Source organism: Verrucomicrobiia bacterium, assembly GCA_035577545.1.
In the GTDB taxonomy this organism is placed as follows: Bacteria; Verrucomicrobiota; Verrucomicrobiia; order Palsa-1439; family Palsa-1439; genus Palsa-1439.
The window spans coordinates 1-57,671 of the sequence record DATLVI010000027.1 but is presented as its reverse complement, the minus strand read 5'-3'; the positions used below and the strand labels follow the sequence as shown (position 1 = coordinate 57,671).

Genomic DNA, 57,671 nt, shown 5'->3' with positions numbered 1-57,671 from the left:
AAGCAATGAATCTGTGGGGGGCGCGGCCGGTGGATTCTCAACAGGAGTTGGTTGCCGCAGGTGAAGTGGATCAACAGCCAACCACAGGAAGAATTGACTGAGCGGTTCAGCGAATGACAATGACGGAGCCGCTTATAATCCCATTCCGTGAACGCCGTGATCCTGCGTTGGACAAGATTCGGATTTTTCGCATTGGCAGCGGCACTGGAAAACTTCCTAGTCGACTTGTGGATGGTTTCCTTACCCGATATCAGCCCGCCACCCATTGCGCGAAATCTCCGCGCTGCCGTAAAGTGAGCGCAAATCGTTCAGGCGACTGAACAACTGAGGGAGAGAAAAGGAGACGACATGATAGGCGCCACCCTACAAATTGAGATTACTGTTCGCACGATCAACCAACCGGCGTTATTGGGCAAACTAATGGCCATTACCGTTTCCTGCGGGGCGGAAGTACTGGCTGCAAGCTCCTATTGGGACGGGAGGGAGACGGTGGTGAAACTCGTCACCGAAGACGCCATCCGCACAACGGACGCCCTCCAGGCGGCGGGGTTCGACTGCAAATCAAATCCGATTGTGCTGGTCGAAGCGCCGGATAAACCGGGGCTGCCGGCGGTGCTCAGTAGCAAGCTGGCCAGTGCGGGCGTCAACGTTCTTTACACGTATTTGTTCCGCTCCGACCACGAATTGACCTATGTGGTTTTCAAAACCACGGACGACATCCGCGCCATCTATATCCTGGAAGTGGAAGCCCTGATCCACGGCCTCTCGGCCACCAAGAACTGGCGCGAACCCGCTACTAGGAGGGCCTTGGCGGAAGTCGGCCCGGTTCTCAATGCAGCGTAACCGTGATTGGAAGCACCGTTACGGGGATTTCACTCCCAGGACCGAGATTTGGTGTGCGACGAATGTCCCGTCGTCTTCAGTGTACCGCACTTGAATGCTGTCGCCGACCATCAGGTCGGAAAGATCGGCTTTCGGTTTGTTGTCCTTGACGATGATTTCAGTATCCGTGGGAACGACAAACTTCTGGCTGACGGCTGAAGCTTCCACCGTGATCGTGCGCGCCTGTCGGTCCATGGAGCGCAGGATACCGCTGTAGATGAAGAGTTTCCCTGACGGTGCCGGATCCTGTCCGAACCCGCTGACTGCCACACTGGCGGCGATCACACCCGCGACCGCTATCGCAAATCCCAAGAGCTTCTTCATAATAAACTCCCTTCCACTATAAAAATGTATGGCACATACGTGGATCCTCAATGGGTGAAAATTCCTAATCCACTCTGGGGAAAGAACCTATTCCACCCGGCGCAGGGCGCGCCAGGCATCAGCGTGCGCGCAGGTTCGCTGCCCAATGGACGGCGCGCTGTACCAGTCCGGCGGAATCTTTCAGTTGCAGCTTGGCCTGGATGTTTTGCCGGTAACACGAAACCGTTTTCATGCTCAATCCGAGTTGTTGCGCAATCTCGCGCGTACCGTGTCCCTCGCCGAGAAGCTGGAACACTTCCAATTCCCGATCGCTGAGCTGTTCCAGCGGATCGCCGCTGGTTGCCGATTCCGGGTCCCCGAGCGCCTGGCGGACGACCAGGGACCCCATCCTTTCGCTCAGGTAGATTTCGCCATCGAGGACCTTACGGATTGCCGCCAGGAGCTCGGGGGTCGAAGACCGTTTCATAATGTAGCCCCTGGCGCCGGCGCGCAGCACCCGCTCGGCATAGAGCGCCTCATCGTGCAGCGACAATACCAGTGTGAGTAGGTTGGGGTGCGACGCCTTGAGGTCCTTGACGAGCTCGAGTCCGCTACCGCCTGTCAATGAAAGATCGACGAGCGCGATATCCGGCTGCGTTGCGGTCACGGCTTGCAGCCCGCCGGCCACAGTGGCGGCCTCGCCGCACACGAGCAGGTCGGGCTGGACATTGATCACCAGTGCCAGACCCTCGCGCAACACCGCGTGGTCATCGACGATGAGTACCCGCCGCTTTCCGGCTTTCTCTGTTGGCTTGGTTTGACTTTTCATCCCCTCCTCCCCCCCCCCCATCGGCATCTTCGACAACGCACGTCACGATAGTGCCGCCGTGCGGGCCACGGCGGATATCCAGTTTGCCACCGATTACGCTGGCACGATACCGCATGATGTGCAGCCCCATGTCGGCATCATCCACCTTCCGGCGGTTGATGCCGACGCCGTCGTCCTTGATCGTCAAGGTAACGCGATCGCCTTCCCCGGTTAAGTGGATATGGATGTGTTTCCCCTGGCTGTGTTTCACCGCATTAAATACGGCTTCCTGGGCAATGCGGTAGAGATGGCGCGATACACTCTCGTTGCGAATCTGCAGAGACATCTCGCCTTTGCAGTCGCAGGTGATCTGAAATAATCTCTCGGTGTTCAACGCCAACTTCTGTAGCGCGGGGACGATGCCCTGGGTCTTCAATTCGACGGGGAACAACCCCTTGGCCAAATCGCGCGTTTGTGTGACGGCTTCTTTGATGCGGCTGGTGACTTTGGCCGCCAGCGCCGCTGCCTCGGGCAGCGCGTTGGCTGCCAGGCGATCTTCCAACGATTCACTCATGAAACCGATGCCCGTGAGATGTTGTCCCAGGCCGTCGTGCAAATCGCGCCCGATGCGTTGCTGTTCGGTTTCACTGATATCCAGCACCGCCTTCTCCAGCCTTTTGCGTTCCGTGACGTCTTCGATCGCCAGCAGAATCATGTGTGTGTCTTCCCTGTCCCGCTGCAGGCGGCGCGCGTTCAATAGCATAATCCGCCGCCCGATCTTCGGGAACACGTGGTCCACCTCGAAGTCCGTGAAGTGCAAGTTCCTGGGCAGAATGTCTTCCAGGAGTTCCCGCAACGACGCGATGTTCCATTGTTTGCCACCGAGATCATAGATAAACTTCCCCTCGGTTTCTTCCTTGGTAACGTGAAAAAGCCGATGGAAGGCCCGGTTCGACGCCTGGACGCGCAGGCGCTGATTGAGCACCACCAACGGTTCACGAACGGTTTCCACGATGGCATTCGCAAAATCGCGGGCCGCCTCGGCCTCCTGGAGACTGCGCTTGAGCGGGTCGATGTCCAGCAACTTGATCACCGCGCCATCGATCTTGTTCTCGGTCGTCCGGTACGGCCGAATGCGCAACAGATACCAGTGACCGTCGCGATCCTGCACCTCGCGGGTCTTCACGCTGAGCGAGTCAATCGACTCGGCAATCATCCGCCCCAGGTACGGCACATCGATGGGCAGCCGCAAATCCGTCACCAATCGACCGATATCCGTGGGCACCACATGCAACACTTTCTCCGCGGCCGGCGTAATCCGCCGCACCCGTAAATCGGGACCAAGCATGAGAATCGGCAGGTTGACGCTTGTGAGTAAATTGATCAGATCGTTGTTACTCTGGCCCAATTCAGTATTGCGATTCTGCAGCTCCTCATTGACGGTGGTCAGCTCTTCGTTGGTGCTTTGCAACTCTTCCTTGGCCGTCTCCAGTTCCTCATTCGTCGATTGCAATTCTTCGTTGCTCGACTGGATTTCCTCGTTAGCGGCCTTGAGTTCCTCGTTGGCGTCCTCCAATTCTTCGACCGCCGATTGCATATGTTCCTTGGTGGCCGTTAGTTCCTGCTCCAACCGCACGGTCGTCTTCTCCAACTTCTCCGCTCTCCCAGTACGCACCCCGGTAACAACCTCTTCAGGCGGACGATGACCGTCACCGTCTTCAAAGAGAACGAGGAAATACCGTTCCCGTGTACCGTTGGATTTGATCGGCACCACTTCAATATTGACGTCGCGTGAGCCTCCATTTGATTTGACGCGCAACCCTTCGCGCCGAATCGATACGCCCCGCCTCCGCGCCTTGTGAACAGCGGTGCGCAATTCCATGAACAGCCCTTCGCGCGCCATCTTCAACAGGTTGAGGCTGGCCGAACCTGGCGCCGGCTCCAGATACAAACCCGTGTGACCGCGAAATTGCAGGATCTCCATGTCTCCGTTGATCAGCACGGTGGCCGGCGCAAAGCGACCCAGCAAAATCCGATCTGCCTCCCGCTGTATGTCAACCGTCCCCACTTCAATGGCCGGCTTGCGAGGCGTTGCCGCCTCGCTGACAGGATAATCGCCTGGCGAAAAGTCGACCACCGGCCGCGTCGCCGTGGCGCGCTTCACGTAGATCCGGTGCTTTCGATCCACGGGCCCAAAGAGTTGCTCGAAGCCGGTGGTCGTCTCGGACCCACCCAGGAAGAGGAATCCATTCGGTCTGAGCGCATAATGAAAAGTCGGGATCACCCGCTTCTGTAGCAGCGGGTTGAGGTAAATCAACACGTTGCGGCAACTGATGAGGTCGAGGTTCGAAAAAGGCGGGTCCTTGGCGACGTTTTGTTTCGCCAGGATGCACAGCTCCCGAACAACCTTGCTGATTTGGTAGCCGCCCGGCACCCTGGCGAAGTAGCGACGTAGCCTCGGGTATGACACCTCGGTGACGATATTCTCCGGGAAGAGGCCGGATCGCGCCTTAGCCAGCGCCCGCTCGCTGATGTCCGTGGCAAAAATCTGGATCGGTATATTGCCGGCCCGGTCACCGAGGTATTCCAGCAGCAAAATTGCCAGGGAATAGACCTCCTCACCCGTCGAACAGCCCGGCACCCAGATACGGATCGCATCACTGTTGCGCCGTCCGTTGATGATGTTTGGGAAGACTTTTTTCTTCAGCATGTTAAAGGCGCCGGCGTCGCGGAAAAACCCCGTTACACTGATGAGCAAATCCTCATACAGGGTTTCCACTTCTTCCGGATGATGATCGAGGTACGTGGCGTATTGCTCCAGCTTGTGTAGTCGATGCACCGCCATGCGCCGCAGGATGCGCCGCCGGATCGTGTTCGGTTTGTAATGGGTGAAATCCACTCCCGCGACGGACCGCAACAAACGGAAGATGTGGTTCAGTTCATTGCTCATATCCTCTCCCGCCACAACCGCCTTCACGGGGTGGGGGTGATTGATGTAAGGATGGCGGCTGATTCGCACCAACTCATTCGCAATGGCCAGCGGTGATGCCACGAAATCCACGCAACCCGTCGCCACTGCGGCGCGCGGCATCCCATCGTATTTCGCCGACTTCTCATCCTGCGCAAACGTGATGCCACCCTCGGCCCGGATCGCTTTCATTCCCTCCGCTCCATCCGTGGCCGTGCCGGACAGAATCACGCCGATGCAGCTCCGTCCACATTCCTTGGCCAGCGACCGCAGGAAAGCATCGACGGGCATATTGTGGGTCTGCCCCTTGGCGCGCGGAGTCAACTTCAACACGCGGCCGGCCATGGCGATGCTCTTGTTGGGCGGGATGACATAGACATGGTTGGGCTTCACCGCCATCCGATTGCGCGCCTCGAAAACCGGCAACCGGGTCGCGCGCGACAACAGTTCCGCCAGTTGGCTCGCATGCGTGGGATCGAGGTGCTGCACGAACACGAAGCCCATACCCGTGTTGAGCGGCAGCTTCTCCAGCATCTGACGAAAGGCTTCCAGCCCGCCCGCCGATGCGCCGACGCCGACGATGGGAAACGTCCTGCTCTTGGTTCGTCTTCGATTTCTTGCCATACCCGCGCCTGCCCTACATCGGACCAGACCCTCGGATTGGGAGCCTAAAAGAAGCATAGGTTGTGGGCGTGCTTTACACAAATCAAAAGAGGCGCGGGTGGTCGTTGAGGGGGAGGTGGGCGGGCAGGGTCGTTCGGCGGGGCGGCGAACCTTGCCCCGACCACGAGCCACTCGATATATATTCGTCACCAAAAGCACATCCTGCCGCGCACGAAGAGATCGCGACCATGGACTCTTCCCGCGCCGCCCTGGGGTCGGCGGAGGAATGTTACGCCGCTGTCTCTTGCAAGCTCGATTCGCTTTCGGAAACCACGTTCCGATCCTGCCGGGATTTCCATTGCGCCGCATCACGGATGCCGGCGCTGGCCTCCAGCGCCTGCACCGCCCGGTCGTCCTCCGTTGTTCTTAAGACCAGATACTGATAGCCAGCTTTGGCACGCGAAACATAGGAGTACAAAACATCGATTCCCAGGTTGGCCAGTTCCGTCCCAACCGAGGCCGCCAGTCCGGACCTGCAGAGCGGACCCACCAATATCACCGGATTGCTCTTGCATCGGAATCCGGCCGCCTGCAGGACATCAGACGCCTTGCAGGGGTCCGTGGTTATTAAAAGCAGCACGAGCCCAGAGGGGCCGCAATAAGAACGCATCGCCAGCACTTCAATGTCGGGAAGCCAGGAGACGATTCCCATGGTCCTCATCTCTGTCGGCTCCTCGCCCAGTTGGACTGTCAGTTCAATCTCTCGACGTAGAATAGACATACCACCCTCCTCTTTTCACCGCGTTATTCCCCACTCGATATCCCTTGTGTCATAGGTTTCCCCTGCGAGAGATGACGATGCGTTCCGCCAACTGTCCCCCTCGCTTGTGTTTTTCTGGACATTCGCCAGTCCTTCCAATTCTCCGATTTGTGTAACACACATGCCCCAAGTCTCGCAATCGGACGAGGATACGGTTTCACTCTAGGAAGGAATCCTTATAAGCCTGGGTTCCGTGTAATAGATTGCGGAACTCTTGCGCTGGTAGTAAGCCGGTGAGGGTAGGCTGTGGATCATAGGAATAGTTCCTAGAGCAGGCTCGGCGTTTTTTTCTTTATTCAATGGTTGAACTGAGCTACTATCCCTGACCTGCAACGGATTGTGCGGGTCGAGTTGGGAATGTGTTTAAGTGGAGGGCTTGTTATGAAGAAGGCACAGGTGTCCGAGCCGCAGAAAAAACCCGTGGCCAAACGGAGGGGGGTTCTGTTGGTGGACGATCATCCGGCCATCCGTGAGGGCCTGAGCAACGCGATCAACCAGACGGATGATCTGGTGGTTTGCGGGGAGGCCGAGAGTGCCCCCAGGGCCATGGCCGAAATTGCTCGCCTGGCGCCCGATGCCGTGCTCGTCGACATCAGCCTGCACAACAGCAACGGCATGGAGTTAATCAAGGACATCCGCGCCCGCTATTCTGGAAAAATCCCCGTCCTGGCGCTTTCGATGCATGACGAGACACTTTATGCCGAGCGGGTACTTCACGCCGGCGCGCGCGGTTATGTCATGAAACAGGAGTCGATGAAAATGGTCATCGAAGCCCTGCGCAAAGTCCTGACTGGCGGGATCCACCTTAGCGAGCAAATGACCTCGCGGGTCATGGGCTCATTCGCCAAGCACGGCGAACCCGCCAAACGGCCGCTGATTGAGTCGCTCAGTGATCGTGAGCTGGAGGTCTTCGAGTTGGTAAGCGAAGGCCACGGCACCAGTGAAATTGCCGAGCTGCTGCACCTCAGCAAGAAAACGGTTTCCTGCTACCAGCAGAACATCCGCGCGAAGCTGGGTCTTAAGAATGCCGCTGAGTTGGTCCGTCATGCCGTGCATTGGGCGGCCACAGCGTCCGTAAAATGACGGACAGATCGTCCGTCACAACCACCTTGCGCCCAAAAGCGATGGTTCGGTTACCGTAATTTTTCGAAGACCACGTACCGGAGACGATAGCGGGTGAAAGCGGTTGTCTTGTCCGTCTCTTGCGGCGGACCCTGTTGCTCGATGCGGTGGGCCACGAGGATGCCGTTGGCCGCTTCATAAGAGACGTGCACAACGCTTCCTACTTTCAGGTCTTCCACGGAGGCTTTTGGTTTGTCCTTGGTCATGACCTCGCAGTCTGAAGCGATCCCGAAGGTCTTGCTCAAGGGCGTGGCTTCCACCGTCATCACCCTTTTTTCAGCGTCCAGCGCTCGTATGGTGCCAGCGAAGGTCTCGGCTTTTGGTTTTTCCGGTGGTTGTTCGCCGGTATCCCCGCGTCCGGTACCTGCGGTCAAATTAAGCGCGACGCCGATTGCAACTATTGTCCACACTCGATTCATGTTCATGCGATAGCTCCTTTCGCCATTCGCCTGGTCAGGGGACACTGACACCCAGTATCCCCCACTTTGCACTGCAAGCTATTCGGGCTTCGGATCAAGATGATCCAATCGTCGACCTTCCCTAGTACGAGCCAGACGGGGCCCCGCTGGACTCTTTGGATCCCGAGCTTGTGCGAGTGATGCGCAATGCGGTTAGCGTGTCGCCTTCCGCTCGATAACTCAACTCAACGCGGTCGCCGACTTTCAGGTCGCTCAATGCGGCTGACGTATTGCCCTCGACGGCAATCTGCGCGTCGGAACCCACCTTGATGACCTTGCTCATCAGCGTGCCCTTCACGGTCACGGTTTGGGCCGCGGTATCAATGGCCGTGATGCGGCCGGTGAGTCGCTGCTCGCGTTGATCTTTGCCTGTGTCCGACTGGCCGGGTTGGGCCGGGGTGCTGGCCCCGGAATTTGGATCGTTATCAGCCCATGCCGTCGCGACCAGCAGCAAGGCAGCCGCGCCAAGGCCGGCTCCCAACCAATAACTACATCTTGTCCTCCTCATGATGGTTCCATCCTTTCTTTCTTCACAAAATTTACGATGGATCGTTTACGGTTCAATCGGCGGAGGCACTGGTCTTTTCCTAGGAAATTCCCCGAGTAATGGCGAAAGACATACGGAATCGGCTGGGTTGCATCTTATCCATTTTCCGAGGCCGGATTCAGAACGCGACTGATTCCCGGCGGAAAAGAGATGGGTTATTCTTGAGGCATGCCATGCGGGCGCAATGACGCGGAGGTGCCGAAAATGGCCGTTGCACAACGGAAACCGTCGAAACCATGAGAGGTAGTTAATGAATGTCAGTGAAATCATGACTGTGGGGCCTTCCTATTGCGCTCCGGATGCCAGCTTGCAGGAGATTGCGGCAATGATGGTCGCCGAGGATTGTGGACAGATCCCCGTTTGCGAATATGGAACAAGGAAGCCAATCGGGGTCGTTACCGACCGCGACATCGTGTGCCGAACAATCGCCAAGGGGCTGAATCCCCTCGCAATCAAGGTGTCTGCCTGCCTGTCTGCACCTTGTATAACTGTCGTGCAGGATATGAGCGTGGACGAGTGCCGCCGGCTCATGGAAGAACACCAGGTGCGACGGCTTCCCGTCATCGATGAGAACGGTGATCTTTGCGGGATTGTTTCCCAGGCGGATCTCGCGTGCCACGACGACGAGACTCTTACGGGCCAGGTTGTAAAAAGCATTTCGCAGCCAGGTTCGCCTGATTATCACGGAAACGCTCAAAGCTGGCGGGCTGCGTGAAGATCCGTTACCGCCTGAACGGGTGGGCTGGTACTCGAGGGACAACTATCCTCAATTGCAGGCTAGGAGCTTTTCCTAGGGTACAATTAGCAGGTGAACGATTGCGACAACGTCGACGTCCATGCTTTTATGGGGTAATTATATCGACAACCCCGACTCGGACATGATTGTCTGCGCGGGTGGTTCGAGATTATGGACGAAGACGCCAAACGCGTCGGTGCCGCACCCCCTTTCTGGGGCGTGAGCCGTGGGGTCGTTTCTGACCTCGCGAAAATCACGGCGCTGGCCCTCGTCTATTTTGTCGCGGGAAAACTTGGCCTCAAGCTCGCGTTCCTCAACCAAAGCGCGACAGCGGTTTGGCCTCCGACCGGGATCGCTCTCGCGGCTGTTTTGCTGCTCGGGTACCGCGTTTGGCCCGGCATCTGGCTCGGGGCTTTCCTGGTCAATATAACGACCGCGGGCTCCATCGCGACCACGATCTGCATTGCGGGCGGGAACACGCTGGAAGTTTTGTTGGGGGTCTGGTTCGTTCAGCGTTTTGCGGGTGGATGGCATGCGTTTGACCGGGCTCGTGGCATTTTCCAATTCGTCTTGTTCGCCGCCGGCCTGAGCACGATGGTGAGCGCCACGATTGGCGTGACGAGCCTGGCGCTGGGTGGGTTTGCTCGATGGGAGAATTATGCGGCCATCTGGACCACATGGTGGCTCGGCGATGCTGTTAGCGCCCTGACTCTTACCCCGTTGATTATCGTTTGGAGCAAAACCCCGGTTCGCCAGTGGGACTACCAACGAATCTCCGAAGCGGCGCTGGTATTCGGCGTCGCAGTCGCCATCAGTGTAATCGGATTCGGCGAGCCGTTGGCCGCATCCGTGAACCGATATCCACGGTTTTTGTTGTACCCCGCCGTGCTGTGGGCGGCGTACCGTTTCGGTCAACGGGGGGCGATCACCACCGCCGTCGCCATCTCGGGCATTGCAATTTGGGGGACATTACGCGGTTTCGGCCCCTTCGCTTCCGGAGATGCCAACGACTCGCTGGTCATGCTGCAGATATACATCAGCACGCTCACCGTGACCAACCTTGTGCTGGGCGCCGCCATTTCCGAGCGTCGGGTGGCCGAGGACGCCCTGCGTGAGAGCCAGGAGCGAACCCAGATCGCACAACAGGCAACCCGGTGGGGGATTTTCGACTACAACAACGTTACGGAGAAGAATTACTGGTCGCCTGAAATCGAAGCCCTCTACGGGTTGCAGCCCGGCGATTTTGAGGGGACATACGAAGGCTGGCACAAGCGCATCCACCCGGAGGATTGGACCCGTGTTGATGAAGAAATGAATCGGGCGCTCAACGAGGGAGAGTTCTCGCAGGATTTTCGGGTCGTATGGCCGGATGGCAGTGTGCACTGGCTTTTCTCGCGGGCGCGGGTCTTCCAGGACTCCCACGGGCAGCCACTCCGCATCCTGGGGGTGAACGTGGACATTACCGAGCGGAAACAAGCGGAGGAGGCGCAGGCGCGTCTGGCAGCCATCGTTGAATCCTCCGACGACGCCATCCTCGGAAAGAACTTGAGCGGAATCATCACAAGTTGGAACGCCGCTGCGGAAAAACTTTACGGATACATCGCGGAAGAGGCTATCGGCAAATCGGTCTCCATCTTGATCCCCCCGGGTCATCGCGATGAAGAACCCCGGATTTTGGCCAAACTGGGACGTGGTGAGAGAATCCACCGTCATGAAGCGGTCCACATAACCAAGGATGGAAGACGGATTGATGTGTCGGTGACGATCTCCCCGGTCAGGGACACAGCTGGCAAGATAATCGGCGGCTCCAGAATCACGAGGGACATCACCGAGCGCAAGCGGGTGGAAACCGAATTGAAAGCCTGGCGACAGGAACTGGAGTCACGGGTCGAGGAGCGCACCCTCGAGTTGGTCGCGGCGCACAAACAACTCCAGGCCCAAATTGAGGAGCGCAAACGGCTCGAAGCTGAAATGGCGCGCGCGATCGAGCGTGAACAACTGCGGCTCGGCCAGGAATTGCACGACGGGCTCGGACAGCAGTTGGCGGGGATCAGTTATATGATGAACGCGCTGCAGACGAAATTGGAGAGCGCATTGGCCCCGGTCACGCGGGACGCAGAGAAGGTGGAAAAGCTTATTCTGGCAAGCGTCGAACAAGTGCGGCATCTCGCCAAGGGGTTTTATCCCGTCGAACTGGAACGGCATGGGCTTCTTTTCGCCCTGGAGGAAATAGCGCGCACGACCGAACAGATCTTCGGCGTGCGTTGCGTCCTGCAACCGGATGAATCCTCCGGTGTTGACTGCAAGGACACGTCGGCCATTCAACTTTTCCGAATAGCCCAGGAAGCTGTGCACAACGCCGTCAAACACGCTGGGGCGAAGCAAATCACGATCCGTTTGGCTGCGGTCAACGGGGATAAGGTCCTTTCGGTCATGGACGACGGGATTGGTCTTCCCTCCGGGGGGGACAATGAACCAAAAGGAATGGGATTGCGCATTATGCAGTACCGCGCGCGAATGATTGGCGGAACGCTGGACGTCCGCAATAATGTTGACGGCGGCGCCATTGTTACCTGCTCATTCCCGGCTGCCAAACAGCCTGCAACTTCTGACCCCCAACCGCCTGTAGAGACAGTCGAGCGCGAGGTTCCATCCTAAGGATGCCCGTGGGCATCAGTGGTGTTCGTTGTACCCCAACCGGTTCCATTCGCAGTTAGGGCTTACTCCTAGGTCATAACCAGTTCTTCAGCCCATAGCTTTTCAAACTCCCCTGGATACAGTTGCAATGTCAGGAAGTAGACGGGTTATGCGGTGAGTAATAACAACCAAGCCAGGAGGCATTGAGATGAACGCGAGAAAATGGATAGCAGCGGGTGTTGTACTGGGTGCTTTCGCAGCGCAAACGTGCGCCGTGGCGGATGATGGCACGGTCCAGTCAACGCAGACGACTGAGACCACCCGGGTGACCAAGACGGAATGGGTAACTACGGATTATGAACCCTTTCCGTCCCGTCAACTGACACTGGACGCCTTTGGCACCTATGCCACCCGGAACCGGGAGGGCAGCAGTGTCAACGCAGGGGGGGGAGGACTTGGGCTTGATTATTTCCTCACGCGTTATGTGGGTATCGGGGCGGACACCTACATTGAGGAATGGAAATGGCCCTATCGCGTCAATGGTAGCGGCATTTTGCGCCTCCCATTGCCGGATCAGTTCTCCAAGCTTGCGCTGTACGGCTTTGGCGGCGGAGGACGGCAGTTCAAGGACATCCCGCAATTCACATGGCACGGCGGCGGCGGTCTGGAATACAAATTAAGCCGGAACCTCGGGATCTTTGCCGATGCGCGCGAGGTTTTCCCGGATAAGACCCCGGATTACACCCTGGTGCGTGGCGGGGTAAGCTTCGGGTTTTAGATGTTGGCTTCGACGGCAGGGAAGGTCGTCCTTTCAGGCCGGTGCCAATGTGAAAGGCTATGCGCCCTTTGATTTTTCTGATCAACGGGCGCATAGTATTTCAGGTTCCCTCTGACTGCGGGAGGTGTGATGGAATCGGAGCGTAAGGAAACACTGGGTCGCGTAGCTGTTATCGGCGATTACCTGCCGCGCCGCTGCGGAATTGCTACATTTACCAGCGACCTCTGCGAAGCACTGGCGGCCCAATACCCCGACACGTCGTGCTTCGCGGTGCCAGTAAACGACCGTGAAGAGGGATATGACTACCCACCCCGCGTGCGCTTCGAGATGGCCGAGCGGGACCTGGAATCCTATCGTCGGGCAGCTGACTTCTTGAACATCACCAACGTCGATCTGGTTTGCCTCCAGCACGAATTCGGAATCTTTGGCGGCCCGGCGGGCAGCCATATCCTGGCATTGTTGCGCGAACTGCGCATGCCCGTCGTCACGACACTCCACACGGTGCTGCGCGAGCCTGATTCACAACAGCGTAAGGTGATGAAGGAACTGAGCGAACTTTCAGACCGTCTCGTGGTGATGAGCGAACGCGGCAGGTCATTCTTGCGGGAAACGTACGCAATCCCGGCGGAAAAGATCGATCTCATCCCGCACGGCATCCCCGACGTCGCATTCGTCGATCCCAATTTCTACAAGGACCGTTTCAACGCCGAAGGCAAGCTGGTGCTACTGACATTCGGCCTGCTATCGCCGAACAAAGGCATCGAGAATGTCATCGAGGCCCTGCCGGAGATTCTGTCGAGTCACCCGCAGGTGCTGTTCATGGTATTGGGCGCAACCCATCCGCACGTGCTGCGCGGTGAAGGAGAAGCTTACCGGCTCATGTTGCAGCGGCTGGTCCGCGAACGGGGCGTGCAGGCGAATGTCGTGTTCCACAACCGGTTCGTCACCCTGGAGGAATTGGTGGAATTCATCGGCGCCGCGGACATTTACCTCACCCCCTACCTCAACCGGGAGCAAATTGTTTCCGGCACGCTTGCCTACACGCTGGGCGCCGGCAAAGCGGTGGTTTCCACCCCGTACTGGTATGCCGAGGAATTGTTGGCCGATGGTCGCGGCTTGCTGGTGCCGTTTGGCGATCCCCGGGCCATTGCGACGGGCGTATTGCAGTTGCTGGACGATGAAGCCGAGCGTCACGCCATGCGCAAACGCGCCTATCTTTTTAGCCGTGAGATGACCTGGCCGAATGTGGCACGGGTGTATATGGAGAGTTTTCTCCGCGCCCGATCGGAACGAACCCGCGCGCCACGTCCGGCCGTCAGCGCGCGGGCGCTCGGCAAGCAGTCCGCGGATTTGCCTCCGTTGCGATTTGATCATCTGCGGCGGTTGACCGACGCAACCGGCATTTTGCAGCACGCCGTGTTCAGCGTGCCGCGGTTTTCGGACGGCTACTGCACGGACGATAATGCACGGGCGCTGATTGCGATGGTCCTACTGGAAGAAGTTGGCGGAGGTGAACTGGACCGCGTCCGAGGCCTGGCTTCCATCTATTTGGCCTTTCTCTGGTTCGCGTTCAATGCGGAGACGTCGCGGTTCCGTAATTTTCTTTCGTACCAGCGCCAGTGGTTGGAGGACTCCGGTTCCGAAGACAGCCACGGGCGCGCCTTGTGGGCGCTGGGGACCGTGCTGGGCCGGTCCGGTAAGCGAAGCCTCTGTGGCACGGCCAGCCGCTTGTTCGAGTTGGCGCTGCCGGCAATTCTGAAGACCGGCAGCCCGCGGGCGTGGGCATTTGCCCTGCTGGGCATCCACGAATACCTGAAGCGCTACACCGGTGACCGTGCCGCGCAGGGTGCGCGGGATGAGCTGGCGCAGCGGCTTCTTAACTTGTACCAGATCCATGCGACGGCCGACTGGCCATGGTTTGAAGACAGCCTGAGCTATTGCAACGCAGTGCTTCCGCACGCGATGCTCACCGCCGGCTCGACGATGCCAGACAGGAGCATTCTTGAAACCGGGCTGAATTCGCTCCGATGGCTGGCGGACGTTCAACGCGCGGAGGCGGGTCATTTCACGCCGATCGGCTCAAGCGGAGTTTACTCCCGCGGTGGCGAGCGAACGCGTTTCGACCAGCAACCCATTGAAGCCCAAGCCATGATCGTGGCCGGCCTGGAAGCTTATCGTGTCACGAGCGAGGAGCGCTGGCACCGGGAAGCAGAACGCGCTTTCGATTGGTTTCTGGGTCGCAACGACCTGCACCTGCCGCTCTACGACCCATCAACAGGCGGATGCCGGGATGGTTTGCATCCCGACCGCTTGAACCAAAACCAGGGCGCTGAATCAACGCTGTCTTTCCTATTGTCACTCCTGGAATTGCGGCTCTCGGAGCAGGCGCTGGATTCTACCAATGGAGGTAGTCATCATGAGGCAATTGCACGAACCCCTGTTTGAGCGTCATCGCGGGAACCCGTTGTTGACGGCGGCGGACTGGCCGTATCCCATCAACACTGTTTTCAATGCCGGTGCGACGCGCCTCGCGGATGGCACAACATTATTGTTATGCCGTGTCGAGGATCGTCGTGGTCACTCACACCTCTGCGCGGCCCGTTCGCGCAACGGGATCGACGCCTGGGAGATCGACCCGCAACCAACACTGGCCCCCGACGTGGAACGGCATCCCGAGGAAATCTGGGGCGTTGAAGACCCGCGGATTACGTTCGTGCCTGAATTGAAGAAGTATGCCGTTACCTATACGTCTTATTCCCGCGGCGGGCCGGGGGTTTCGCTGGCGTTAACCGAGGATTTCAAGACCTTCGAACGTTTGGGCGTCGTCATGCCTCCCGAAGACAAGGACGCCGCGTTGATGCCGCACAAGATCGGCGGCTACTGGGCGATGATTCACAGGCCGATGACCGTGTTCGGCGCGCATATCTGGATTTCGTACTCACCCGATTTGCGCCACTGGGGAAGCCACAAAATGATCCTGCAAGCGCGGCGCGGTGGCTGGTGGGACGCCAACAAGATCGGCCTCTCGCCGCCCCCCATTGAGACGTCCAAGGGGTGGCTCATGATCTATCACGGCGTGCGTCAAACGCCGAGCGGATCCTTGTATCGGCTGGGGCTGGCACTATTCGACCGGGAAACCCCCGAACGCTGCCTCCGCCGGGGCGACATGTGGATCTTTGGTCCCGAGGAACCCTACGAGCGTGAGGGCGACGTCGGCAATGTGGTCTTCCCGTGTGGCTTTACGATTGGGACGGATGGCGACACCGTAAACCTCTACTACGGTGCGGCTGATACGTGTGTGGCTCTGGCGACGGGAAGCATTCGCCGGCTGCTCGACTGGCTGGAGCGCACCGGCCAGCCCAGCCCCGTAAATCTTGGCTAGTAGCGGTAAGGGTACGGGTAGGATTCTGACCTAGGCTGCATTCGGGTGTGGTCGGATGGCGTTGCGACTTCAAACTGATTATTATCACCACGTTCTTTGGAACGGATTGGACAGATAGGGAGAACAGCTTCGTCAAGGAGGTGCCATGATGAATGTGAGTTGCCCAGCAGAAGATCAAGTTCGAACGTTCGGTGTCACGTCGCGCAGGCTATTCACGACGGCAAGGTCGGGACTTATTGCGTTCTTTATCGTCCTTTGTTTGAACTGTCACGCGGCTGACCGGGCTTCGTGGTATGGGGAAGAGAGTCGCGGCCTGCCGATGGCCAATGGCCAACGGTTCAATCCGGACAACCTCACCGCTGCGTCGTGGTTTTTTGATCTCGGCACGAAGGTGGTGGTTATATATGAAAACCGAAGTGTGGTTGTGGAAATCACGGATCGTGGCCCGGCGAAACGCCTGTTGCAAGCGGGCCGCCGAATCGACCTGAGTCGCGCGGCATTCGCGAAGCTGGCCGACCCGGATGTTGGCCTCATTGACGTGACCGTGAGAAGGCAATGAGAGTCTCTTAGAATAACATGTGTCAGGTGAGATCGCAGGATGCAGAAACGAACTAACAAGAGTTGTTCCATAAGGATGGGGCCGTGAAGAGCCTAATAGCAAACGGGTTTCCGGATGAGTGCGGTTATGAGGCGTCCCGGCCCTTGCCGGCTGCGGAAGTGTTTCAAACTTCTTCGATGATGGATTCGGAAACCCCTTTGGGTCATCGAATCGTCAAACAACTGCACGGGATTGCGGCCAGATTGACAGGTGACCTCGATCTGCAGAAGGACCTGATGCAGGAAATGTGCATCCACCTTGTTCAGGTTGAGGCGAACCGGCCCGGGCAGACAGTTAGTTGGTATCTCCAGGGTTGTCACTTTCGTGCCCGCAGTTACCTCGACCGCGGTCGCAGCATTGATTCGATCAAGCGCGGTAATAACCTTGTGTTGATGGATCGCGGCGACAACGACGGCAACAGCGATCTCAATGTCTGTCCGGATGCTTGTGATCCGAATGATCTGCTCAGCGAACTGATCGCACGGGACATCGTTGACCTGCTGGTCCCGCAACTGACAGACACGGAGCGGCAGATTCTGTTCCTACTGATGGAAGGCTTCGGCGTTTGTGAGATTGCGCGGGAATTGTGTGTTAGCCATCCCGTGGTCATCAAACACCGCAGGAGGATCGCCCATACCACATCCGTTCTTCTCGCGGATTCCGCCGGCATCGGTTCCCGCGGCGCTTCCGACGGTCATTCCGTGTTCTCACAAACTGGCTGCGACAAGTCCGTCGGAATTAGATTCCCGAGATCTTGTATCAAGTAGTAATCAAGGGATGCCGCGGCCAGTTGATCGGCGTCGTTCCACAACGGATTTCCATACCTCTCGATAACCGGCCCCTACCTTCGCGGATGCTCCCGGACCACGAACGTATGCTGCCTCCATGGCTCCGGAGAGTTCAGGTTCACTGTCACACGCATACTGTCCCGTAGAACAAACCTCGGTGGCGGCTGCGGGCCGGAAACCCAGACGACGCCATCGAACCACCAGTAGACATCGGACACAGGATAGTAATAGACCTCCACATCAGGGTAGTAGTAGTAGGCATAAGGGGCCGGAACCGGGCTGGGGGGCGGATACTGAGCAGGAGGTTGGCCAGGGGCCTGGGCTGCCTGTGGAGGAGGTGGCGGCGGGGTTTCATGTTTTCCGCAACCAGTACCGAGCCCTGCAATACCCACGGCAATGCCGACCAGACATGGGCCGAGTCGTCGATTCATATTGCACCCCTTTCGAACTCAACCTAGTCCATCGCTGGCTCCTGCACAATTCGATGAGATTCCTAGTCTTGCCTAGTACGAAATCCTACCAGGCCTATCAGTCAGCTTTATTCCTCCCCCGCACTTGTGATCATGGTCAGTGGGAAACGATTCACGACTCGCGAAAGATTCTGGTTCCGTTCTGACTATCCTGTCGGTGCAAGAGGCGGCAATAACACATACCGGCGCGACATTTGCGCACACAAAATGCTTTATCCTTCAATTCAAGATGGCATTTACCGACGTACTTGTCGTTGAAGACGATCCGGTATCGCGGCGAATCTTGAGCCGGGATCTGTCCCGGCTCTTGTATACCGTCTCGGAGGCGTGTGATGGAGCCGAGGCGTGGTCGATTTTTCAATCCAAACCGTTTCAAATTATCGTGAGTGATTGGATGATGCCGCAAATGGACGGATTGGAATTGTGCCACCGTATTCGTGGACGCGACGACGGCAACTACACCTACTTCATCATGCTCACCGTCCGACGAGAGAACGAGGATTATCGCGAGGCCATGGCATCCGGGGTGGACGACTTCCTGACCAAACCCGTCGACCGCGAAGAATTGATGATTCGCTTGCGTGTGGCGAAACGGGTTATCCAGTTTGCGACGCAAGTGCGAGAATTGAAAACGCTGCTGCCAATTTGCGTTCATTGCAAAAAGATCCGCAGCGATGATGATTACTGGGAGAAGTTTGAGACGTATATTCATCAAGAAACCGGTACCGATTTCAGTCACGGAGTTTGCCCTGAGTGCTACGAGAGGATCGCCAAGCCGGAAATGGAAGCTTCTCTCGACCGCATGGGCCATGACGTACGACACCGGGCGCCCTAATCCGTCCACCGCCGCTACGCACCGCTTCCCCTTTCTCGCCGACGTATTACCCATCTCTGACCGGTGTCTTGATGTTTTTGTGGGCCGCGCCTCCTGACTTGCGCGGGCGAGAAGTCAGTGCATATTGTCGCAGGCGTTTCCGGTCATCCGTCGTATAGGGGGAACGGAACAGGAACTAGAACGGATCACGGAAGGGGAGGCGGTATCATGGCGAACATTGTATGGTTTGAAATCGGAGCGGACAATGTCGAGCGCGCGAAGAAGTTTTACGGGTCGTTGTTCGGCTGGAAAATCGAGAAGATGCCGGGAGACATGGAGTACTGGCATCTGGACACGGGCGGCAGCGATGACACGCCCGATGGTGGAATCATGAAGCGCAAGGAGCCGCAACAGGGGATCACCAACTACATTGGCGTGCCGTCGGTGGACGAGTTCGCGGCGAAAGTCCAGAAACTCGGCGGCAAAATCTGTATGCCCAAGACAGCGGTGCCGCAGATGGGGTACTTCGCGATCTGTCAGGACACGGAGAACAACGCGTTCGGCCTCTGGCAGATGGACAGAGACGCGAAGTAGGGGGCCCGGATAGCCGGGGTCAACTGATCATTCGAGATAGGTTGCGGTTGCAATCAGGTTGAGTTGCCGGTGGACCGCTACGCCGCGGGACGGAGGACGGCGAAACAAATTCTGAATTGCGCGCATCGCACTCCAAGGTAATGATAGAGCCAGGCGTTAACGAGAGGACACCCGGACCATGAATATTTCAGCGAACGCAACGCTCACTGTTCCCGTCGGGAAGCGCGATCATATTCAAGGTCCATCGTCTGCCGCCGTGACGCTGGTGGAGTATGCTGACTACCAGTGCCCATTCTGCGGCAATGTCCACCCGATCATCAAGCAGCTTCAAAAGCATTTTGGCGATCGGTTACGATTTGTCTTCCGCAATTTTCCACAGGCCAGGATCCACGCCTACGCCCAGCGCGCGGCGGAGGCCGCCGAAGCCGCGGGCGCCCAGGGTAAATTCTGGGAGATGCACGATTATTTGTTCGAGCATCCGGGGGCGCTCGACGCCGAGAATCTGGTGCGGGCTGCCGTCGCGCTCGGCCTGGACAAGGTGAAATTCGACCGCGAGGTTGCCGAGCGCGTTTATGCCAGCCGGGTGCAGCAGGATATTCAGAGCGGGACTGACAGCGGGGTGGGCGGCACGCCGACGATCTTCATCAACAGCGTGCGCAATGATGGCGACGACGATTTCGAAACATTGAAGGCAAGTATCGAAGAAGCGATCCTGCTCGGCAAGGCATCGAAAGGGAAGCGGCGTTCCTGATTATGGCGAAGCCAGTGATATGGACAGTCGATGACGACCCGGACGTGCTGCGGGCCGTGGAGCGGGATTTGCGGCGGCAGTATGGAAATCGGTACCGCGTCATGGCCGCTGACTCCGGCGCGGGGGCGCTGGAGTCGGTGAAGCAGTTGAAGTTGCGCAACGATCCGGTCGCCCTGTTCCTGGTTGACCAGCGGATGCCGCGCATGTCGGGTGTGGAGTTCCTGGAGGCGGCGCTGGAATTTTATCCCGAAGCCAAGCGCGCTCTGCTCACCGCTTACGCGGACACCGACGCGGCGATTCGCGCCATCAACTCGGTGAAGATCGATCATTACCTGATGAAGCCGTGGGATCCGCCTGAGGAGCGGCTTTACGGGGTTGTGGACGATCTGCTGGACGATTGGCAGGCAGGATTCCGTCCGCCGTTTGAAGGAATTCGTATAGTCGGCCACCGCTGGTCGCCCCATTTCAACCAGATCCGGGATTTTCTCGCGAGGAACTCGATCCCGTATCAGTTGTTGGACGCGGAGACGGACGAGACGGCCCGGCAATTGATGGAGAGTAGTGGCGCCGATGGCAAACAACTGCCACTGGTTGTCTTTTCAGACGGCACACATCTCTCTGACCCGACGTCGGCGGTGGTTGCCGAGAAGCTGGGGTTGAAGACCAAAGCGGAGTTGCCATTTTATGATTTGGTCATTGTCGGAGGCGGCCCGGCCGGCCTGGCGGCAGCGGTGTATGGAGCCGCGGACGGATTGAGAACGATACTTATTGAACGGGAAGCGCCCGGTGGACAGGCGGGACGGAGTTCCCGAATCGAAAACTACCTCGGTTTCCCGACCGGGCTCAGTGGGTTCGACCTGGCCCGACGCGCGGTCAGCCAGGCCCGGCGGTTCGGCGTGGAGATTCTCTCGCCGCAAGAAGTGACCGGAGTCCGGGTGGATGGGCCGTCACGGTTTGTCACGCTGGGCAACGGCACGGAGATCGGCTGTCGCGCGCTGTTGATTGCGACGGGCATTGCCTTTCGCAAAGTGGACGTGCCGGGCGTGGAGGAGTTGAATGGTGCGGGGGTTTACTACTACGCGCCGATGACCGAGGCGTTGTCCTACAAGAATGAGGATGTGTACATTGTCGGCGGGGCGAATTCGGCGGGGCAGGCGGCGATGTATTTTTCGAAATATGCGCGAAGCGTCACAATGTTGGTGCGCGGCGATTCTCTCTCGGCGAACATGTCGCAGTACCTGGAAGACCAGATTGGCGCGACGAAGAACATCGTCGTGAAACTGAACACGAGCGTCATGGAGGTTAAGGGCACGGGGCGCTGTGAAACGATTACACTCATGAATAACAAGACGTGCGCGCAGGAAACCGTCCCCGCGAGCGCTCTTTTGTTCTATGTGGGCGCGGTTCCGTACACCGATTGGTTGGGCGGTATGGTCGAGCGGGACGCGCAGGGGTATATCTATTCGGGGGGGCATTTCTTGAAGGAACGAAAGCGGCCGAGCGGCTGGGTGCCGGACCGCGATCCGTTTATCCTTGAAACCAGTGTGCCGGGGATTTTCGTGGCCGGTGACGTGCGCCATGCTTCCACCAAGGGCGTCACCTCCGGTGTGGGCGAAGGCGCCATGGCCGTCAAGCTCATCCACCAGTATCTCAGCACGGTGTAATTATGGACCCATTGACCCTTAAAGAATTGCAGGCGATCCCGCTCTTCTCCGACCTATCGGCGGAACAAACAAGCTGCTTCGAACCGGGGGAGATTATCGAATTCGAAGTCGGCAAGGTGTTGGCGACCGAGGGCGAGCCGCTCAATTCTTTCTACGTGCTGTTGGAAGGCGAATTGCGGGTCAGCCGGAACTATGACAACCAGGCGATCCTGATGGGCGTGACCAAGCCCGGAATGTTCCTTGGCGAAATATCGCTGCTGCTGGACAGTCCCAATCTCGCGACCGTGCGTACCCTGAAGCCCAGCCGGTTGTTTCGGCTGGGCAAGAACGATTTCTGGCGGATGTTGAGCGTGTGCCCGTCGGTCGCGAGCCAGATCTTCCGCACGATGGCGACGCGGGTGAAGAACGTGGAAGGTTATTCCATGCAACGCGAGAAGCTGGCGTCCCTCGGCACGATGGCCGCGGGTCTTGCCCACGAGCTGAACAACCCGGCGACAGCGGCGCGCCGGTCGTCAGCGAATCTGCGGGAGGTTGTGGACAATCTGCAGTCGTTCGCGTGCGAACTGCATGAATCCTTGAAGCCCGAACATTGGCAGCCGCTCGTCGATGCTTCGCAGGACGCCATCGCCCGACTGGCGAAATCCACACCGCTGGATTCGGTGACCCGCAGCGACCGAGAAGAAGAAGTTGCCACCTGGCTGGAGCAACATGGCGTGGCCGATGGGTGGAAGTTTTCACCCGCATTTGTGGGCGCCGGTCTGGACGCGAAAGAACTGGCGGCCCTCGCTGAGAAGCTTCCCGCCGAAGCCTTGCCGTACGCCTTCGGTTGGTTGGAAGCGAGCCTGTCGCTGAATTCGTTGCTGAACGAAATCGACGGGAGCACGGCGCGCATCGCCGAGTTGGTCAAGGCTGTGAAATCCTATTCCTACATGGACCAATCGCCCATGCAGGAGATTGACGTGCACGAGGGCATCGAGAACACGTTGACGATGCTCGGCCACAAACTCAAGAACATCACCGTCACCCGCAAGTTCGATCGCGCGATTCCACGCATCATGGCGCACGGCGGCGAGTTGAACCAGGTGTGGACCAATCTCCTCGACAACGCCGTTGACGCGGTCAAAGGAACGGGGAAAATCTGTGTCGCCACGTTCTTGGATGTTGACCAGGTGGTGGTGGAGATTGCTGACAATGGCAGTGGCATTCCGCCCGAAGTGCAGTCGCACATCTTCGAGCCGTTCTATACCACCAAGGGCGTCGGGTCAGGCACGGGTCTGGGCCTGGTAATCAGCAGTCGCATCGTGGCCAACCGGCACGGCGGTGAAATCGAATTCGAATCCGTGCCCGGAGACACCCGTTTCAAAGTGCGCCTTCCGATCAAGCACGCTCCGCAATCGGGTTGATGGTACTTACGCGGCAAACCGCAATCGGTCATTCTTTCAGGACCACATCGGTCTCCACATCGGAAGTGAGAGTGTCGTTCGACGGATTGGTGTCCGGGTTGCCGTCGATTGCGCCGTGATTGACGTGCGCCGTGTAAGCGAAATCCTCGGCCCCCTTGGCGGGAGCCGGCACGCAGCCCGCCGGGTCGTAGGTGACGTTGAAGAAGACGTTGAGTTTGCCGTTCGGCTTGATCGTCTTGGGTTTGTTGGGAGAACCCTGGATCAAATCCGCCGTCGGCGGCGTGCAACCGCTGTTCGGGATGTTGGACAACGTGACGCTGACAAGGTCGGCCAACTGCGCCAAGTTCGTGAACGTCTCGCTGTGCGGGCTGAGATTCTGGATCTGGACCTTGACTCGCTTGGTCAGGGCCGGCTTGCCGGCCTTGAGATTGATGTTCTTGATCGGATGGACGCTGATGACGGCGAGGTCGTGAACCGGGATGTCGCCGGTGAGCGCAAACGTGGCGTTAAACGCCGGGGGCGCGCCCACTATATCGGTGGCTACGCGGAGCCAGTCGGGATCCAGTTGGGCATTCCTGATCCACTCCTGAAGATCGCCCACGAACGGGGTTCCCGGCGAGACGATCGGTTTGGGGGCAGAAAGCCACAGGAAATGATCGGCGGCATTGGTCAGCAAGACCTGCGGCACGAAGAAATAATGGTTGGTGGGCAGGTCAAAGGGCGACGTGAGCGTGACATCGACCCGGATTTCTTGGCCGGTGACCGGGCCTTCCCCCATGGTTGTCTGGTTCGTGAGCGGGAAGATGCCAATATCGACGCTGTTGGAAGCGACGAAGCTGGGATTGAGCAACGTCACGGTGAAGGTCAATTCGGCCGACGTTGAATCCTTGCTTGCGAAGGCGACGTCGGAGGGAGAGTTGGCCCGCGTGGGGACATTGCTTGTTCGATTGATATCCGAATCTTGCGGGAACACGCGATAGATCTCGACGACCACCTTGGAAACATCATTACTGACGTCCACCCCGAGTGGCACGAGTCCCGTGAACGAAGCGGAAGTGATCTGGACTTCATTTGTCAGGATGAAATCATCGGCGGATTCCGTTTCCTGGTCCAGGCCGTTCGTGGGTCCGGGTCGCGTCGCGGTGGCCATTAGACCATCGGGATTACCAGTGGAGAACGAAAAGGTGGCCGCTGAGGTTTGAGGGGCCAGGAGCAGGAGGGCACATAAGCTTAAAGCCAAGGGAACTACGAGGGATCGGACACCCGCGGGAATGAACTGTGACGTTGTGAACATGTTATTGAGTCTGGATTTCATAACCTTGTCCCTTTCGTATTACTGAATACTGGTTTTCAGTTATGGCGATAGTTTTTGTGGAAAAAACAGCCATCTGACTCAAGACCTCGCCCGAACGCCAGATTGTTAAACCTCGGGAGACGAGGGAGTCAACTTAATTCTTCGCGAAGCCGGGCCGTTTCCTAGCGGAGGTCTTCAATCTGTTGCAGCAATTCCAGGATGACGGCGACGCCGTTGATATTGACGCCGAGTTCGCTGCGGAGTCGCTGGATTCGGCGGAGGAGGCGCAGGGAGCCATCGTCAAACCGCCATTCGCGTTCATCCCGATCGTCCAGAGGGTCGAGCAACCCGCGCCGGACATACTGGGAAACAAGAGCGGGATGCACGTCGGCCAGGCGAGCCAGCGTGTCCAGGTCGTAAACCGTGTCACGGGAAGGGTAGTGGACGTGGAGTCGGACGATAGTGAGCTGGGTCGTGGTGGATCCATTCATGAGGTTATCCTTTCCGATCAGCAGTCGATTCGCGACGGAGTTGTTCCCACAAGGTGCGTTCGCGTTCGCCAACGTGTTCGGGCACCTGGATGTGCAGGACGACGAACAGGTCGCCACGTCCGCCACCTCGTTGCGGGATGCCTTTTCCACGGAGTCGGAAGCGCTGGTTGTTTCGCGCGCCAGCGGGGACCTTCAGATTCGCCTGACCATCGAGCAGCGGCACGGGGACGGTTGTGCCCAGGACGGCGTCCCAGGGCGCGATATTCAGATCATAAAACAGATCGCCATCCTCGACCCGGTAGCGAGGGTGTTTCGCGAAGCGGAGACGCAGAAACAGGTCCCCGGACTGTCCATCACCCGCTCGCTCGCCCTGTCCGCCCAATCGGAGGAGTTGACCTTCGTAAACGCCGGCGGGGATTTTCACCTGATAGGTTTCCGTGCGCTCGGTCTGGCCCCTGCCTTTACATTTGGGACAAATCTTTTTGTTGACCTGGCCGGTTCCGCCACACTGGTCGCACGGGACGAGCCGCCGAAGGGAAACGGAGCGGGTTGAACCACGCAGGGCTTCCTCCATCGTCACCATGAGGTCGGCTTCGACATCGCGTCCGCGTTGGGAGAACGCCTCGTCGTCGAAGCCGCCGCGATGCGCAGACCCAACTCCTCCACCGTGCATGCCGAAGAAGTTCTCAAAGAAGTCGCTGAAACCGGTCCCATCGAAATGAAATTCGAAACCGCCTTCCGCACCCGCGCCCGGAGTCCGTCCACCGAACTGCTCCTGCCAGTTCGGCGGCGGACGGAATTCTTCACCTTGCTTCCAATTCGCGCCCAACGCGTCGTACTTCTTGCGCTTTTCGGGATCGCTTAGGACTTCGTTGGCTTCGTTGAGTTCCTTGAACCGCTCCTCGGCGTTCGTCTTGTCCTTGGCGACGTCGGGATGGTACTTCAGGGCGAGCTTGCGGAAAGCGCGGCGAATCTCCTCTTGGGTTGCCGTGCGCGGCACACCCAGAATCTCGTAGTAGTCCTTGAACTCGACTGGCATAGGGTTTCAATCTATCCAAGAATCTGCGCGAAGTAAAATTCCGCACGAACCGATTTCGACGCAACCGTCGCGATTATAATATATCATTTGAGTGGAATTTTGCGCACGCAAGAGGTCTGCCGCTCCGACGAAGACGAACTACACCCGCTTGCGTTTGAGGAGGGGGCAGAGCAGCAGCGCGCCGGCGGCGGCCAGCAGAAGCGAGGAAGGTTCCGGCACCAACTCGAACGTGAAATTGTCCATGGCAAAACCGGCGTCTACAATGCCACCAAAGGCCGACAGGCCGCCAGAGGAAATAAAGTAAAGGCGGTTGATATCCGAATAGTTAAAGGTGAACAAACTTGGGTTGGTCGCACCGGGTACGACCGTTGTATCGTACAGCAAGTTGGCGCCATTAAATCCCTGGACTTTGATATTCAGGTTGCTGTTCCAACCGCCGGTGAAGTACGCACTCAGAAAATTAAAATTCGTGCTGGGTGAATCGATCTCTGAGGAACCATTGTAGCCTAGAATGGCTACGTTAGAGGCTGACACGACTCCGTAATAATAACCGTTCGTGATATGAAAGGGAGCATTGCTGGGACTCAGAATGCCATTGCCGACTGCGCAATTGGTCCACACCAACCCGTGGTAGTTGTTCGCAAGAAATACTCCAGTACCGTTGTTTAAGGGGATATCGTCGAAGGTGATGACGGTTTGCGAACGCGTGGAAATGGCAGAGAAAGTGAGCAGCGTGAGGACAGAAAGCGGCAATAGGAATAACTTCGTTTTCATTACGTCTTCAGTCTCCAGAGAGAAGAGTAGTGAAGCAATGCTGTAAGTCGAAACAATTCGGGTAGACTGCTTTGATTTTTACATTCCCTTTACACAATCAAGGCAGCAACCGCACGCGGTAGAAGAGGGCCGGGGCGTTGGTGGCGATGGGGATTTGCAGGTTGTTGCCGGTGCCGGCCACGTTCTGGGTCAGGGTGGTCCAATTGGGCGGAGACAGGCTGCTTGCGGTGTCGATCGCGTAGGATTTGTCCAAGGCTGTCGAGAAAGTTATGAGGGTGTTCGTTCCCGTAACGCTGAGGGCGACGATTTTGGGAGCGCTGGCAGGATCGGCCGGGTCGGTGCCGGCCAGATACTCCTGAAGATTCGAGAAGCCATCGCCGTCGTCGTCCCTCGCGGCGTCCGAGGGATCGTTCGGGTTGAGCCCGTGGGCGAGTTCCCACGCATCGGGCATTCCGTCGCGATCGGTGTCGTTGGGGATGAACTCGAAACGGTCCATAATGATCTCGGCTTCCTGTCCGTTTGCCGGGGAGTTCGTCCACCCATTGATGAGCCACAAATTCCAGTCGACATTCTCGTCGCAACTGGGGGGCACATCGCGCGTGAAAGTCCACTGCGCGATGCTGCGGGTGTCAGGCGTGACTGCCGCCGAAACGCTGTCCCACCAGACGGACCCGCTGATGCCCGCCTGGCCGACGTGCAACAACTGGACGCGGACGGCCGTTGTCCCGGCAGGCGCGGTGGAGGTCACCTGGAAATACTGCCATGCATCCTGTTGGGTCGTGGGATCGAAATGTTGCGATTCGTTCACCTGCAGTTGGTTATTGCCGGCATCGAGGAAGATCAATTGAGCGACCCCGTATCCGCCAGTCTGCGTCATCGGGTCGCCGGACCAATTGAACGCGAACCCCGTGGTTCGCCAGGTCTGGCCGGGGCTTGCGCTGAGGTTTTGGAATGCGCCCGAGGAGCCCGGAGTAGCGTTGAACGGGCCGAACATTTTCAGGGAATACGCGCCGGCCAGGGCAATAAGCGGGGAGCCGATATCATTGGTGGAAGTGCGGAAGACGGAGCCGAATTGCGTCCAGTTGCTGGCGGTCGACCCGGTCCCCAGCTCGAAGCCCGGGTTGAGCAACGCGTTGGGCGGGACTGCGACAACTGCCGTCATTCCTGTGGTGCAGAGGAAGTTGATCGCATTGGTTTGCCAGTTCATGGAGGGGATGGAATTGGTCGCGAACGGCGGAATGCGATAGCGCACGAGCTGGCCGGGCAGGTAATACGGTTGTCGGACAAACTGCGCGTCCTGATAATCGCCGGGGTAACTCCAGCGGCCACCTTCGAAGTCCATCTCGCGGTTCGTGTAGGCCGGCTGATCACTCCACGTAAAAAGGCCGAGCACAAGATGGGGGTCGAGCGCATCCACCGGCGAAGCAATGTGATAAGCGTACGTGCCATAACCCAGGGTCCGTTGCAGGACAATTTCAGCGCATTGCCAGAGACCGGCGACATGGGTGATGCGCAGGTGCAATCGGACCTGCGCGTCGATGGAAACATTGTTGGTGCTGTCGGAGAAATAATTCGGGCCGGGTCCGACCGGGGAGGTGCTGGCCTTGACCCGCCAATCGAAACCGGACCAGTGAAAGCCGCGCGTGGCCGGGTCGAGGCGCGTGACGAGAGTATTGGCGATCGCCGGCTGCGTGACCGCATCTGGAATGCAAAAGACGTTGGTAACACAAGGTTGATTGAAGTTGGCCGGCACCACGTACGCGGCGATCTGCGTCGCGTCCTGATCGCTGCCACCGGTGGTGATATCGGCTGTCCACGTTCCATCCGGCTGGATGGTGGTCAACGGCGCACCACAGGTGGGCTTGGTAAACCAGCCCGCGCCATTGACATTGATAAAGACGGCCACGCGATAATTCGCCGGATTGACGCCGTGGACGATTCCCTGGAGGTTGTTGAAGGATCCGTACGGGGGCACCGAGGTGAAGACGATGCTGGACGCGGCGAGCACAGTGGTCATGCCAGCAGGCGTAACAATGGTGCCCGCAAAACAGGCCCAAGCCAACCGAACTCGGAAGGCACTACGTAGAGCCATATCAATCACCCATCCGTGCCACGTTGCCCAGCGCTGCGGCTTGTGAGATGGTTACGCTACGGCGGTGGCGCGACTGATTGGCGGTTCACGACTTCCACCGGGAAAACACGGTGTTCGATACCAGCCCCATTGGATGGGTTCCGCAAATGCGTGGCCAATAATTCGACCGCTGCGCGTCCCATTTCCGCAGTGGGTTGACGCACCGTCGTCAGGGCCGGCGTAACTCGCGGCGCCCAGCGTGAATCATCAAATCCCACTACGGACACTTCCTGGGGGCAATCAATCTTCTCCTTCGCCAGCGCATCCAAAACGCCGAACGCGATCTCATCGTCCCCGCAGATAACGGCTGAAGGACGCTCGGAACACGATTTCAGTTGTTCCCAGCCCTGGACCCCACCCTCGGTCGTAAAGGTTACATGAACAACGGCGCGGGGATCGAGAGGCACGTTGTACTCTTTCAATGCCTTGACGAATCCCTGTTCCCGCTCCCAGGCATCGCGAACGCTTGTCGGACCGTTGATCAAGGCCAGGCGACGATGGCCCAGTTCCAGAAGGCGGACGGTTACGTCGTGGGAGGCCAGCAAATTGTTGACGCCGACGGTGCTGACATGGACCTCCGATAGATCGACATGCGCCGGGAGACTGCCTCCCATGACAACGATTGGCCGCGCCAGATCTTCCAGTTTGACGAGCTGGCGGACGGACAGTGGTTTTGCCATGTAAAAAATCGCCCCGGCACCGATCGCTACCCGGCGCATTTCTTCGAGGATATCGACATCGTTCGGGTCGACAAGGGCCACGCGGGTCTCGGTCTCCCACTCGCGGGACGCCGCCACCACGCCCGATAGAACGGCACCGTAAAACTCGCTGACGAAAGCACCTGTTTCAAACGGCAGCAGCGCTGTTATCAAATGGACTTTTGGTTTGCGCATCAACTGGGCGGCCGGATGCGGCACATAGTTGACCTGGCGAGCCGTCTCACGAATCTTGGCCCGCAAGTCGGGTGCAACTTTGTCGCTGGTGTCTTTGCCGAGCGCCCGCGACACGGTGGAAATAGAAACGTTAAGTTTCTCCGCGATGTCCTTGAGTCTCATGGTTCCAAGCTCTTTCATTGGGCTCCGATGGCAGTTAGTATTACTGATGCAACAAACGATTGCAAGCATAACTTTCAGTTTGCAGTAGATGATTTGCAGATACACGGACACACTATGAACCCCTGCAGGATATGATGCAGGAGAGACCATAGCATGATATCAAAAAGAGGAAATTTGCGATTGATGTTGACACTTTTCCAGCGCTGTGCAATCATTTGCATACACGGGATAGGTAAGAATCACAGGAACCAAACGGGAAGGAATGGAACGTATGGAGAAGCGCATTATGGCAAACGTTTGCCGCTGCTGTGTGATAATCATCGCATTTTCTTTCGCTGCACTAGCAGCCCACGCACAACAACTCACCAACCCAGGTTTTGAAACGACGGGGACAAATTACACGTTCCCAGATGCAGGGGACGGTGCTTTCCCCATCATCTCGAACACTTTCGCCGCTGGTTGGACGCCGAACGGGGGTGCATTTGCCGCTCGGACGTCAACCAATAGTCCACAGCAGGGCACTTACGAGGATGCATCGACCGGCTATGACTTCATGGGCGTCAACCAATCAGGATCCACGAACACTGCCCGTTCGGGCGGAGCCTCTCTGCGTACCTTCGGCCCATTCCCCAACGTCTGCTGCGTCGGCTCCGGGGCCAGCCAGCTTCTCTCCAGTAACGCGGTGCCGGCGGTCAGTAACAATACGATCTGGGTGGTGAGCGGGTACGGGTTCAACTGGTCGGGCGATCCAATGCAGGACTTTGGTATAGGCGTGGTAGGGTTTGGACTAATTCAGATTGCCTTTTACGATGTCACGAATGCCCTCATTGGCGCGGCAATCGATGGCCCGCATCTCGATACGGGCACCGTCCAGAACGCTTGGATAAGCTGCTCGGTGACGGGAACTGCGCCGCCGGGAACGGTTTCGGTCGGGGCGTGGGCGCTGCATGTCGGGATGAGCGGAGCCTTGGGTTCGATGTTTTGGGACGACATGTCGATTACGAATACCGGCACGGCCCTTCCGCCGCCGCCGATTGTGACGAACCTGGTCGATGCCGCTATTGTAGGGGGGAATCAGGCTTGCTGGCCCACGGTGGTCAACGCGTCCTATCAACCCCAGTTCAGTGATGACAACGTGTCGTGGACGAGCATCGGAACGCTGCTACCAGGCGACGGCAATACGAATTGCGTGTTCGGTTTCAAGCACAAGTTCTATCGTGTAATACAATCACAATAAGAGAATTCGGGACGAGATGATGATGCAAGCAGAAGGGAGATCAATAGGTATGGAGAAGCGCGCCAGTACGATCATTTGCCGCCTGGGTGTCGTGTTCAGTGTACTTGTGTTGACTGCGTTTGCAGCCCACGCAAATTTGCTGTCGAACCCGGGTTTCGAAACAGGAACCACCAACATTCCCGATAGCTGGGTCGTGTTCAATGACGGCTTCCGCACGGGAACCAATGACTCCAATTTCGGCATTACGGCCCATAGCGGTGCGTATTCGCTCAAGACATTCGGGCCATTCGGACCCACCCTTGACGCATCAGGCGCTTATCAAAGTTTTTCCGCCAGCGCCGGTCAATCGTGGCGGTTGACGGGCTATGCGCTGAACTGGCAAAACGATCTATTATCAGGTGCGGATGCGTATGGCGTCGCGTCACTCGTTTTCCTGGATAGCACCGGCGGAACCGGCAACGTCCTCCAGGTATCTTCGACACCGCATCTTGGCCAGGATGTACCGTTTCCAATCGACACCTGGCAGTTCATTGAAGTGGACGGAGTCGCCCCTGCCGGCACTGCCACGGTGCGTGCCCAGGTGGCCCATGTGGGACAAGCCGGCCAAGGCGGCTCAGTCTGGTGGGACGACATGAATCTGTATCAGCCTACAGGTGTGAACAGCACGAATTCAGTGACAGTTTCGGCAGCCGTTCAGGTTTCCTGGCCGACGCAGCCGCTGACCAACAGCGTCCACTACCAGATCCAGACCCACACCAACCTGGTGGAGGGAAATTTGCCTCCGCAAAACACACCGAACTTCCTGTTGAATGCCAGCTTTGATGCGAATGCCGTGAGCAACGCGGCCAATAATAACACGGTCCCCGCATGGACTACAGCAAATGGCGGTCAGAAGCAGGTCTCGTCGTCCCCGAATCCCACTCACAGCGGTCTCGGCGCGTTGCGGCTGTTCGATAGCACCACGGCCGTTCCCGTGGTATTCCAAGGCCAGATGGGCAGCACGAACCCCATCGCCGTGTCGCCCGGACAGGTTTGGGACTTCACTGGGTATGCGTATGTCTCATCGACGGATTTCCCCATACCCAGTGGCAATAACACGTTCGGCTTGCTGAAGTTCATCTGGCAGAACGCCAGCGGTACCCTCCTGCAACCGGTGAATCCAGACACCAATGCGATCGGCGGGATCGTAACGGGTGGCAACGCCGGTATCGAATCAGCGCATGTTACCTTCAGCAGTCCCCGGGATTCGTGGCTGTTCCTCCACGCCCGCGCTACCGCGCCGCCAAACGCGGCATTCATCCAGGTTTTGGAAATCGTGGTCGGGTTCAGTCCGGGCGGTGCGGTGCGGTTCGACGATGTTGATTTGACAACAAACCTTGTGAGTCACGCGTGGAAGAGTTTCGGCCCGGTCATCCCGGGAGACGGGCTAACAAATTCGACATTCGATGTGGTCAAGGACCCGAACAGGTTCTATCGGGTCACCACCCAGTAATCCACGGAATCGGGTGATAATTGTTTGATGGATGGCGGTCGGGTATGGCCCGGCGGGATCCGGTGTCGGAAGGAAATGATGGACCAGATCAAAAATTCGGAGCAGCAAAGGAGAAGAATCGTGAGATCGCATGGCAGGAATGGAGTTGCGGCGGCGTTCACCTTGATTGAATTGTTGGTGGTCATCGCGATCATCGGGATTCTCGCGGCGATGCTATTGCCCGCATTGAACAAGGCCCGCGCCAAGGCCAAGACTGCGCTCTGTGTATCCAACCTGAAACAAATTGGCGTTGCCGTTGTCTTGTATGCCGATGACAACGATAGCTGCCTTCCGCCCGGGTACGTTGCCCCCGGGATTTCGGATTGGCATCTGCTCATTGGACCGTACCTGGCGAAAAGCCAGACGACCTATGCCGGCGCTGATAACAAGAGCGCAGTGTTTCTCTGCCCGTCGGCTGTGCTAACGCCACCGGCAGGCACGACAGTATCACTAACCTACACTGCCCATCGGGCGATGTTTTGGTGTGAGCCGAATCCATGCACCATGTCTGGTGGTATTAAAATCCCGTACTACAAGCTGTCCCAATGCAATCGCCCCAGTGAAGTGGTTATGGTTTTTGATGGCACACAACAATCCATTAACTTTTCCGGCACATACGATGCCCAAGCCTGTTCGGATCAACTCGTTGACTCTACCATCGCTTACCCCGGTCTAGCACCCGATAAATTCGAGCCTACCGGGTTAAACGTTGATGGTGTCCAGGGCCTGATTCGGTGGCGCCACTACAGCAACAACGGCGCGAACTTTCTTTTCGTGGACGGGCATGTAGAGTCGATGCTCGGCGGCCAACTCTTGCGCCGCAACCTCTATTTCGATCAGTAACGGATCGTTTTCCATTTGAGCCGAGTGACGATTGCAGGGCGCAGTCGTGTTGAATAAGAGTTGAGTAAGAAACAAAAATCGCTCTCGTTCACGACCGGATGAATCTACCGACGACTGCGCCCTGTTTTTTCCTTCCAAGAAGCCAGCTTGCAAACTATTTCGCGGCCCGTGAAGTGCCACCATTGCGGCTGCACTTCCGACTGTTTCAAGGCGCCTTGTTATCCAACGGAAAGCTGGTCAATCCGCTCGGGAGGGAATAACAATGACATTCGTGCATCGCAACAACGAGGCTACCCCCCAGTGAAAAAGAAATTGGTACAATCCCGAAATAATGCCACGGTCGATTCGCTTCTTCGATCCGACGCGGAAGTTTTCTTCATCAGCGCGCTGATTCTCTTCTTGGAACTCGCGCTGATTCGCTGGATCGGCACGGAGATCCGCATCTTTGCGTATCTGGGCAATCTCACCCTGATCATGTGTTTCTTTGGCATCGGTTGGGGGTGTTATCGGGCGGCGAAACCCGTGAAGCCGGTGGTCATGGCCGCCAGTCTATTGTTCCTCGCCACACTGGTGGCCAATCCGTTGCGCAGTGAAGCGCTGAGCTTTTCCAAAATATCGTTTCTACTCAGCGACTTTGAGGACTCGACTGTCTGGCAGGATGTACAAGGGAGCGCGGACTACGCGACGGGCATCTTTTTCATTGGAATCCTTATTGTCGTGTTGACCCTCACCTTTGCGCCACTGGGACAGATACTGGGCCGGGCGATGCAACGCGCCCCGCGCATCATCCGGGCCTATTCGGTGAATGTCGCAGGTAGCCTCGCCGGAGTTTGGCTCTTTAACAGCTTGAGCTGGGCCTGCACAACGCCAACCGTCTGGATACTGGTGGCGGCAGGGCTGCTGGCAGCCGTCCTTCTCGCCGGACAGGCGCGCACATTGTTGCCGGTAGTTTTGGTGATTGTGAGCGCCGGGGTCGTGTGGTGGGGCGATTTGTCCTCTGATCTGATCATCTGGTCGCCCTATCAAAAGCTTGTGGTATCTCCGTTCTGGACGACCGGATGGAATCCGGTGCAATGGGGCTATCTTTTGCAGGCGAATGGAACGGTACACCAGACTCTCCTCGATCTCTCTGACCGTTTCGTCACGAATCATCCGGGACTCTTCGAACAAGAGCCCTTCGAACGCAATGTCTATAGTGTCCCCTTCAGCTTCAAGCCGAATGCGCACCGCGTCCTGATTGTCGGCGCCGGTGCAGGCAATAACGCAGCCGCAGCGCTGCGCCACGGTACGGTGCAAGTCGACTGCGTGGAAATCGATCCACAGATCTACGCCGTGGGCCAGCGAATCCATCCTGAACAGCCGTATAGCTCTCCCCGAGTGCGGGTGACGGTCGATGATGCGCGCGCTTTCTTCAAGCACGCCAACGGACCGTATGATTTAATTTGGTACGGATGGCTCGATGCCCACACGCTCAGCTCCTCCTATAACAACATGCGGTTGGACCACTATGTGTACACGCTGGAAAGTTTCCGCGAGGCCAGAAAGCTTTTGGCACCGGACGGCCTGATGGTGGTCAATTTCCCGGTCCAGCGCACGTGGATGGTGGACCGTTTGTTCAACCTGCTGCGGCAGACGTTTGGGCACGACCCGTTCGCTTATTGTGACACAGCCATCGCCGCCCAGCTCAAACGAGTTCCAACGGCCACCCTCGTCATCGGCGAACCACCGGTAACCACGCAGACAGTCGAAAGCCCCGCGCTTCGCGACTACCTCGCGTCCTGGCAGTGGCATCCCACCGGCAACACCCGTGCTCCGACCGACGACTGGCCGTACTTGTACCTGAGGCAGCCGGGGATCCCGAAACTGCACCTGATCGTTTCGACCGCGATTTTGGTGGCCGTGCTGGTGGCAGGGAGACGCGCTCTCGGAGTGGTCAGCGGATCGGACAGGCATTTCTTCGCGCTGGGAGCCGCGTTTCTCCTGCTCGAAGTCCAAACCGTCAGCCGCGCAACGTTGCTGTTCGGGATGACATGGATTGTCAACGCCATCGTCATCTCCGCGGTGCTCGTGATGATCCTGTTGTCCAACCTCGTGGCGTGGCGCTGGCCACGCATTCCACAAGCCGTGATCATCGCCGCACTCGCGCTCACCCTTGCCGGTCTGGCATCGGTGCCGCTGGACTGGTTCAATGCGTTGACGGGAGTGGCCAAACTGCTCGCCGCCAGCGCGTTTCTGACCGCGCCCGTGTTCTTCGCCGGTCTCATCTTCATCCGCTCCTTCGCCCAGTGCGAAGACAAATCCCGCGCGCTCGGCTCCAATCTCATTGGCGCGCTGGTTGGAGGTCTGCTGGAGTCGCTGTCATTCGTCACCGGCATCCGCGCCCTCATCCTTCTCGTCGGTCTGTTTTATCTAATCGCGATCCTGCGCCGCCCGATGGCCGGTCCGACATCGAGCATCGCTGCGGCTGAGTAAGTGACACCGGCAAAAAGTTTAGAAGCTCGCGGAAATGTCCGATTAGATCTTCTGGGTTCATACTGCCGTTCAGATAAAACGTTGCCGCGTGAACACCATCTCCTATGCAGACTGCATTGCTTCAGACCAGGCAATGGGCCTTTTTACCAGAACCGCGCCAGACACGCCGTAATCGGGCAATTGACCCACAACAAGACCTGTGCCGCCACAGCGCACAGTTGGCCACAACCAGACGACTGGAAAAGCCGGTTGTAAGCCCTGTAGTGATGTTATTTTGGGAAAAGCCCCTCAAGACATCGTGTAAAGCGTAATGATTTTTCTTCCAAAAAAGCGATGTTTTTGATCATCCTGATTGCGAGCGAGGTGTGCTGCTACTATTGTAAAGCCGCTTGGTCCCCCAGTAAAATGGACATTAATTTCCTCAAATACCGCTTGTGCAAACGATTGCAGTTGCTGGATCTGTCACTGGAAAACCAGTGAGATAGGTTGCCTGCCGAACCTGCATGGTATTGGATTACACATTAAACCGGGGATGCTCCTCACCACTATGACCATTGCGTGTCAGAATGAAGTTGACATCTTTCTATGAATCTGCAATCATTTGCACCAAGCGAGTAAAGGTATAGTTCGTTTACTAAACCGAAGGGAGAAATGGTTATGGAGAAGCGAGTTCTTAGTATGCTGGCGTGTGTTGCGATATTCACGCTGGCTATGTCCACAACGAGCAAGGCGAATCTGCTCGTAGATCCGGGTTCTGAAGGGGCGGTCATCAGCGGTAGTGGCAACGGTGTTGGCGGTTGGACGTTCTTTAACGGCGGCGTGTTTTCAACTGACTTCGCGCATTCCGGTACAAACGCAAACAAGTTGGCGGGCGGAGGCGGTTACTCGGTTCCAGGCGCCTACCAAACGTTTCCGGCGAGCGCCGGCCAGCAGTACACGATGACGGCCTTTGGTCTTGAGCCAACGGTTCCGGCTGTCAACGCCAATACTTGGGGCGCTTTGCAGATCACATTCTGGTCTGGCCCCAATGGCACGGGAAGCAATCTCGGCACGACGGATACATCGCCCGGAAATGCGAAGGTCGGCAACAAAGTTGACTCAAGCTCCACAGCGGGTGTTTGGATCCCCTTGTCCGTGACGGCGACTGCTCCGGCAGGCACGGCTTCCATCCAGGCGTTTGATCTTGTTCTCGATGCCACGGCGCAAACGACCTACTTCGATGACCAGACGCTGGATCTGGTTCCTGAGCCGAGCACCGTTGCGATGGCGCTGACGGGTTTGCTGGGTCTCGTCGCGTTCGCCAAGAAGCGTCGCGTGTAGTTTCGTTGTCGGCGTAATACGATTTCCCCCGCTTATCCAGCGCAAGCTGGGTAGGCGGGGGATAAATCTTGGGTGGCTGATTCAGCCAGGGGTTTCCGACAGCGAAGGGGCAACAATCGGAAGCGTGCGTTGTCTCGCTTTGAGTGTGATGACTAGGTTGAGATTTCGGAACCCATGATGAGGTCAGTTAAAGTCGGCCTGTTGGCCATATCTGCGCTCACAGGGTTTTTCGTCTTCACCGGGCAGTCCGGCGTAAAAGTTTTGTCCAAAGCCGCCCCCGAGGAACTCCTTTCGGATCCCAACTTTGAAACACCGGTTCTTCCGGCCGGGGGTTGGGCGCCGATACGGCAGGCAGGCTGGCAGGCATTCACCGGCGGCACGGCTGAATTGATGACGCTCTCGGCCGGCCCGGCGCACTCCGGTGGCCAGGCCGCCCGATTTGTGTCACACGCAGTTCCCAATTTCTACCAAGGGATATTTCAAGCGGTCCCCGTGACGCCCGGTGAGACCTATCAGTTCAGCGTTTACGTCAGGAATGATCCTGCGCATCCGCTCAAGGGCTCGGTGATCGGCCAGTTGTCCATTGAATGGCACGACGCCAATGGCGCCGAAGCCGGTCGGCTGTGGAGCCCGGCTTGGGGAGCGTCATTGTCGGCGACGGAGTGGACGAGATTCGAGGTGGTTGGCGCCGCCCCGCCGAACGCCGCGAAAGCGCATTGTGTGATCGTCGAGAAGGGCCAGGGCCAGCCGGTTGCCAACTGCGTTTTTCTCGTTGACGATGCCTCGGTCGTAAAAGTGTCGGCGGAGTGAGGGCCGGGCGTGTTGCGCGCGTAAGTCCGCAATTGAGTTCTTAACGAACCGTCTGTTAGGATTCATTTATGACCGTCATTGAGAAACGTAAAAGGTCGCTATTTGATTGGGTCCTTCTTTCAAGCGTTTCCCTAACGGCGGTGATTTTGTCAGGCTGCGAGAGCAACCACACCCTGGGACAAACAAGGTCCGGACCCGGGCTGATTTCCCGGCAGACCCTGGCGCAACCCGCGGGTCCTTTCATCAGGGTCGCGCACACGAGCAACGGATACTTCTTCCAGCGCGGCACCGATCTTTTTTATTCGCTGGGCGTCTGCGTCGTCATCCCCGAGGAGACCTGGCCCGACCGGCCGGAATTCGCGAAGCGGAAGGCCCTGGGCTCTTACGATGGTTTCAGCCGTTTTGGATCCGACACCCAGGCGTGGGCGCGCGCCACCGCGAGGCGATTAGAGTCGTGGGGATTCAATACCGCCGCCGCGTGGTGCAGTGAGGAACTGTACCAGCAGCCCATTTACCACGCTCGGGTCGTGTGGTTGTGCGGCCCTTCGCGGAATGAAGACCGGCTCATCGACGTCTTCAGCGCCGAATACGCACAGGCTGTCGAGCAGGTTGCCACTCGAGAAGTTGCGCCGTACAAAGACGATCCCTGGTTGATTGGCTACTTCCTCAACAATGAATTACCCTGGTATGGCGAGCACGGCTGGCCGGAAGACCCGAACCATTCCTTGTTCGACCGCTATCTGGCCCTGCCTCTCAGTGCGCCGGGCCGCCAGGAATTATTCCGCTTTCTTCATGAACAGTATGCGGATATCACAGCGCTGAATGCCGATTGGACCACGTCGGCCGGCACCTGGGAGGAATTGGAGAAGCAACCGGTCTTGTTGCCGAAGAACCGCACGGCCAAGCGCCTGAAATATGCGTGGGCCGGACGGGTCGCGGACCGCTATTTCTCAATTTGCGTTGCGAGCGTGCGGCGCCATGACTCGAACCACCTGATCCTCGGCTGCCGTTTTGCCGTCAAGCCGCCACGCGCGGTCATGGAGGCGCTGGCGAAGTACACTGATGTTGTGAGCATCAATATGTACTCGAAGAATGGCAAGGTGGATCTGGGATATCTGCGCGATACTCACGCCCTGACAAAGAAACCCGTGTTGATCACCGAGTTTTCGTGGCGGGCGATGCAAAACAGTTCGGGTGACCGAAATACCGAAGGGGCCGAAGTCACGGTGGACACGCAGGCGGAACGCGCCGAACGCTACCGCGCCTTCGTTAGCAAGGTCGCCGATGAGCCGTACATCATGGGAACGCATTGGTTCCAGTACCTGGACCAACCGCCCGGCGGCCGCTGGATTGACGGTGAGGACTCCAACTACGGGATCGTCGACATCCACGATCAACCCTACAAGGAACTGGTCGAAGCCATGACGGAAGTACACAAGCAACTCCCATCGATCCTGGCTACTCGCACCAACAATTTGCCGGCGTCGTTCGATGAAGAGGCCTGGGGAGAATTCTTGACCGCGCGTGTTTCTCCGGGGCACCTCTCAGCGCCGGTCCAAATGGAGCCGAACGAGAGTGTGTTGTCGTCCAATCAATTGGTGGTCCATCAGGATGACGCACAAGGGAACAAGGGCTCGTGGGAGCAAACGGAGGAAGCCTGGGTCCTCACTTACGAAACGGCGAGCGGTTGGGGGTTGCATGGCGACCTGCCTTTGGAACAACTTGATTTGCGGGGAGCGCAGACTTTGGAAATCGAATTTGAAGCTCCCGCCGGTCTGCAGATTCAGGTGCTGCTCCAGGAAACAGGCGACGGGCCGCCGGGGCATCAGGTCTACGAAGGAGCGCGCGGTGCCGATGGCGAGTCGTACGAACTACCGCAATTCACGGCCACCGGTGCCCGCCAGGTCGTGCGTCTTCGCCTCACCGATGCGGAACGCCGAATCTACTGGGGTAATCAAGGCGGCAACATGATCCTCGACACGCAAGGGTTGAGGGCGATAAGTTTCCTCATTCGCAGCGGACAGGGAAAGGGGCAACTGCGAATCTACCGCGTCGGCTTCGTTGGCGCTGGACAGGATTAACGGATGGCTTTTCTGAGATCGCTGAAACAATTCCACACAGTTTCACCAAGGAGACTGTTGCCCGCCACGCGGCCGATTTTTCTGGCGACGCTTTGCGTCCTTCCCCTTTGCGGCTGCGGGCGATCGATGGCGGATAAGACTGCGGATGGCCGAACCATTATTCAGTACTGGGAGAAATGGACCGGTTTCGAGGACGACGCGATGGAGGCGGTGGTGGACGATTTCAACGCGTCGCAAAACCGCATCTTCGTCAAGAAACTCGCCGTCAGTGAAATGCTCCGCAAGGTGATGCTGGCCACGGCCGGCGGCAATCCGCCGGACGTCGCCGGCCTCTGGTCGAGCAACATCCCGGATTTCGCCGAGAAGGGGGCTCTAACTCCCCTCAACAAATTCATCGACGACGCGGGCATCAAATCCAACGACTACATTCACATCTACTGGGAGCAATGCGCCTCCCACGGTTTCATGTGGGCCCTGCCGAGCACACCCGTTTCGCTCGGGTTGCACTGGAACAAGAAACTGTTCCGCGATGCGGGACTGGACCCGAATCGACCGCCGCAAAGCCTGGACGAGCTCGACGCGATTTGTGACCGGCTCACGATCGTGGATGTCGATCGTGGCGGCAAAATCGCCCGCGTGCGTTATACGGAACTGACCGACGCGGAAAAACACGCAAAAAAATTCTCGCTTGTGCAGGTTGGTCATTTACCAACCCAACCCGGCTGGTGGCTCGCCATGTGGGTCAACTGGTTTGGCGGAAGCCTATGGGATGGTGACCGAAAAATAACCGCGAACAGCCCGGAGAACCTCGAAACTTTCGAGTGGTTCCGCAAGACCACGGACAAATACGGCATCGACAATCTCCGCCGGTTTGGGGCCACTTTCGGAAACTTCGCCTCGCCCTCAGATCCGTTTCTCGCGGGACAGGTCGCAATGGAATTGCAGGGCGTCTGGATGTACAACTTCATCGACAAGTACAACCCGCAACTGGAGTGGGGCGCGGCGCCGTTTCCCGCCAAGGACCCCAAGAAATATCCCGAAGTGACATTCGCGGAGTGTGACGCGTTGATCATTCCCAAGGGCGCCCCGCACCCAAAGGAAGCTTTCGAGTTCATCCATTACGTCAATACCCAGGGGCCGATGGAAAAACTTTGCCTCGGCCAGCGCAAGTTCAGCCCATTTGTGAAGGTCAGCGACGAGTTCATGCGCAACCACCCGAACCCGTACATCAAGGTCTTCATTGAGATGGCGAAGAGCCCGAATGCGCGCTACGTGCCGCGCCTGACGGTCTGGAATGAGTACAACGACGAAATGTCCGTGGCCGCCAATCGAGTCATTACCCTGGTGGCAACCCCGAAAGATGCGCTCGACCGGGTCCAGACGCGCATCCAGTGGCGGTTCGATCGCGTCGCGCGGCGCTGGGACGCGGTGAAAGACGAACGCATCAAGGAGTGGAACAGTTATGACCCGCGGTGAAAAACGCAACCTGCTCATCGGCCTGGCGTTCGTCAGCCCCTGGATCATCGGCTTCCTGGCGTTCACCCTTTATCCCGTACTGGCCTCGGTCTATTATTCGTTCTGTGATTACGACGTGCTGACCAAACCGATTTGGGTCGGCACGCTGAATTATCGCGACCTGTTTACCGACAGCGTCTTTTGGAAGTCGCTCTACAACACTTTTTACTTTGCTGCGTTCGTTTTGCCGTTGGGCCTGGTGATCGCGTTATTGATAGCCGTCCTCTTGAATCAATCCTTGCGCGGTCGCTCCGTATTTCGCGCCATATTCTTCCTGCCATCGCTGGTCCCGATCGTCGCCAGCGCGATGGTCTGGTGGTGGATCCTGAATGGTAATTTTGGCATCCTCAATTACGCGCTGCACTGGTTGCACATCCGCGGCCCGCAATGGTTGGCGGACGAAAAATGGACCAAGCCGTCCGTGATTCTCATGACGCTCTGGGGCTGTGGCAATACCATGGTCATCTACCTCGCGGCGCTCCAGGACGTGCCGCGTTCGCTCTACGAGTCCGCGGAGATCGATGGCGCCAATCCCTGGGTGAAATTCCGTCACATCACGATCCCCATGATTTCACCCGTCATTTATTTCAACCTAATCATGGGCATCATTGGCTCATTACAGGTGTTCGCCCAGTCCTACATCATGTTCAGCGGCGGCATGTTGGGAGGCGCGGGCGTCGCCACCAGCGCTGGCGGGCCGAACCGTTCCGCGTTGTTCTATACCGTGTACCTCTACCAGTGCGCGTTTGATTTCCACCAAATGGGGTACGCCTGCGCGATGGCCTGGATACTCTTTCTCATTATTTTATTTCTGACGTGGGTCGCGACGCGCTCGACCCGAAAGCTTATCTTCTACGCGGGAGAGTAATTCATGCGCAGCCTCCAACGCTTTTTCACCTATCTCTTGCTCCTGCTGGGCTCGATCACATTTCTGGCCCCGCTGCTGTGGATGCTTTCCACCGGTTTGAAACCGATCGATCAAACCATGACCGTGCCGCCGAGCTGGATTCCGTACAGGTTTTTCGTTGAGAAGGACGGCAGACGGGTTGAAGTCAAACCCGGCGCGCTGATCAAGGCCCCATCCTACGTTGCGGAAATCGAAGGCGAACGGCATATCGTCCCGCGTTCCAGCGTCGTCAACAGCCAGATGAAACAACAAATGCCCAGTGGCGAAGAAAAATCCGTACCTGTGCAGATCATCCAGGAAATCCCCGCTGACGCGCAACATATCTGGACGACTGTTAGGCCAGTCGCCATCAGCAATGCCGTGTGGGAAGCGCTGCCTGCATCTGCCATTACCAAAAAAATCGCACCGCGCTGGAATAACTTCATCGGGGCAATCAAGGCCATGAAGCAGTTCCCGCGTTATCTGAAAAACACTTTAATTCTGTGTATTCTGACTGTCATTGGCACCGTGGCGTCCAGCGCGCTCACCGCCTACGGCTTCTCGCGCATCGAATGGCGCGGGCGCAATGCGTTGTTCATGATCGCATTGGCAACAATGATGGTGCCCTTTCCTGTCACGATGGTGCCCTTGTACTGCCTGTTTCGCTGGCTCGGTTGGATAGGGACCTTGAAGCCCTTGTGGGTTGGTTCATTTTTCGCCGGGGCCTTCAATGTGTTTCTACTGCGGCAATTCTTCATGACCCTGCCGAAGGACATCTCCGAAGCGGCCCGCATTGATGGCTGCAGCGAGTTTCGCATCTTCTGGCAGATCGTCCTGCCTTTGTGCCGTCCGGCACTGATGGTTGTCGCCCTGTTTCAGTTCATGTACACGTGGAATGACTTTATCGGCCCGTTGATTTACCTGACCAACCAGGAGGATTTCACGCTCGCGTTGGGGTTGCAGTTCTTCCAGAGCCAGAATGGGGGAACGGAATGGCATTACTTGATGGCTGCCAGCACCCTCGTGGCGCTGCCGATCATCGTGCTGTTCTTCTTTACGCAGAAGACTTTCATCGAGGGGATCTCGATGACGGGCATTAAGGGCTGAGGATGGCGGCCTCAGGAAGGCTGCCAAAGATAGGTCGAAATCGAGTGGGCGGGAGCTGCGCTGCTGCCGGCGCAATCCGGAAGTCTCAGGCAGAATTTGCGTTCTTCGTCCGTCCGGTTCAACACGACCACGGCGACACTCTCGTCGGGATTCCGAAACGCGGTGACCTGGAGATCTTCGCGGGTACTCGCGCAGAGAATCCTCGCGGCGCCGGGACGGATGAATCGGCAGAAGTGTCCGAGGTAATAATACGAACTCTGGAAAATGAGCCGGTCGTTCACCGTGTCCGCTATGACCGGGGCGCTGCAGAGATTGTTGGCATGGTTGGGGCCGCCGGTTTCATCCAGCAGCAAGTTCCAATCAATCCAGCCAACGGTCCAGCGGTTCAGGTCGTTGATGATCTCGTGTCCGTAACGCTCCCCAACATCCCAGGAGCCGAGATGCGGGCCGCCTTCCTGGCAGCCTTCGGTAAAGATGAGTTTCTTATCCGGCCAGGCTTCGTGGGCCAATTGAAGGTTCTCGAATTTTTCCGGGCCGTACCAGTGAAAGGCCGCGCCCCAGATATATGAGCTGGCCTCGGGATCGTTGTAAGACGGCGCGACCCGCTCGATGAGCAGATCGCGGTTATGGTCCCAGATAATGATCTTGATGTGCTCCAAGCCGGCCTTGTGAAACGTCGGCCCCAGGTGATCGCGGACGAAATCCCTTTCTTCCTCGGCGCTGTACAGGCAGGAATCCCAAACTTGCGCGGCAGCCGGCTCATTCTGAACGGTCACGCCCCAAATCGGCACGCCTTCCTTCTCGTATTCGCGGATGAAACGGACAAAATAATTGGCCCACACCTGGCGATATTCGGGCTTCAACTTTCCACCGCCCTTGAATTGGCCATTGGTTTTCATCCAGGGAGGCGGGCTCCAGGGCGACACCAGAATCTTGAGCGATTGGCTTGCTACTTTTTGGGCCTCCTTGATCATGGGGAGCAGCGCTTGACGATCACGGTCGATGGAGAAATGCTTCAACTCCACATCACCGTCCACCTCCGTACAGGCGTAACTTCCGAGGGAGAAGTCGCAACTATTCATGTGAGTGCGACAGAGGGAATAGCCGTGCCCTTCAGTAGGATGAAAATACGCCCTAAAAAGTTGTTCCCGATGTTCTTTGCGCATCCGTGACAAGCTGACGGCGCCGGCTTCGGTGAACGCTCCCCCAAAACCCTCGATCGTCTGAAAACGTTTGCTTGGGTCGACCAAAACAGATGGCAGGCACATGTCCGGATTCTCTTCCAGGAGGACCGGACCCTTTTCGGAAATGCGATCCTTGCTGGCCTTGGCGGTTATGTAATGACGGAGGAATCTACCTGTTATCATGCGTCCCTGCCCCAAAATCCGTATTGCTTATACCATGGATATCGGCGAAAGAAAAGGGCATAATGCAAATGATTGCAGGACTCAATCCATGACAACTTCGAGATCACTCTTCGTGGTGAACACGGCTTCCCAGTCAGCGACACGGAGCGAGTTTGTAACAGTCGATGACGAGCCCTACATCTGCATTCGCCACGTCGACCAACTCAATCCCTTTCTGATGAGCGTGGTCAGCGACAGTGATCACTGGCTGTTCGTCGGCAGCAACTCGCCGTTTGCCGCCGGGCGCATCGATCCCGACAACGCACTCTTCCCGTATCAAACGGTGGACAAGATCCTGAGCCATCCCAACACCAGCGGCGCGCTGTCGGTTCTGCTCGTTCGCGCAGGTGAGCGCTGGGCACTGTGGGAACCGTGGCAGGAGAGCGGACGTATTTATCGCATCGACCGTCATCTTTACAAACACATCCACGGCGCCAGCGTGATTTTTGAGGAAATCAACCACGACCTCGGTCTGCGCTTCCGTTGGGCTCTCGCCACCTGCGAGCCGTACGGATTCGTCCGCGAATGCCAACTCGAGCGCCTGGACGACGCTGGCCCGACGGAGGTGCGGTATCTCGATGGCTGGCACCAGCTGCTCCCGCCGGGCGTCGATCAGGAAACCTTTGGCCGGTTCAGCTATCTCGCCGAAGCCTACATGCGCCACGAATACAGGAACGAAGAATCGCTCGGCATCTTCACGCTCAATGCGGCCATTACCGACCGAGCGGAAGCCTGTGAATCCCTGCGCGCGGCCTGTGCCTGGTCGATCGGCCACGCGCATCCCATCATTCTATTATCGAAGCGACAAGTGCCCGCGTTTTGCCGCGGAGAATTTGTCCAACCCGAACACGAAATCCGCGGCGAGTTCGGGGCCTACCTCGTGGCGGACAGCGTGACGGTTTCGCCCGGCCAGTCGCACCGCTGGTTCACGGTTGCCGACACCAGGCTCGACCACTCGGCACTCATGCGCCTTCAGAATCAACTGAAGGAGCCGGCGGCCCTCGAACGTTCCCTGCGCCAGGGCCTCGCGGCCAATCGCAACGGCCTGCGGCGCCGTATTGCCGCCGCTGATGGGCTGCAACAGACGGCCGATCAAGCGGCGAGCGTCCATCATTTTGCCAACGTGCTGTTCAATTGCATGCGTGGCGGCACCTTCGACGATTCGTACCGTTTCCCCGGCAAAGATTTCGCGGCATTTGTCCGGGCGCATAACACCACGGTATACGCGAGCCATCAACGATGGCTGGGGGAGGTGCCGGAGTCGCTGACGCTGGATCAATTGCACCAGGAGGTTGCGAAACGCGACGACGTCCACCTCTCGCGGCTGGCGCACGAGTATTTGCCGTTGAGCTTCAGCCGTCGCCACGGCGATCCGAGCCGGCCCTGGAACCGATTCGATATTCACATCAAGGATGAACAAGGCCGTCCGCTTTACGCCTATCAGGGCAACTGGCGCGACATTTTCCAGAATTGGGAGAGCTTGGCGCAGAGCTATCCCGGCTGGCTCGAACAAATGATACAGGTATTCCTCAACGCCTCGACAGCGGACGGCTACAACCCGTACCGCATTACCCGCAATGGCGTTGACTGGGAGATCAGCGATCCCAAGGATCCGTGGAGCCATATTGGCTATTGGGGCGATCACCAGATCATCTACCTGCTGCGCCTGCTCGAGAGCCAGGAGCGCTTTCAACCAGGCCGATTGGCCGGCCAACTCCGCGCCGAGACCTGCGTTTACACGCACGTTCCGTATGAAATTGACGGCTTCGACGAGATCGTGGCTGATCCGCGTCATACGATCACCTTTAACCATTCGCTCCACCAACTGCTGATGTCACGGGCCCGGCAACTGGGCGCTGATGGCAAGCTATTGACGGACGATCGCGGCGAGATCGTCCGGGTTTCCCTCGCGGAAAAGTTGCTCGTACCGCTGTTGGTCAAGCTCAGCAACTTTGTCCCCGGCGGCGGCATCTGGCTGAACACGCAGCGGCCTGAATGGAACGACGCCAACAACGCGCTCGCCGGCTGGGGCCTGTCCATGGTCACGGTGTGCCACCTTCGCCGTTACCTGGCGTTCTGCGACAGGGTTTTTGCCGCAAGTGGAGACAAACCGGTGCCGCTCACCGCGCCAGTCGCCAAACTGTTGGCGGGGATCACCTCCATCCTGCGCGACGCAGCCAAACAGGCAAACGCCGGGTTCGATGATGCCTCGCGCTTCCAGATGATGGCCGCGCTCGGTCGCGCCGGCGAAACGCACCGATTGGCCATTTACAATGGCGGCAAGAATAACCGCAAGATTGTGCCGCTTGGCGCCTTGCGCGGGCTGGTCGAGGCGGCGCTGCCGGTGATCGAATCGACCATTCGCGGCAATCGTCGCCGCGACGGCCTCTTCCACAGCTACAATGTGCTCCACCTCGACGGCGACCGGGCGCGCGTGGCCCATCTGTTCCCGATGCTTGAAGGCCAGGTCGCAGTGTTAAGTTCCGGCCTGCTGAAGCCCACTGAAGCGCTGGCTGTGTTGCGCGCACTGCGCGCCAGCGCGCTTTATCGCGCTGACCAGCACAGCTATCTGCTTTACCCCGACCGCGACCTGCCTTCGTTTCTTGCCCGCAACACCCTGAAGGGACATCCGCCGCTGAAAGATCCTTCACTCTTCGTGGGCGACGAACACGGACAGTGGCATTTCCAGGCGGACCTGCGCAGTGCCAGCGATGTTGCCAAACGCCTCGATCTTCTCGAAACCGATGAGGACACACGGAAGGCAGTACTGGATTTGTGGGAGGCCACGTTCAGCCACAGCGAGTTCACCGGGCGCAGTGGCACTTTCTTCGCGTTTGAAGGACTCGGCAGCATCTACTGGCACATGGTTGTGAAACTGCTCCTGGCCGCGCAGGAATCCCATCGCGAAGCGCTCCGGGAAGGTAGCGACCTTGTCGTGACGAAAGCGCTGGCTGAGGCGTACGACGACGTGCGGCAGGGGCTCGGTTTCTGCAAAACTCCGGACGCCTACGGCGCTTTCCCGACCGACCCGTATTCGCATTCCCCGCGACATCGTGGGGCGCAACAGCCGGGCATGACCGGCCAGGTGAAGGAGGAAATCCTGACGCGCTGGGGCGAATTGGGCATCGCGGTCGAGGACGGGCAGTTGCGGTTTGCGCCGCGGTTGCTCCATCAAGCCGAGTTCTTCTCGTCGCCACACCGCTTCACGTATCTCGACGCGCAAAACCGGGAGCAGTCCTGGGAATTGCCCGCCAACAGCCTCGGCTTCACGTATTGCCAGGTACCGGTCAGCTACCAGTTAGCTGACACCACTAGCATCCTCGTCGAACGCGCAGATAGAACCCAGGAAACCATCCCTGGCAACGCCCTGGGAGCGGCTGACAGTGTCTCGGTCTTCGCGCGCGCTGGCAAAATCTCCCGGCTCACTGTAAGTGTACCACGAGCGGATTTACGAACATGAAAACACCCAATTGCCGACAAGTCATCCTTCTCGTCCTGTTGCAACTCGCGACCGTGACAGGCCAATCAATGGCTGTGGCGCGCGTCGACATCGGGCTCGATGAACAATGGAAGTTCATCCGCCAGGACGTCGCGGATGCGGCGGCAACAAATTTCGACGATGCGGCGTGGCAGTCCGTGAACCTGCCGCACACGTGGAACAACCTGGATGGCCAGACCAGCGGGACGCCTTACTATCGCGGCAGTGGCTGGTACCGTCGTCATCTGCGGGTGGACGCGAAATATGCCGGCAAAAGTTTTTTTCTAAAGTTCGACGGGGCCGCGACGGTGGCCGAGGTTCTTGTCAACGGCAGCCCGGTCGGCACACATAAGGGAAATTTCGCGGCGTTCTGCTTTGACGTGACCCCATTCCTGCGGGTTGGGAAGGATAATGTGATCGCCGTTAAGGTAGACAACGCGAAGGATGCGGACGTTCTGCCGTTGAGTGGTGATTTCACTGTTTTCGGAGGCCTGTACCGCGACGTCCATTTGCTTGTGCTGGATAAGCTCTCGGTGACACCGCTGGACTACGCATCCCCCGGCGTTTACGTCAAACAAACAGGGGTGACCAAGGATTCGGCCGACCTGGAAATCACCACGAAACTGCGTAACGCAAACAGTTCCGCCAAGACTGCCACGATCCGTTGCACAATCATTGACGCGAAAGGGAAAACGATCCAACAGACAACTTCCCACGAGGCGCTCGGATCCAAGGCGGTCGCGGATGTCGTCCAGCACATCAAGATTGCCAAACCTCATCTTTGGAATGGGAGAATCGATCCTTATTTGTATCGAGTGGCGATAGTGGTCAGTGATGGGGACAAGGTCACGGACGCGGTGACCCAGCCGTTGGGCATCCGGTTTTTCCGGGTTGATCCCGACCATGGATTTTTCCTCAACGGCGCGTCGTATCCTTTGCATGGAGTCAGTCGCCATCAGGATCGCATCGACAAAGGCTGGGCCATCGGTCGAGCCGAACAGGAGGAGGATTTTCAGTTGATCACCGAGATTGGCGCAACGTGCGTGCGGCTTGCCCACTATCAGCAGGACCAGATGGTTTATGACTTGTGCGACCACAACGGGCTGGTGCTCTGGACGGAATTGAGCCTGGTGAATGAGTTGACCGATTCCGAGGCTTTTACGGAAAACGCGCGGCAGCAGTTGACGGAAATGATCAAACAGAATTACAACCACCCGTCAATCGCGTTCTGGGGAATCTTCAACGAGTTGCACAAGAAAAACCAGTGGTACGATGCGCCGCCCAAATGGGACATCGTCAAGCCACTCAACCAACTGGCGAAGGAGCTCGATCCGACACGGCTCACCACGGCCGCGAGTTGCATCCGATCGACCGACCCGCTGAATGCCGTTACGGACGTCACGGCGTTCAATCGGTATTTCGGATGGTACGCCAACAAGTTGTCCGACTGGCCCGGGGCGCTGATTAATTTTCACGAGGAGTGGCCCAACCGCGGCATTGGGATCAGCGAATACGGGGCCGGGGCCAGCATCAGCCAGCACGAAATCTCGACGAACCAACCGAACCCGACCTCCCATTGGCATCCCGAGGAGTATCAGGGCCTGGCGCACGAGCAGGCATGGCTGGCCATGAAGGACCGCCCCTGGCTCTGGTGCGAATTGGTGTGGAACATGTTTGATTTCGCGGTCGGCCAGCGCGACGAGGGAGACACGCCGGGCCGCAATGACAAGGGCCTGGTCACCTACGACCGCAAAGTGAAGAAGGACGCGTTCTTTTGGTACAAGGCAAATTGGACGACGACACCGTTTGTATACATCACCAGCCGCCGCTTTACCAATCGCAGCGAACCCAAAACGCCGGTAAAGATTTATTCCAATTGTGACGCGGTGGAATTGAAGATCAACGGCGTCAGCAAGGGAACCGTCCATTCCACGAACCGTATTTTTTTGTGGGATGACATTCAGTTGAAGCCTAGTGAGAACCGCATTGAGGCCAGCGGCGCAACGAATGGCAAAACATACACGGATTCCTGTTCGTGGATGTACAAGGCTGCTGCTGAAAAACCGTTGGCTTTCGGGTTCGGTTCCATCACCGGATTGTGACATCTTGACGGGGTCGGACCGGACTTGTTATGAGAGGTCTGGAACGAGGTAAATCTATGCGTGGAATCCATGTCATACCCCTGGTGATTGTAGGTGGGTCACTTCTGGCGGGAACCGTTTGGGCACAGGACACGAACGCGCCGCTCACAAAGATTGAGGTTTTCGAAGCCCAGACCAGGACCGTCATTGTCAGGGGCAGCGTGCTTATTGGGACCATGTCGGCGCAAACGGGGACCGTGTCCGTGAGGGCCAAGGAATCCGTCGAACCTGGTCTCGGGGCGAAGGAATATGGGATCGCGGTTGAGTTGAAGGAGGGTGGCCGGCCCGAGGATGTGACGATGGTGGACTACGACGAATTGGCTTCGTTCCTGAACGGTATCGACTACATCCGCAAAGCCAACCACTCGATGACACCGCTGCCCGACTATGACGTGGGTTATACAACAGCAGGCTGGCTGCGACTCGTCTATTACACCAGCATCAAGCGACCCGGCACCACACAAATCGTCTTACAGAGCAGTCATGCCAGCCGGACCCGGATTGTGCTTTCGTCGGACCAGTTGGCCGAGTTTCAAAACCTGATCCAGCAAGCCAAGAGCAAGCTCGATTCCGTGCGCGGCGGGAAGTAGGCGGTGTGGTGGTTGGCGGATCGAGGCTGAGACGACGCTTATCGAGGGGACGAAGGTTACGAATTGGGCGATTATGCGGGGCCAACCCCCTTTTTCACGCTGCCAAATATGAACCGCCCCAAGCGGCCGTATCGTTGAGAGATTTCTGCATTTACAAAGACCATCCAAGAGCGAAATACCAGAAGGTGTGTACTTGACCGGCGATGCTGTGGCCCGCGCTGGCGAGCAGACTAAAATGGTCAGTAAGTTTGTAGGAACCGCCAAAATTGAACGCGACAAATCCCCGGTCGTCATCCGCATCGCGACCTTGCGCATAGAATTCACCGCCGAGTATGAGATGTTCGCCGAGGTCGCGTTGCAAGAGCCAGCCGGCGAATCCAAAGTCACGCTTGCCTGGCGCAGAATTCAATGTCGCGCCACCCCCACCGTAGGTCGTCCATGGGCCCCAACTCTTTTGCAGCCACAACGGCAACCGGAAAAGGACGCGTCCGTTTCCCAAACCGTGCACTGCGTTGCCCGTGGGTAAAACGACTGCCGGGAAGAAGGCGATTTGCGGCCAGCTATTTGTTTCGTGGACGAAGCGGTACTTGACGCTGAGATCCACGTCGCCCAAGCCGGTATGGTGCGGTGTGTTGCCACCGACGGATGTCACGGGGACTATTAACGACAATTGGGTATCCGGGAACGCGCCATAATCCACCTCCGCTGCGGGCCCGTCGATGGTATAGCCGCCGCCCGTGTGGTCGCCACTGGTGAACAAGTAGTTTTCCCAATGCTGGTAATCCGTGGGCTCCGGATCGTCGGTTAAGAACGGCGGCCCGGCGAACGTGTGCGTCGTAAGAATTAAAGTCACACCCAAGGCCAGGGAAATGAGCCCGAGCGTTTTACCACGTTGGCCCCGAACCTTTGCAAATGAGCGTTTCGCGCAAGCTTTCATTGAGCCATTCGCCAGGGTGAACGATCGGCCCACGTTTTCAAAGCCGCCGTCGCCCACTCAGTACTCTTGTCCGTATGGCAGACATTACAGGCGTTCGGGATTTTCAATGATTCGCTCATGGCCGGGGTTACGAAATGAAAAGTATGGCTGCGGACGTTCACATCGCCAATGGTCTGTTCGATCCTGGGCATGTGACAGGCGATGCAGTCGCTGCCGGCGCTATCGGCTTTATGATGCGTGTGCGCTTCCAGACTTTGCGCATGTGGTCCGTTGGGAGAGTTTGGGCCATGACAGTCGAGGCAAAGGGCCGGGGCGGGTTTCCGCAAATTACCGGCATTCTGCGTACCATGCACATCGTGGCAGGTCGAGCAGGTGACCCCGTGCGTGTACATCTGACTCGTAACGAAATCGTTGCCCTGCATTCGGTTTTTATGGGCGGTTCCGTCCGGAAAATAGGTGAACGACGTCTCACCTAATTTGTGCTCCTCCAATTTCCAATAATCGCCGAGGTTTTTGGTCACATCGAATCCCACCGGCCAGTCATAGTATTCGCCCGCGATGGGATTCTTCAGCGGGCGACCTTGCGAATGGCATTGAATGCAGACATTGTTGGCCGCCACGTAGCCCTGACGTGCCGTGTTCACAATATTGGAACTGGCGGGATGCAGGATATGCTCGCTGCCCGGGCCGTGACATTTTTCACAACCAACATTCCACTCCGTGACCGTCCTGGTCTTGATGTTGTAATTGACCGAATGACAGCCATCGCAGAGCGCGCTGGTCGGGCGCTTAAAATTATCCGGCGGATACAATGGAGCCCACCAGTCATCCTTGACGAAATAGGCCCGCCATTTGTGGTGGGTGACATCCCATTGCGCAGGAAGCACGTAATAATCATCGCCGATGCGCTTGAAGTAGCGCTGTTTCCATTTGCTGCCATACACGAGGGCAATATCGGAGGCAGTGAAGCTTACGAGCGGGTCGTTTGTGGAAAGATCGGAGATGATTGCGTCCGGATGTTGCCGCGGATCGCGCACAACGTTGGCCATCGGGGTTTTCAACCAATGCTCGTAAATGGAACTGTGGCACGTTTGGCAGGCGGCGGAGCCTACGTAGTGAGCGGTGGTTCCCGAGGACTCCCGATTCGCAAGGGGGGCGTTTGCATTCACGGAAGCGGTCTTGGGGAGATTGCGAATGTACGCAACCAACTGCCAGGTCTGTTGATCTGGCAATTGCCACCCTGGCATGGCAGTGTTCCGAACGCCGTTGCGGATAAAATAAAACAATTCGCCATCGGTCCGCTTCCGTTGCGCGATGCCATATTGGCCCAGGTCAAGCGGCGGCGGGTACAGACCGGCGCTGGCGGCCGTTTTCCCCGCGCCATCGTAAGCGTGGCACACTTCGCAGTTTTTTTGGTATAACTCATGCCCCGCAGCTACGTCTGCGCCGTCGGGACTCTTGTCGAGCGGATTGGTGAGAGTTTTTATATCATTGGGAATACTCAGGTTTACCAATTCCTGAGCCACGGCGGTTTCAAGGGCCGAGGGCGTTTGACGTGCGCGCAAACCACCTGAAACGATGTAGTGATAAAAAAACGCGCCTGCTAAAGCACTGGCAATTCCCAAAGCAACAACGAGGCTGACGACTCTCACCCTGAGAACGTGAGGCCGCAGTCCGTCTTTGGGGTTATCCGGATCTTGCATGACATCGTTCACATCTTTGCTGCCATTTTTCCCTGCCTTGACGAAAGTAAAGTGTAGTAAGACGGCGACCTTCCGACAAGCCCCGATGGGTTTTGTGGGGTGGATCAGGGAATTGAGACAAGGTGCCCCTGGATATGAAAAAGATCCCGCCGACTCGCAGAGTCGGCCTACAACCGGTGGCGACGACTAGATGCACGTCAGCTATCGTAAATCGATAATTCTGCTGGACGCGGTGGTGTGAGATGAGCATAGTCGTAGCGTGAATTGTGGTAAAAGCGAAACGGCGGGCGGGCCGGCGCGGATGGCTGGGCCAAGCGTCCCGACCAACAACTGGCAATGGCCAAACGACAGGGAGAGGGGGCCCCTATATGTTTCTGCGAAACGAAGCCATTTCATTTTGTCGTTGTTCTCGATGTATTATATTTATTTGCAGGAGCTTATGCGATTTGCAGTGGCGCTTGCAAATGGGTTCGTTCTGGAAAACGAACCCATTTTTGGGGGGTTATAAGGGGGCAAATGAGGTCTTTTAAGCGGTCTACACACTCGGTTCGTACACTGTTGGGGTGCTTGCTCGACGGCTCGACCACGCATACTGTGGCAATCGTGGATAACATTGCGCATGGATTGACGGGGGCGGTGATTGGGTATTGCGGGTTTCGGCAGCGTGGCGGGAGTGAGGCGGGGCGGGCGGCGTTGTGGACGTGCATTGCGGCGGCGGAATTCCCGGATATCGATGTCGTGCTGGGTTTTTGGGGGAGGGACACCTTTTTTCGGTTCCATCGGAGTTTCACGCATTCGGCTGTCATGCTGCCGGTGTGGGCGTTATTGATCACCTGGATGTTTTGGGAATTTTCCGGCAAAAAGAACTTTCGGCTGTTGTGGTGGGCGGCGGTGGCGGGGCTTGCGTCACACTTGTTACTCGATTGGCTTACCAACTATGGGACGGAATTATTCTGGCCGTTGAGCACGGCGCGGCTGGCGTTGAACTGGGTATTCATCGTAGACGTGTACGTGTGGGCCATCTTGTTGATCGGGACGGTGGCAGCCATTTGGACGCAGCGCGAGTGGGTGGCGAGGACGACTCTCGGGGCACTGTGTGCGTACTTTCTTTTCTGTGGTGCATCGCGAGCGTATGCGTTGCATGCGTATGAAGCGAGGGGAGTGACGGGCCGAACGGACGGGTTTCCGCGGCCGATGGATCCGCTGCATTGGACGATCGTGCGCGATGATGGGGCGGCGCTGCATTGGGTCAACGGTCCGCGCAACGACACATTCGTGCCGTTTCACGATGAGAATCTGTTGCCGAAAGCGGAGGCGACGGAGGCGGTGAGGCTATTTCGCTGGTTCGCGGCTTTTCCGCTGGTGGAGAAGATCGAGGAGAACGGCCACACGGTATTGCGTTATCGCGATCTGCGGTTTCGTTCGGCGCTGCCCGGGGGAGGAGTGCGAGAAGGTATGTTTGTCATCGCGAAAGTCGTTTTCGATGAGCAGGGGAATGTGATCTCCGCAGGCCTGGCGAGCGGGGAACCGTGAGTTGCGGCGCGGTTTACCGTGCGATTCCGGACTTGCCGGCTTGCGAGGTGTATTGCCGGCTCGGAGTGGCTGCGAACGACTGGTTGTCGATGGCGAGGTTTACCGGCAGCGTAACGGGCACACCGGGTTTCAAGATGCTAGCATCTATTAACCCATGAGCAGCCCACGAGTTTCGCCAGGAACCATTCCGCAAGATAGCGTTGAACGTCCACAAGCCGGTGGTCTTGTTGTAGGACGGTTTGTTGAACCGGTTCAGGCCGCTGAGACCCCGTCCTTTGCTGTCCAAGGTGAAGGATGTTTCCGCGCCGCCGATGTTCAACGTCACGACTTTGTTGGAGAAGTTGTAGTCGGACGGCAGGGCGAACGAGCCCTTGACAGTGCAGGTGTCGGCGTTGGTTTGGGCGAAGTTCAAGGTCCCTTGCAGCCGGCTGACGGTGAGCGGCTGGTTGGCGGATTGATGGAGGGTTTCGATTTGCGGAGAGGTCAGCGCGCGCTCGAAGAGCATCACGTCGTCGATGACACCGTTGAAATAATCGGCGCCTTCGGTCGCGTCGGAACCGATCCGGCTGAAGCTGTTGGTGTTCATGATCATGTCTCCGCCCCAGTCCGCGCTTCCCAGGGAGACGCCATTTACATAGACCGTAATGAAGGAATCATCATAGACGACGGCCACGTGGTACCAATTGCCGTTTTGGATGGCGCCAGCGCCAAAGGTCGATGCCTGCCAACCGACGGTGGTTTGCCCTTGCACGAACACGCTGTTGTTGTAGATGAAGAACCGGAATCCGCTTGCCAGATAGAAAGACCGCACGGAAATGAAGGCGCCGGCTGTGGAGGCGTTGCGCGGGTAGAGCCAGGCGGTCACAGTGAAATTATTGGTGAGGTCGATCTGGTTGCCGTCGAGCGCCACGAAATCATCCACACCGTCGAAGCTCAACGCGTTACTCAGTATGCCGGACACGTGGCCGGAATTGGTGGTGAAGTTAAAGCCGGTCAGCGTACCGTTATTCGTGCCGGCGGAATCGGCGGCGACCGTGCCGGCGGATTCGTCGAGCTTCCAGTGAGCCAATAAACCATCGAAGAGGTTTCCGAGAACGGTGATGGTAGTCGAGATGGAATCCGTGGCGCCCTGGCTGTCAGTTGCGACAAAGGTCGCTGTGTACGGGCCCGGTGCGCCCGTAGCCGGCGTCCATGAAAGAGTGTGCGTGACAGGGTCGAAGGTGGCGCCAAGAGGTAACGCAGTTGTCGAGAACGTGATGGGATCATTGTCAGCATCGGTCGCAGACACGGTCAACTGTAGTTGTTGTCCGGCGACGATGCTTTCCGTGGGGAGGGGATCCATGACCGGCGCGAAGTTTGACACGCCGACGATATTTGATCTGACGGCACTCAGCAGCGTCAGGGCATCCGGGTCATTTGAATGAAAGAGAACGGGCTCCTCCGAGAGTGCGGTGACGCTGTTCGTGCGCCCATAGATGTCAGTGGTCACCAAAGCATTCGCTTGCAGGGGCACGGTCTGGCCTTCGGGCGCCCAAGCCACGACGAGCGAGGAGTTGTCTGCCAATTGCCAGGCGTACAAGAAAGCGTTCGTGCCCGGATTGCGGTAACCGGCGAACGTTGCGCCGTTTAACCAATAGCACGTCATCAAGAAAGCCGAGGTCTTGGGATGCGGTCCCCGCGGGCTGTTGACGTTGGTGGCAGACATGTCCCAGCCAAACAATTCCAGGTTTGAGTCCGGTGATTGCCCATACCCAGTAAAGATGTGCGGAATAATGGCTGCAGCGCCGCAGGCGCGGTACATCACGGTTGTTTTGATGGCCCGACACATCCCGCGGTACCAGTCGATGTTCGAATTGTACCCGGGGTTGGCAGTTGCGTTGGTGGTCCCGAGGGCGCTGTGGCCGTACAGGCCGAGTTCATCGACCAACAGCGGTTTCTGCGTCGCAAAGTTCCCAAAGTAATAGCGGAGACGGTCGGTCTCCAGAATCGGCACCCAATCCGGCGTGCCGTAATCCTGGTCCGGCGCGTGATAGCCGCGATTGTAGTCGTGCCAGGACCAGCCGTCGAATTGGTTAAGGCTGTTGGTCATGGCCAGTGACTCAGTTCGTACGAAGTCGGACCAAGCCGGTCCAATCACCTGGATCGATGGATTGATGGCCTTGACCGCCTGG

At 57.8% G+C, this 57,671-nt stretch carries 45 protein-coding genes (1 of these 45 running past the window's edge); 29 read left to right on the top strand and 16 right to left on the bottom strand.

Translation table 11 applies throughout. The features are described 5' to 3' along the window. A protein-coding gene (locus tag VNL17_09495; protein HXI84307.1) for a hypothetical protein crosses the window boundary here: on the top strand, nt 1-101 show its end. Its footprint begins 391 nt before the window's first position; the window shows 101 of its 492 coding nt (coding positions 392-492); its start codon lies off the left edge, out of view; the stop codon is at nt 99-101. Between the two features lie 247 nt (nt 102-348). After that, nucleotides 349-843 carry a hypothetical protein gene (locus tag VNL17_09490; protein HXI84306.1) on the top strand — a complete coding sequence of 165 codons (495 nt, stop codon included), beginning with the start codon at nt 349-351 and terminating at the stop codon, nt 841-843. A gap of 18 nt (nt 844-861) precedes the next feature. Here VNL17_09490 and VNL17_09485 read toward each other — a convergent pair whose 3' ends face one another. The 4 genes from VNL17_09485 to VNL17_09470 all read right to left on the bottom strand — a co-directional run bounded on the left by VNL17_09485 (nt 862) and on the right by VNL17_09470 (nt 6,345). Further along, nucleotides 862-1,206, bottom strand: coding sequence for a DUF5666 domain-containing protein (locus VNL17_09485; GenBank protein HXI84305.1), 345 nt, complete (start codon nt 1,204-1,206; stop codon nt 862-864). A 118-nt stretch (nt 1,207-1,324) separates the two neighbouring features. Further along, the gene (locus tag VNL17_09480) at nt 1,325-2,014 is read right to left on the bottom strand and encodes a response regulator transcription factor (protein ID HXI84304.1); all 690 of its coding nucleotides are present in this window, start codon (nt 2,012-2,014) and stop codon (nt 1,325-1,327) included. After that, the gene (locus tag VNL17_09475; GenBank protein HXI84303.1) at nt 1,953-5,585 is read right to left on the bottom strand and encodes a chemotaxis protein CheB; all 3,633 of its coding nucleotides are present in this window, start codon (nt 5,583-5,585) and stop codon (nt 1,953-1,955) included. The genes VNL17_09480 and VNL17_09475 overlap by 62 nt, the downstream gene beginning before the upstream one ends. A 268-nt stretch (nt 5,586-5,853) precedes the next feature. Then, a complete protein-coding gene (locus VNL17_09470; GenBank protein ID HXI84302.1) occupies nt 5,854-6,345 on the bottom strand; it encodes a hypothetical protein in 492 nt (163 codons plus the stop codon). A gap of 420 nt (nt 6,346-6,765) precedes the next feature. Here VNL17_09470 and VNL17_09465 point away from each other — a divergent pair, with 420 nt between their 5' ends. Then, entirely contained in the window at nt 6,766-7,467 is a 702-nt protein-coding gene (locus VNL17_09465; GenBank protein ID HXI84301.1) for a response regulator transcription factor, read from the top strand. 50 nt (nt 7,468-7,517) lie between these two features. Here VNL17_09465 and VNL17_09460 read toward each other — a convergent pair whose 3' ends face one another. Together VNL17_09460 and VNL17_09455 are read right to left on the bottom strand one after the other, a co-directional pair. Further along, entirely contained in the window at nt 7,518-7,931 is a 414-nt protein-coding gene (locus VNL17_09460) for a hypothetical protein (protein HXI84300.1), read from the bottom strand. A gap of 115 nt (nt 7,932-8,046) precedes the next feature. After that, on the bottom strand, nt 8,047-8,472 hold the full coding sequence (locus tag VNL17_09455; protein HXI84299.1) for a DUF5666 domain-containing protein: 426 nt from the start codon (nt 8,470-8,472) through the stop codon (nt 8,047-8,049). Nucleotides 8,473-8,761: 289 nt separating this feature from the next. On the opposite strand from VNL17_09455, the gene VNL17_09450 reads away from it, so the two are divergent. The 12 genes from VNL17_09450 to VNL17_09395 all read left to right on the top strand — a co-directional run bounded on the left by VNL17_09450 (nt 8,762) and on the right by VNL17_09395 (nt 23,126). Continuing rightward, a complete protein-coding gene (locus VNL17_09450) occupies nt 8,762-9,226 on the top strand; it encodes a CBS domain-containing protein (protein HXI84298.1) in 465 nt (154 codons plus the stop codon). Between the two features lie 192 nt (nt 9,227-9,418). Beyond that, nucleotides 9,419-11,905 carry an MASE1 domain-containing protein gene (locus VNL17_09445; GenBank protein ID HXI84297.1) on the top strand — a complete coding sequence of 829 codons (2,487 nt, stop codon included), beginning with the start codon at nt 9,419-9,421 and terminating at the stop codon, nt 11,903-11,905. Nucleotides 11,906-12,092: 187 nt separating this feature from the next. Beyond that, nucleotides 12,093-12,662: a hypothetical protein gene (locus tag VNL17_09440; protein HXI84296.1), complete on the top strand. Its 570-nt coding sequence runs from the start codon at nt 12,093-12,095 to the stop codon at nt 12,660-12,662. Between the two features lie 129 nt (nt 12,663-12,791). Continuing rightward, entirely contained in the window at nt 12,792-15,107 is a 2,316-nt protein-coding gene (locus VNL17_09435) for a glycosyltransferase family 4 protein (GenBank protein HXI84295.1), read from the top strand. After that, on the top strand, nt 15,079-16,044 hold the full coding sequence (locus VNL17_09430) for a glycosidase (protein ID HXI84294.1): 966 nt from the start codon (nt 15,079-15,081) through the stop codon (nt 16,042-16,044). The genes VNL17_09435 and VNL17_09430 overlap by 29 nt, the downstream gene beginning before the upstream one ends. Before the next feature lie 145 nt (nt 16,045-16,189). Continuing rightward, nucleotides 16,190-16,603 (top strand): septal ring lytic transglycosylase RlpA family protein, encoded by a 414-nt coding sequence (locus tag VNL17_09425; protein ID HXI84293.1) that lies wholly within the window; start codon nt 16,190-16,192, stop codon nt 16,601-16,603. A gap of 83 nt (nt 16,604-16,686) precedes the next feature. Beyond that, nucleotides 16,687-17,409, top strand: a complete 723-nt coding sequence (locus VNL17_09420) for a hypothetical protein (GenBank protein ID HXI84292.1) — start codon at nt 16,687-16,689, stop codon at nt 17,407-17,409. Nucleotides 17,410-18,129: 720 nt separating this feature from the next. Further along, nucleotides 18,130-18,735 carry a response regulator gene (locus VNL17_09415; protein HXI84291.1) on the top strand — a complete coding sequence of 202 codons (606 nt, stop codon included), beginning with the start codon at nt 18,130-18,132 and terminating at the stop codon, nt 18,733-18,735. A 207-nt stretch (nt 18,736-18,942) separates the two neighbouring features. Beyond that, on the top strand, nt 18,943-19,308 hold the full coding sequence (locus VNL17_09410; protein HXI84290.1) for a VOC family protein: 366 nt from the start codon (nt 18,943-18,945) through the stop codon (nt 19,306-19,308). Between the two features lie 178 nt (nt 19,309-19,486). Continuing rightward, nucleotides 19,487-20,059 carry a DsbA family protein gene (locus VNL17_09405; GenBank protein ID HXI84289.1) on the top strand — a complete coding sequence of 191 codons (573 nt, stop codon included), beginning with the start codon at nt 19,487-19,489 and terminating at the stop codon, nt 20,057-20,059. 2 nt (nt 20,060-20,061) lie between these two features. Next, nucleotides 20,062-21,723 (top strand): FAD-dependent oxidoreductase, encoded by a 1,662-nt coding sequence (locus tag VNL17_09400; GenBank protein ID HXI84288.1) that lies wholly within the window; start codon nt 20,062-20,064, stop codon nt 21,721-21,723. A 2-nt stretch (nt 21,724-21,725) separates the two neighbouring features. Next, on the top strand, nt 21,726-23,126 hold the full coding sequence (locus tag VNL17_09395; GenBank protein HXI84287.1) for an ATP-binding protein: 1,401 nt from the start codon (nt 21,726-21,728) through the stop codon (nt 23,124-23,126). A 28-nt stretch (nt 23,127-23,154) separates the two neighbouring features. Here VNL17_09395 and VNL17_09390 read toward each other — a convergent pair whose 3' ends face one another. The 6 genes from VNL17_09390 to VNL17_09365 all read right to left on the bottom strand — a co-directional run bounded on the left by VNL17_09390 (nt 23,155) and on the right by VNL17_09365 (nt 29,910). Further along, nucleotides 23,155-24,441 carry a hypothetical protein gene (locus VNL17_09390; GenBank protein HXI84286.1) on the bottom strand — a complete coding sequence of 429 codons (1,287 nt, stop codon included), beginning with the start codon at nt 24,439-24,441 and terminating at the stop codon, nt 23,155-23,157. A 161-nt stretch (nt 24,442-24,602) separates the two neighbouring features. After that, the gene (locus tag VNL17_09385; protein ID HXI84285.1) at nt 24,603-24,911 is read right to left on the bottom strand and encodes a chaperone modulator CbpM; all 309 of its coding nucleotides are present in this window, start codon (nt 24,909-24,911) and stop codon (nt 24,603-24,605) included. Between the two features lie 4 nt (nt 24,912-24,915). Further along, a complete protein-coding gene (locus VNL17_09380; GenBank protein HXI84284.1) occupies nt 24,916-25,950 on the bottom strand; it encodes a J domain-containing protein in 1,035 nt (344 codons plus the stop codon). 138 nt (nt 25,951-26,088) lie between these two features. Further along, nucleotides 26,089-26,724 carry a hypothetical protein gene (locus tag VNL17_09375; GenBank protein ID HXI84283.1) on the bottom strand — a complete coding sequence of 212 codons (636 nt, stop codon included), beginning with the start codon at nt 26,722-26,724 and terminating at the stop codon, nt 26,089-26,091. A gap of 97 nt (nt 26,725-26,821) precedes the next feature. Continuing rightward, nucleotides 26,822-28,741 (bottom strand): Amuc_1099 family pilus-like system protein, encoded by a 1,920-nt coding sequence (locus VNL17_09370; GenBank protein HXI84282.1) that lies wholly within the window; start codon nt 28,739-28,741, stop codon nt 26,822-26,824. Between the two features lie 131 nt (nt 28,742-28,872). Next, nucleotides 28,873-29,910 (bottom strand): LacI family DNA-binding transcriptional regulator, encoded by a 1,038-nt coding sequence (locus VNL17_09365; protein ID HXI84281.1) that lies wholly within the window; start codon nt 29,908-29,910, stop codon nt 28,873-28,875. A 271-nt stretch (nt 29,911-30,181) separates the two neighbouring features. On the opposite strand from VNL17_09365, the gene VNL17_09360 reads away from it, so the two are divergent. The 10 genes from VNL17_09360 to VNL17_09315 all read left to right on the top strand — a co-directional run bounded on the left by VNL17_09360 (nt 30,182) and on the right by VNL17_09315 (nt 43,712). Then, complete coding sequence (locus VNL17_09360; protein HXI84280.1) at nt 30,182-31,147, top strand: hypothetical protein; 966 nt, start codon at nt 30,182-30,184, stop codon at nt 31,145-31,147. 49 nt (nt 31,148-31,196) lie between these two features. Continuing rightward, nucleotides 31,197-32,639, top strand: coding sequence for a hypothetical protein (locus tag VNL17_09355; protein HXI84279.1), 1,443 nt, complete (start codon nt 31,197-31,199; stop codon nt 32,637-32,639). Nucleotides 32,640-32,759: 120 nt separating this feature from the next. Further along, nucleotides 32,760-33,521, top strand: coding sequence for a DUF1559 domain-containing protein (locus VNL17_09350; protein ID HXI84278.1), 762 nt, complete (start codon nt 32,760-32,762; stop codon nt 33,519-33,521). A 300-nt stretch (nt 33,522-33,821) separates the two neighbouring features. Beyond that, complete coding sequence (locus tag VNL17_09345; protein HXI84277.1) at nt 33,822-35,993, top strand: hypothetical protein; 2,172 nt, start codon at nt 33,822-33,824, stop codon at nt 35,991-35,993. Nucleotides 35,994-36,650: 657 nt separating this feature from the next. After that, on the top strand, nt 36,651-37,313 hold the full coding sequence (locus VNL17_09340; protein HXI84276.1) for a PEP-CTERM sorting domain-containing protein: 663 nt from the start codon (nt 36,651-36,653) through the stop codon (nt 37,311-37,313). Between the two features lie 174 nt (nt 37,314-37,487). Next, nucleotides 37,488-38,123 carry a hypothetical protein gene (locus VNL17_09335; GenBank protein ID HXI84275.1) on the top strand — a complete coding sequence of 212 codons (636 nt, stop codon included), beginning with the start codon at nt 37,488-37,490 and terminating at the stop codon, nt 38,121-38,123. A 68-nt stretch (nt 38,124-38,191) separates the two neighbouring features. Continuing rightward, nucleotides 38,192-40,204 (top strand): hypothetical protein, encoded by a 2,013-nt coding sequence (locus VNL17_09330; protein HXI84274.1) that lies wholly within the window; start codon nt 38,192-38,194, stop codon nt 40,202-40,204. 126 nt (nt 40,205-40,330) lie between these two features. Beyond that, complete coding sequence (locus VNL17_09325; protein HXI84273.1) at nt 40,331-41,680, top strand: ABC transporter substrate-binding protein; 1,350 nt, start codon at nt 40,331-40,333, stop codon at nt 41,678-41,680. After that, complete coding sequence (locus VNL17_09320) at nt 41,667-42,587, top strand: sugar ABC transporter permease (GenBank protein ID HXI84272.1); 921 nt, start codon at nt 41,667-41,669, stop codon at nt 42,585-42,587. Before VNL17_09325 ends, VNL17_09320 begins: the two co-directional genes overlap by 14 nt. A 3-nt stretch (nt 42,588-42,590) precedes the next feature. Further along, complete coding sequence (locus VNL17_09315) at nt 42,591-43,712, top strand: carbohydrate ABC transporter permease (protein ID HXI84271.1); 1,122 nt, start codon at nt 42,591-42,593, stop codon at nt 43,710-43,712. An 11-nt stretch (nt 43,713-43,723) separates the two neighbouring features. On the opposite strand, the gene VNL17_09310 is transcribed toward VNL17_09315, so the two are convergent. Then, a complete protein-coding gene (locus VNL17_09310) occupies nt 43,724-45,079 on the bottom strand; it encodes a glycoside hydrolase family 30 beta sandwich domain-containing protein (protein ID HXI84270.1) in 1,356 nt (451 codons plus the stop codon). A gap of 88 nt (nt 45,080-45,167) precedes the next feature. Between VNL17_09310 and VNL17_09305 the strand changes: the two genes are divergently transcribed. From VNL17_09305 to VNL17_09295, 3 genes are read left to right on the top strand one after another with little or no spacing between them, the layout of a single operon-like run. Next, nucleotides 45,168-48,578: a hypothetical protein gene (locus VNL17_09305; protein HXI84269.1), complete on the top strand. Its 3,411-nt coding sequence runs from the start codon at nt 45,168-45,170 to the stop codon at nt 48,576-48,578. Beyond that, entirely contained in the window at nt 48,575-50,698 is a 2,124-nt protein-coding gene (locus VNL17_09300) for a glycoside hydrolase family 2 TIM barrel-domain containing protein (protein ID HXI84268.1), read from the top strand. The genes VNL17_09305 and VNL17_09300 overlap by 4 nt, the downstream gene beginning before the upstream one ends. A 56-nt stretch (nt 50,699-50,754) precedes the next feature. Next, a complete protein-coding gene (locus VNL17_09295) occupies nt 50,755-51,327 on the top strand; it encodes a hypothetical protein (GenBank protein HXI84267.1) in 573 nt (190 codons plus the stop codon). A gap of 151 nt (nt 51,328-51,478) precedes the next feature. On the opposite strand, the gene VNL17_09290 is transcribed toward VNL17_09295, so the two are convergent. Together VNL17_09290 and VNL17_09285 are read right to left on the bottom strand one after the other, a co-directional pair. Beyond that, complete coding sequence (locus VNL17_09290; GenBank protein ID HXI84266.1) at nt 51,479-52,264, bottom strand: transporter; 786 nt, start codon at nt 52,262-52,264, stop codon at nt 51,479-51,481. Beyond that, entirely contained in the window at nt 52,261-53,967 is a 1,707-nt protein-coding gene (locus tag VNL17_09285; GenBank protein HXI84265.1) for a c-type cytochrome, read from the bottom strand. Before VNL17_09285 ends, VNL17_09290 begins: the two co-directional genes overlap by 4 nt. 603 nt (nt 53,968-54,570) lie before the next feature. On the opposite strand from VNL17_09285, the gene VNL17_09280 reads away from it, so the two are divergent. Further along, the gene (locus VNL17_09280; protein HXI84264.1) at nt 54,571-55,500 is read left to right on the top strand and encodes a metal-dependent hydrolase; all 930 of its coding nucleotides are present in this window, start codon (nt 54,571-54,573) and stop codon (nt 55,498-55,500) included. A 13-nt stretch (nt 55,501-55,513) separates the two neighbouring features. On the opposite strand, the gene VNL17_09275 is transcribed toward VNL17_09280, so the two are convergent. Next, nucleotides 55,514-57,671: LamG-like jellyroll fold domain-containing protein (locus tag VNL17_09275; GenBank protein HXI84263.1), on the bottom strand; the 2,158-nt coding region annotated here is incomplete at its 5' end.

Bases quoted from the DNA above. Each gene is read 5' to 3' on its own strand.
- VNL17_09320 (HXI84272.1), top strand. From the start codon at position 41,667: ATGACCCGCGGTGAAAAACGCAACCTGCTCATCGGCCTGGCGTTCGTC.
- VNL17_09300 (HXI84268.1), top strand. From the start codon at position 48,575: ATGAAAACACCCAATTGCCGACAAGTCATCCTTCTCGTCCTGTTGCAA.
- VNL17_09460 (HXI84300.1), bottom strand. From the start codon at position 7,931: ATGAACATGAATCGAGTGTGGACAATAGTTGCAATCGGCGTCGCGCTT.
- VNL17_09360 (HXI84280.1), top strand. From the start codon at position 30,182: ATGGAGAAGCGCATTATGGCAAACGTTTGCCGCTGCTGTGTGATAATC.
- VNL17_09415 (HXI84291.1), top strand. From the start codon at position 18,130: ATGGCATTTACCGACGTACTTGTCGTTGAAGACGATCCGGTATCGCGG.
- VNL17_09365 (HXI84281.1), bottom strand. From the start codon at position 29,910: ATGAGACTCAAGGACATCGCGGAGAAACTTAACGTTTCTATTTCCACC.
- VNL17_09450 (HXI84298.1), top strand. From the start codon at position 8,762: ATGAATGTCAGTGAAATCATGACTGTGGGGCCTTCCTATTGCGCTCCG.
- VNL17_09370 (HXI84282.1), bottom strand. From the start codon at position 28,741: ATGACCACTGTGCTCGCCGCGTCCAGCATCGTCTTCACCTCGGTGCCC.
- VNL17_09310 (HXI84270.1), bottom strand. From the start codon at position 45,079: ATGATAACAGGTAGATTCCTCCGTCATTACATAACCGCCAAGGCCAGC.
- VNL17_09330 (HXI84274.1), top strand. From the start codon at position 38,192: ATGACCGTCATTGAGAAACGTAAAAGGTCGCTATTTGATTGGGTCCTT.
- VNL17_09440 (HXI84296.1), top strand. From the start codon at position 12,093: ATGAACGCGAGAAAATGGATAGCAGCGGGTGTTGTACTGGGTGCTTTC.
- VNL17_09485 (HXI84305.1), bottom strand. From the start codon at position 1,206: ATGAAGAAGCTCTTGGGATTTGCGATAGCGGTCGCGGGTGTGATCGCC.
- VNL17_09325 (HXI84273.1), top strand. From the start codon at position 40,331: ATGGCGGATAAGACTGCGGATGGCCGAACCATTATTCAGTACTGGGAG.
- VNL17_09390 (HXI84286.1), bottom strand. From the start codon at position 24,441: ATGAAATCCAGACTCAATAACATGTTCACAACGTCACAGTTCATTCCC.
- VNL17_09380 (HXI84284.1), bottom strand. From the start codon at position 25,950: ATGCCAGTCGAGTTCAAGGACTACTACGAGATTCTGGGTGTGCCGCGC.
- VNL17_09290 (HXI84266.1), bottom strand. From the start codon at position 52,264: ATGAAAGCTTGCGCGAAACGCTCATTTGCAAAGGTTCGGGGCCAACGT.
- VNL17_09480 (HXI84304.1), bottom strand. From the start codon at position 2,014: ATGAAAAGTCAAACCAAGCCAACAGAGAAAGCCGGAAAGCGGCGGGTA.
- VNL17_09465 (HXI84301.1), top strand. From the start codon at position 6,766: ATGAAGAAGGCACAGGTGTCCGAGCCGCAGAAAAAACCCGTGGCCAAA.
- VNL17_09335 (HXI84275.1), top strand. From the start codon at position 37,488: ATGATGAGGTCAGTTAAAGTCGGCCTGTTGGCCATATCTGCGCTCACA.
- VNL17_09475 (HXI84303.1), bottom strand. From the start codon at position 5,585: ATGGCAAGAAATCGAAGACGAACCAAGAGCAGGACGTTTCCCATCGTC.
- VNL17_09470 (HXI84302.1), bottom strand. From the start codon at position 6,345: ATGTCTATTCTACGTCGAGAGATTGAACTGACAGTCCAACTGGGCGAG.
- VNL17_09425 (HXI84293.1), top strand. From the start codon at position 16,190: ATGATGAATGTGAGTTGCCCAGCAGAAGATCAAGTTCGAACGTTCGGT.
- VNL17_09355 (HXI84279.1), top strand. From the start codon at position 31,197: ATGGAGAAGCGCGCCAGTACGATCATTTGCCGCCTGGGTGTCGTGTTC.
- VNL17_09455 (HXI84299.1), bottom strand. From the start codon at position 8,472: ATGAGGAGGACAAGATGTAGTTATTGGTTGGGAGCCGGCCTTGGCGCG.
- VNL17_09395 (HXI84287.1), top strand. From the start codon at position 21,726: ATGGACCCATTGACCCTTAAAGAATTGCAGGCGATCCCGCTCTTCTCC.
- VNL17_09385 (HXI84285.1), bottom strand. From the start codon at position 24,911: ATGAATGGATCCACCACGACCCAGCTCACTATCGTCCGACTCCACGTC.
- VNL17_09430 (HXI84294.1), top strand. From the start codon at position 15,079: ATGAGGCAATTGCACGAACCCCTGTTTGAGCGTCATCGCGGGAACCCG.
- VNL17_09295 (HXI84267.1), top strand. From the start codon at position 50,755: ATGCGTGGAATCCATGTCATACCCCTGGTGATTGTAGGTGGGTCACTT.
- VNL17_09445 (HXI84297.1), top strand. From the start codon at position 9,419: ATGGACGAAGACGCCAAACGCGTCGGTGCCGCACCCCCTTTCTGGGGC.
- VNL17_09315 (HXI84271.1), top strand. From the start codon at position 42,591: ATGCGCAGCCTCCAACGCTTTTTCACCTATCTCTTGCTCCTGCTGGGC.
- VNL17_09405 (HXI84289.1), top strand. From the start codon at position 19,487: ATGAATATTTCAGCGAACGCAACGCTCACTGTTCCCGTCGGGAAGCGC.
- VNL17_09305 (HXI84269.1), top strand. From the start codon at position 45,168: ATGACAACTTCGAGATCACTCTTCGTGGTGAACACGGCTTCCCAGTCA.
- VNL17_09285 (HXI84265.1), bottom strand. From the start codon at position 53,967: ATGCAAGATCCGGATAACCCCAAAGACGGACTGCGGCCTCACGTTCTC.
- VNL17_09375 (HXI84283.1), bottom strand. From the start codon at position 26,724: ATGAAAACGAAGTTATTCCTATTGCCGCTTTCTGTCCTCACGCTGCTC.
- VNL17_09490 (HXI84306.1), top strand. From the start codon at position 349: ATGATAGGCGCCACCCTACAAATTGAGATTACTGTTCGCACGATCAAC.
- VNL17_09410 (HXI84290.1), top strand. From the start codon at position 18,943: ATGGCGAACATTGTATGGTTTGAAATCGGAGCGGACAATGTCGAGCGC.
- VNL17_09435 (HXI84295.1), top strand. From the start codon at position 12,792: ATGGAATCGGAGCGTAAGGAAACACTGGGTCGCGTAGCTGTTATCGGC.
- VNL17_09400 (HXI84288.1), top strand. From the start codon at position 20,062: ATGGCGAAGCCAGTGATATGGACAGTCGATGACGACCCGGACGTGCTG.
- VNL17_09340 (HXI84276.1), top strand. From the start codon at position 36,651: ATGGAGAAGCGAGTTCTTAGTATGCTGGCGTGTGTTGCGATATTCACG.